Genomic DNA, 54,301 nt, shown 5'->3' with positions numbered 1-54,301 from the left:
TCCTCGAGCTTGGCCATGTAGGGCAGGATCTTGTCGCCGCCGATGTCGAGGGTGCGGACCGTGACGGACTTGCCGGCCGAGGCCGCGAAGACCTTGCGGTACAGCTCCTCCTGCTCGGCCGCCGACGGCATGCGCTGCGCCACCATGAACTGCAGCTCGGTGCGGAACAGGCCGACGCCCTCGGCCCCCGTCTCCTGCAGGTGGCTGAAATCCACCAGCAGGCCGGCGTTGAGGTGCAGGCCGACGCGCACGCCGTCGCGGGTCTGGGCCGGGACGTCGCGCAGCGCCCGGTACTGCTCCTGCCGGCGGGCGCGCAGGCGCACCATCTCGGCGTAGGCGGCCTCGACCTCGGGACCGGGCCGGACATGGATCTCGCCGGCCACGCCGTCGACGATGATCGCGTCGCCGGCGTCGCACAGGGCGGTGGCGTTCTCGACCTCGCCCACAGCCGGGATGCCGAGCGCCCGGGCGACGATGGCGACGTGGCTGGTCGGACCGCCCTCCTCCAGGACGATGCCGCGCAGGGTCGAGGCCTCGTAGTCCAGGAGCGCCGCCGGGCCCATGGTGCGCGCCACCAGGATGGCGTTCTCGGGCAGCACCAGGGCGCCGGCCGCCTCGGGGCCGATCAGCGTGCGCAGGACGCGGTTGGCGAGGTCGTCGAGATCGTGCAGCCGCTCGCGCAGGTACGGATCCGATTGCCGCATCATCCGGGCGCGGTTGTCCGACTGGACCCGCTCGACCGCGGCCTCCGCGGTCAGGCCCGAGCCCACGGCCTCGCGCATCCGGCGGAGCCAGCCCTTGTCGTGGGCGAACATCCGGACGGTCTCGAGCACTTCGCGGGACTCCGCCGTGCCGATCCGGTCGCCGCGCTCCACCAGGGCGTCGATCGCCGAGCGGACCTCCTCGATCGCCGCGTCGAGGCGCGCGACCTCGCGCTCGACGTTCTCGGCGATCAGCGTCTTCACCACGACGCGGGGCTCGTGCAGCACCACGTAGCCGAGGCCGATGCCGTCCGCGAGGGCGATGCCCCGGGCCAGGACCGGGCGGCGGGCCGCGGTGCCGGCGTCCGGCGCGAGCCCCTCCAGCTCGCCCGAGGCGATCATCTCCGAGAGCACCATGGCGGTGGTCTGGAGCGCCTCGATCTCCTCCTCGGAGTAGACGCGGTAGGTCTTGTTCTGGACCGTCAGGACGCCGAGCGTGTTGCCGGCGCGCAGCAGCGGCACGCCCAGGAAGGCGTGGTAGGCCTCCTCGCCCGTCTCAGGCCGGTACGAGAAGGCCGGGTGGTTCTGGGCGTCCGAGAGCGAGAGCGGCTCCGCCGTGCGCGCGATGAGGCCGACGAGGCCCTCGTCGGTGCGCATGCGGGTCTGGTGCACCGCCTCGCGGTTCAGACCTTCCGTGGCGAACAGCTCGAGGGTGTTGTCGTCGCGCAGCACGTAGACCGAGCAGACCTCGGCCACCACGTTGGCGGCGATCAGGACGACGATGCGGTCGAGGCGCGCCTGGGGGCTGACCGGCTCCGCCATCGCTTCGCGGAGGCGGCGCAGCAGCAGGCGCGGGCCTCCGGGCGCAGCGGGCATCGGTTCGTCGTTCCAGCGTCGGTGAGCGGCCTTGGCGTCGACCACCCTGCAACCTTGGCGCCAGACCCGGGACGGCCGGCGCCGGATGGACCGGGTCGCTGGTCCCAGAGGCGTTCTGGGATCGGCGGATCGGCCCGTGACTGTTCAGTTCACACCACGCGCCCCGCTCGAACCCGCGTCCCAGGCTCAGGCCTGATCCAGGCCGTATAGCGAGTGAAGCGTGCGCACGGCAAGCTCCGTATAGGCGGCGTCGATCAGCACGGAGAACTTGATCTCCGAGGTGGTGATCGCGCGGATGTTGATGCCCTTCTCGGCGAGCGCCCGGAACGCCTTGGCGGCGACGCCCGCGTGGCTGCGCATCCCGACGCCGATCGCCGACACCTTCACCACGTCGGTGGCGCCCTCGATCTGCGCGTAGCCGATCTGCGCGCGGGCCTCGTCGAGGATCTTCCGGGCCCGCTCGTACTCGGCGGACGGCACCGTGAAGGTCATGTCGGTGGTCGACTGGTCGCCCGACACGGTCTGGATGATCATGTCCACGTTGATGTTGGCATCCGCCAGCGGCCCGAAGATCGCGGCGGCGACGCCCGGGCTGTCCTTGACCTTGCGCAGGGTGATCTGCGCCTCGTCCCGGGAGAAGGCGATCCCGGTGATGATCTGCTGTTCCACGATGTCGTCCTCGTCGCAGATGAGGGTGCCCGGGCGCGCGGCGTCCGGCGGATCGAAGGAGGACCGGACCGTGGTCGGCACCCGGTGGACCATGGCGAGCTCTACAGAGCGGACCTGCAGCACCTTGGCGCCCAGCGAGGCCATCTCCAGCATCTCCTCGAAGGTGACCCGCTCCATGCGACGGGCCTTCGGGACGATGCGCGGATCGGTGGTGTAGACGCCGTCGACGTCCGTGTAGATGTCGCAGCGCTCGGCCCCGATCGCGGCCGCCACGGCCACCGCGGAGGTGTCGGAGCCGCCGCGGCCGAGCGTCGTGACGCGGCCGGTCTCGTCGTGGACACCCTGGAAGCCGGCGATGACCGCGACCTCGCCCTTGGCGAAGCCCGCCTCGAGATTCTTCGGGTCGATGTCGGCGATGCGGGCCGATCCGTGCGCGTCCGACGTCACGACCGGGATCTGCCAGCCCTGCCAGGAACGGGCCTTGAGCCCGTCCTTCTGCAGGGCGATCGCCAGGAGGCCGGCGGTGACGAGTTCGCCGGACGCCACGACGGCGTCGTACTCGCGCGGATCGTAGATCGGGTTCGCGTCCTTGACCCAGTCGACCAGTTCGTTGGTCTTGCCCGACATGGCGGACACGATCACGGCGACGTCGTAGCCGGCCGCCACCTCGCGGGCGACGTGGCGCGCCACGTTGCGGATGCGGTCGACGTTGGCGACGGAGGTGCCGCCGAATTTCATCACCAGACGGGGCATGGTCTCTCGGTCGCGGGTTCCCGGTGGCGATTGGACGGGCCGCTGCAGCCCCGTCCGGACGGTGCCCGGCGGGTACAAGCGGCCCGGAGGAGTGTCAACAACCGGCCAAGCATGGCGCCCGCGCGCCGCGGCGACTTCCGGGCGATCGCCGTGCTAGAGCGCGAGCACGATGCAGGCACGAAACCGCGCGGCGGATCCCGGCCGCCGGCATGAGGACGGAACACGCATGGACAGGTCAGCCACGGACCGGGTCACGGAAGGGTTCGTCGACCGCGGCGAGGTCGCGCGCTTCGACGCGCTCGCCGCCACGTGGTGGGACGAGACCGGCCCGATGCGCGTCCTGCACCGGTTCAATCCGGTGCGGCTCACCTACATCCGCGACGCCCTCTGCCGCAGGTTCGGCCGCGACCCGAAGGCGCCCTTCTCCCTCGACGGGCTGACGATCTGCGACGTCGGCTGCGGCGGCGGCGTGCTCTCGGAGCCGCTGGCCCGGCTCGGCGCCCGGGTCACCGGCCTCGACCCGGCCGAGCAGAACGTCGCGGTGGCCCGGGCCCACGCCGAGTCGGCCGGGGTGCCGGTGGATTACCGCGGGCAGACCATCGAGGCGGTGGTCGCCGGCGGCGAGAGCTTCGACGCGGTGCTGATCATGGAGGTCGTCGAGCACGTCTCCGACATGCCGGCCTTCGTGCGGACCGCCTGCGCGGCGGTGAAGCCCGGCGGAATGCTGTTCGGAGCCACCCTCAACCGCACGCTGCGCTCCTTCGCGCTCGCCATCGTCGGTGCCGAGTACGTGCTCGGCTGGCTGCCGCGCGGCACGCACGACTGGGAGAAGTTCGTGACGCCGGACGAGCTCGCCCGCGCGATCCGGGCCGGCGGCCTCGACGTCACCGACACGGTCGGCGTCGTCTACAACCCGCTGACGGACGGGTGGCGCACCAGCCGCGACAAGGCGGTGAACTACATGGTCGCGGCCGAGCGGTCGGCGTGAACGGGTCTCCTCCTCCGCCGTTGCCATCGCGGTGGAGGACGCGGCGATGCTCGAGAAGATTCCCGGTGTGCTCGGCGAGGCGCTGTCGGGGCTGAAGGCGGGCCTGGAGAAGACGACGTCCCGCGCGGACTTCCGCGACGTGCCCGAGACCGTGACGCTGTCGAGCCCGGCCTTCGCCGCCGGGGCGAACCTGCCCGCGCGCTTCACGGCCGACGGCGCGGGCGTGTCGCCGCCCCTCGCCTGGAGCGGGCTGCCGGCGGGTACCGCCGCCCTCGTCCTCCTCGTGGAGGATGCGGGCAGCCCGACGCCCCGGCCGCTGGTCCATCTCATCGCCTGGTCGGTCCCGCCGGAGCCCGCCGGCCTGCCGGAGGGCGCGCTGCCGGGGCCCGGCCACGCGGGCACCGTGGAGGCCGTGGGCCGGAACAGCTTCCTGCGCGCGGAGTGGCTGCCGCCGGACCCGCCCAACGGCCACGGGCCTCACCCGTACCTCTTCCAGATCTACGCGCTGCGTCAGCCCCTCGCCCTCGCCGAGGCGCCGGGCCGCGGCGCGCTGATCGAGGCCATGCGCGGTCAGGTCCTCGCGAAGGGGATATTGACCGGCGTTTACCATCGTCCCTGATCCGGCCGATACCGGTGCGATACAGCTCAGCCCTGCAGAACTCGCGCGTTGTGCCGCATTCGTGATCTCAGTATTGTGTCGACCAACGAAGCGGTCTGGGCAGACCGCCTGAAAATGGCTGGAGATCGAGCCTGTGGGCGTCGGCGTGCGCACGAAGCGGCGGGGCGGCAGCAGTGTGGCGCGCGCGCTCGCTGTGTCGGATGTCGGGACTTGGACCTGGCACATCGCCGACGATGTTCTGCGGTGCGACCCCGTCGCCGCGACCATGCTGGGCTTGCCCAGGACGAAAAGCGGCAGCGGCACGACCTTCGAAAGCTTCCTGGACCGCATCCACCCGGAGGATCAGCGTCGGATCGCGTCGACCCTCGATGACCTCCGCCGGCAAGGCGGCCTGTACATCGCGCAGTACCGGACCGTCCCGGAGCCGGGCGAGGTCCGGTGGATCCTCGCGCGCGGCCGCTTCATCCTCGACGCGCAGGGCGGCGTCAGCGAGGCCCACGGGATCGTCATCGACGTGACCGAGTGCGGCCGCGACGGCTTCCTCGACGAATCCGCCTTCTGCGCGACCGACGTGGCGGCCGGCGGCATCGACCGGGTCGCCGAGATGGCCCTGGCCCTCTACAACGCCGCCGAGGACGGCCTGCCCCAGCCGGGGTTCGAGCGCCTGAAGCCGCTGCTCGACGTGCTGCTGCACGAGATCGGCCGGCAGCTCGTGCTGGCACCGGCGGTGCCGGATCTCGACAGGGTTCACTGAGCCGCCCCCCTCCGCTCGATTCCCGGCGCGCCTTGCCTTCCGGGGGCGAATCCTGATATGGCCGCGCCATCCCGCGATGCGTGAGCCGTGATCGCCGGACGCGACCCCGCGTCCAGCCTCGTGACCACGTTCCCGACACCCTACACAACGGACGGCCCTCCGGGCTCGAGAGACCCATGAAGATCCGCAACTCCCTCAAGTCCCTGCGTGGCCGCCACCGCGACAACCAGCTCGTGCGCCGCAAGGGCCGGGTCTACGTGATCAACAAGACCCAGAAGCGCTTCAAGGCCCGCCAGGGCTGAGGCCGCTCCGCCCGGTCAGGCCGGGTCGGACGACGATCGACGTTGGGACGGCCGTACCCGAAGGGGCGCGGCCGTTTCCGCATGCGCGCGGCACCGCGGCACGTTGACGGATCCCGGGCCGGCGCACAGTCTGGCCGCATGACGCCGACCCGCCTCCTCGCCGCCCTGGTCTGCCTGTCGGCCCTCGCCCTGGACATCCCGGCGGCGCGGGCGGCCCCGGAGGCCGGGCGTTCCGGCCGCGCCGCGCCCGAGGGGAAGCCGGCGCCCAAGCCGCCGAGCCTGGACGACCTGTTCGCCCGCCTGCGCGCCAGCGAGGACCCGGCCGAGGCCAAGGGCATCGCCCGGCTGATCGAGCGGCGCATGGCCGGGTCGGGCAGCCCGACCACCGACCTCCTCACCGATCGCGCCCGTCAGGCGGTCACCGCACACGACTTCCCCCTGGCGGCCGAGCTGATGGACCGCGTCACCGCCCTCGAGCCGAACTGGTCGGAGGGCTGGAACCGGCGCGCGACGGTGTTCTGGCTCCTGTCCGACAAGGACGACGCCCTGGCGGACCTGCAGCGGGCCCTGGTGCTGGAGCCGCGCCACTTCGAGGCCTGGGCCGCGATGGGCCGGATCTACGAATCGCTCGACGACAAGGCGCGGGCGCTCGCCGCCTTCCGGCGGGCGCGGGCGCTCTACCCGCAAATGGAGAAGATCGGCGAGGCGATCAACCGCCTCACTCCGGAGGTAGACGGCCGCGACCTGTGAGCCGGGTGACCGCCGTCCTCCTCACCCTCCTGGCCCTGCCCCTCGCCCTCGCCGGGCTCGTCCTCGCGGCCGGCGCGCTGGCGACGCTGGTCATCACCCTGCGGGTCGGCGCAGCCAACCCGCCGGCCGGCCCGTTCGTGGCGGTGACCGGCGGCCGCCTCGCGACCCTGCAGGACGGACCGGCCGACGGGCCGCCCGTCGTGCTCCTGCACGGCGCTTCGGCCAACGCGTCGGATCCCATGGAGGGGATCGGCCGCCGGCTCGCGGCGCGGGGTTTCCGGGTCATCGCGTTCGACCGGCCGGGCTTCGGCTGGAGCGACCGGATCGGCGGCGGCGACACCGCGCCCCCCGCGGCGCAGGCCGCCCTGATCGCCGAGGCACTGGAACGGATGGGTGTCGGCCCGGCGCTCGTCTTCGGCCATTCCTGGGCCGGCGCCCTCGCCCTGGCCCTCGCCCTGGGCCACCCGGACAGGGTCTCGGCCCTCGCCCTCGCGGCACCGGTGGCGATGCCCATGCCGGACCGGATGCCCGATCTGCCGTGGTACTGGCGGCTCGCCGTGACCCCGCCGGTGGCGTGGCTGCTCAGCCGGACGGTCGGGCCGCCCATCGCGCGACACTTCCTGCCCGAGGCGGCGCGCCGGGTCTTCCAGCCGCAACCGCCGCGGGCGGATTACCCGGAGTTGGCGCGGTCGGACCTGGTCCTGCGGCCCGGAACGCTGCTCGCCAACGTCCAGGACCTGCTCGGCCTGCCGCGTGCCCTCGCGGCGCAGAGCCCGCGCTACGGCGCGATCCGCGTGCCCACCCTGGTGATCTCCGGCGAGGCGGACCCGATCGTCCGCGCCGACACGCAGGCGGTGCCGCTGGCCCGCGCGATCCCCGGCGCGCGGCTGGTTCTGCTGCCGGGCATCGGCCACATGCTCCAGTACGTCGCCGCCGATCGGGTCGCCGAGGAGGTCGCCCGGCTGGCCGGCGCGACGGGCGCGGCCGGCCCGCAGCCGGCCGTCGCGCACTGACACGCCGGCCGGTCCCGCTTTCGTACCAGGGTGCCGTCAGGCCTTCTCGGCGTGCTCGCGGGTGATGAAGGTCAGCCGCACGAGGTTGGTGGCGCCCGGCGTGCCGAACGGCAGGCCGGCCACGACGATCACCCGGTCCCCCACGGCGGCGAACTTCTCGCGCACGGCGAACTTGGCGGCGCGGAACGACATGTCGTCCACGTCGCTCGCGTCCTTGGTGACGATCGGGTGCGTGCCCCAGGCCAGGGCGAGGCGCCGGGCGGTCTCGCGCCGCGGCGTCAGCGCGATCACGGTGGCGTTCGGGCGCTCGCGCGACAGGCGCAGGGCCGTCGAGCCGGAATTGGTCCAGGCCATGATCGCGTCGAGGCTCAGTGCGTCGACCATCTGGTGCGCCGCCGCCGCGATGGCGTCGGCGGCCGTCTCGTCGGGGGTCGCGCTCTGCGCCCGGATGATCGACCAGTAGATCGCGTCCCGCTCCACCTGCTCGGCGATGCGGTTCATGGTCTCCACGGCCCCGATCGGGTGGGCGCCCGAGGCGCTCTCCGCGGAGAGCATCACGGCGTCCGCCCCTTCGTAGACCGCCGTGGCGACGTCGGAGACCTCGGCCCGTGTCGGCACCGGCGCGGTGATCATCGATTCGAGCATCTGGGTCGCCACGACCACCGGCTTGCCGTAGCGCCGGGCGCCGCGGGTGATGCGCTTCTGCACGCCCGGCACCTGCTCCAGGGGCATCTCCACGCCGAGGTCGCCGCGGGCGACCATCAGCCCGTCGGAGATCTCGATGATCTCGTCGAGACGCGCCAGCGCCTGCGGCTTCTCGATCTTGGCCATCACCAGGGCGCGGCCGGCGCAGACCTTCTTCACCTCGGCCACGTCCTCGGGCCGCTGGACGAACGAGACGGCGATCCAGTCGGCGCCGGCGTTCAGGCCGGCATCGAGGTCGGCCCGGTCCTTGTCGGTCATCGCCGGCACCGGGATCACGGTGTGCGGCAGGGACACGCCCTTCCGGTTCGAGATCCGGCCGCCGACCTCGACGCGGGTCACGGCCCGGTTGTGCGCCGTCTCGAGCACGGTCAGCCGCAGCTTGCCGTCGTCGACCAGGATGGCGTGGCCCGGCTCCAGCGCCTCGAGGATCTGCGGATGCGGCAGGTGGCAGCGCGCGGCGTCGCCGGGGGTCGGGTCGCCGTCGAGCACGAAGGTGGCACCGGCCTCGATCATCGCGGCGCCCTCCGCGAAGGTGCCGAGCCGCAGCTTGGGTCCCTGCAGGTCGACCAGGATGCCGATCGGCCGCTTGGCCTCGCGCTCGATGGTGCGGATCGCCTCCACCTTCTCGGGCAGCTTCTCGCGCGGGAGGTGGCTCATGTTGAGCCGGAATACGTCGACGCCCGCGCGGAACAGCCGCTCGATCATCTCCGGCGAATCGGAGGCCGGACCGAGGGTGGCGACGATCTTCGTGCGGCGTGACCGTTTCAAGCGTATTTCCTCCGTGTTCTCGTTGCCGCGCGGCGTCGAGCGCCGGCGGTTGAAAGATCTGGCTCAGGGAGCGCAGATCGGCTGTGAGCATCTCGGGCCGGACAGCGTCAAGACCGCGGTCTCGGCCGCCGCCTTCACATTACGGTTTCGCCGGCGCGTCCGGCCGGTTCGGATCCGTGAGCTGGATGGTCCAGCTCTTCTGCTCGCCGGTGTCGACTTCGAAGAAGCCGTTGCGGTCGTAGCCGCGGGCGAGACAATCCTCGATGCCGCGAATCGTGAACTCCGAATCGCGGGTGCACATCAGCGAACGGCCGCTCCACTCGCCGCCGCGCGTGTAGTCGACCGCGAAGACGTAGTAGAACCGCGCCGCCAGCGCGCCCTTGAGCAGCGTCTCGCAGGCCTTCGGCGCCAGATCCCACCAGCCCTCCGTCACCCAGCCCTGGGGATCGCGGTAGCCCAGCGAGATCCCGACCTTGCTGGCGGTCTGGTTGCACAGGCGCAGGTCCGCCCGGGCGGGGCTCGCGCCGAGGAGCGCGAGGCCGAGGACCGTGACTGCCGGGAGGAGCTGAGCCGCCGAGACGCGAGAGCTAATTGACGAGGATGATGCGGCAGTCGTTGACATTGGTACAGGTCGGACCGGGGTTCACGAGGTCGCCGAGGGCCGCGAAGAAGGCGGTGGAGTCGTTCTGCTCCAGCATCGCGGCCGGGTCGAGGCCGGCGGCCCGGGCCCGTTCGAGGGTCGTGGGGTCGACGAGGCCGCCCGCCGGGTCGGTGGCGAGGCCCCGCCCGCCGTCGGTCCCGTCGGTGTCGGCGCTGATGCCGAAGATGCCGGGCTCGCCGTCGAGCGCGACCGCCAGCGCCAGGGCGTATTCCTGGTTCGGGCCGCCATGGCCCTCGCCGCGGATGGTGACGGTGAGTTCGCCGCCGGAGATCAGCGCGACGCGCTTGCCGGCCGCCTTGTGGCGCTTGGCCTCGGCCGCGTGCTCGGCCGCGACCTCGCGGGCCTCGCCCTCCAGGTCGGCGCCCAGGAGGATCGGCTCGTAGCCGGCCGCGCGGGCCGCCTCGGCGGCGGCGTTCAGGGCGTCGATCGGCCGGGCGATGATGCGGTACTCGGCGCGGGCGAAGGCGGGATCGCCGGCCTTCGGCGTCTCGTTGTTGGGGTCGTTCAGGAGGCGCACCGCCTCCTCGGGCAGCGGGATGCCGCGCTTCTCGCAGATGGCCCGGGCATCGGCCAGGGTCGACGGATCGGGCATGGTCGGCCCGGAGGCGATCACCGCCGGATCGTCGAAGGGCACGTCGGAGATCGCCAGCGTCAGGACGCGCCGGGCATTGCGGGCCGCGAGGGCCAGGCGGCCGCCCTTGATCCGCGAGATGTGCTTGCGCACCGTGTTGATCTCGCCGATCGGCGCGCCGGAACGGAGCATCGCCCGGGTGATCGCCTGCTTCTCGATCAGCGTGAGGTCGCCGGCGGGGGCGATCCAGTTGGCCGAGCCGCCGCCCGAGAGCAGCACCAGGACCTCGTCGTCGGGCCCGGCCTCGGTGGCGAGCCGCAGCGCTTCGCGGGTCGCCGAGATGCCGGCCTCGTCGGGGACCGGGTGGCCCGCCTCGACCATGTGGATCCCCGGCGCTTCCTGCCCGTAGCCGTGCCGCGCCACCGCGAGGCCGACGATCCGGTCGTCACCCAGCCCGTGCTTCTGCCGGTAGAAGCGGCTCGCCACGGCGCTCATGCTGCCCGCGGCCTTGCCGGCGGCCAGGATGATCAGGCGGCCCGGGCTCGGCTCCGGCAGGTGCGGCGGCAGGCAGAGATCCGGATGGGCGGCGCGGATCGCGGCCGTGAGGATCGAATCGAGGAGCGCGCGCTGGTCCCGGGTGGCCGCGTCGGTGACGGGCGGAACGGTGTCGGTCATGGCGTCGAACGGGCTCCTCTCTCCATTGTGTCGCGCGATCCCCGCCCGTTTCTTCCCTGGGCGGCGGGCCCGTTTCTTGCCGTGAGCGCACGATCCTTGATAGGTGATCTGCCCGAGCGGCCGCGCGACGGCAAGCGCCATCGGTGCCCTCGCACAGATCTGAAGACCTCTCTGAAGACCTCGGAGCCCCGTGACCCGACCGGAGACAGAATCGGCCGTCCCGCCCGCGCATCCCTGCGAGATCATCCCCGGCGACCCCGCCTGCGGCCTCGTCATCGCCTGCGACCACGCCTCGAACTTCGTGCCGCCGGACATCGCGCTCGGCGTGCCCGCGTCGGAATACGCCCGGCACATCGCCTACGACATCGGCGCGGCGGCGGTGACGCGGAGCCTCGCGGCGCAGCTCGGCGCCCCGGCGATCCTGACGAACTTCTCCCGCCTCATCATCGACCCGAATCGCGGGCGCGCCGATCCGACGCTGGTGATGCGCCTGTCCGACGGCGCCGTCGTGCCGGGCAATGCCCGGATCGACGAGGCCGGGAAGCAGGCCCGGATCGCGCGGTTCTACGCGCCGTTCGACGCGGCCATCGACGACGCGATCGCCGCCGCCCAGGCTGCGGGCCGGCCGCCCGTGCTCCTGACCATGCACAGCTTCACGCCCTACTGGCGCGGAATCGCGCGGCCCTGGCAGGTCGGGATCCTGTACGACCGGGACGACCGCTTCGCCCGCCCGCTGATCCGCGCGCTGGAGGCCGATCCGGCCGGGCTCACCGTCGGCGACAACGCGCCCTACGGCGGCGGCCTGCCGGGCGACACGATCGACCGCCACGCCACCGCGCGCGGCCTCGCGAACGCCCTGGTGGAGATCCGCCAGGACCTGATCGCCGGCGCGGACGGCCAAGCGGAGTGGGCGGCGCGCTTCGCCCGCGTGCTGCGCCCGCTGCTCGCGGCTTGATCTCCGCCGGGCCGACCCCGAAATCGGGTGTGGCCCGCCCGACCCGAAGAGAGTTGCGACCGATGAGCGAGATCGATCCCAGGACCCAGACGGAACTCGAGGCCGCGGTCTTCCGCCGCCTCGTCGCGCATCTGCGCAACCGGACGGACGTGCAGAACATCGACCTGATGAACCTGGCGGGCTTCTGCCGGAACTGCCTGTCGAACTGGCTGAAGGACGCCGCCGACGAGACGGGCGTCGCGCTGACCAAGGACGAGAGCCGCGAGGCGGTCTACGGGATGCCCTACGCCGAGTGGAAGGCGCGCTTCCAGACGGAGGCGAGTGCGGAGCAGCAGGCGGGCTTCTCGGCCGCGCAGGCCAAGGACCATTGATCAAGGACCATTGATGCGGCGGCCGGACGGCGGCGAATCGGCTAAGCTTCCGGTAAGGCGCGCCCGTTAACCACGGGTCCAGGGCGCAACCGCGCCGTGCATTCGGGAGAGCCCCATGAACGCCCATTCGATGCCCACCGCCGCGCAGCGGCCCGGCGGCGACGTCTCGTCGGCCGAGGGCGTGGCCGCGGACGAGCTGAAGCAGTTCATCGAGCGCCTAGAGCGTCTCGAGGAGGAGAAGGCCGGCATCATGGGCGACATCAAGGAGGTGTTCGCCGAGCTGAAGGGCCGGGGCTTCGACGCGAAGGCCGTCCGGACGATCCTGCGCATCCGCAAGCAGGACCACAGCGAGCGCCAGGAGCAGGAGGCGATCCTCGAGCTCTACATGCAGGCCCTCGGCATGGCGTAGCCGGACCGGGCGGCGAGAAGTCCGCCCATTTCGCGCCCGCGTGCCCGACGGAACCGCACCGCGGCGGCGGCCGGAAGCGGAACGATGCGACGGTCGGTACCAGCAGGCGGATATCGGTGACGCCTGACCCGCTTCCGGCCGTCGATGACCGGAATGGTCGCGGCGCTCAACGAGCGGCCGCGAAGCCTCTCGGCTATGAACAGCCGGCCCGCGCACGCAGTGCGGACACGTCGCGGACGGAAGGTCCGCACCACCGATCCGCGTCACGATCCCGAGCCGTGACGGATCCTCGGGACCGTGTCCCGAGGATCCGTCGGACAGAGCCCCCTCCCCCAGCGGGAGAGGAAACAGTCTCAGGCGGCGCGCTTGGCGCGGTTCAGCAGCTTACGATTGACGAGCACCTCGGCGATCTGGATCGCGTTGAGGGCCGCGCCCTTGCGCAGGTTGTCCGAGACGCACCAGAAGTTCAGGCCGTTCTCCACCGTCGCGTCCTCGCGGATGCGCGAGATGTAGGTCGCGTCCTCGCCGGCCGCCTCGTGGGGGGTCATGTAGCCGCCGTTCTCGCGCTTATCGATCACCAGCACGCCGGGGGCGGCGCGCAGGATCTCGGTCGCCTTCTCGGCCGTGAGCGGCTGCTCGAACTCGACGTTCACCGATTCCGCGTGACCGATGAAGACCGGCACGCGGACGGCGGTCGCCGTCAGCTTGATCTTCGGGTCGAGCATCTTCTTGGTCTCGGCGACCATCTTCCACTCTTCCTTCGTGTAGCCATCCTCCATGAACACGTCGATGTGAGGGATGACGTTGAAGGCGATGCGCTTCGTGAACTTGCCGCCCTGCTTGATCTCGCCGGCGGTGAACACGGCGCGGGTCTGGTTGAACAGCTCGTCCATCGCCTCCTTGCCGGCGCCGGAGACCGACTGGTAGGTCGACACGACGACGCGCTTGATCGTGGCCGCCTCGTGGAGGGGCTTCAGCGCGACGACCAGCTGGGCGGTCGAGCAGTTCGGGTTGGCGATGATGTTGCGCTTGGTGAAGCCCACCACCGCGTCAGCGTTCACCTCGGGCACGATCAGCGGCACGTCGGCGTCGTAGCGGAACGCCGACGAGTTATCGATGACCACGCAGCCCTGCTGGCCGATGCGGGGCGACCACTCCTTCGACGCCTCGCCGCCGGCAGACATCAGGCAGATGTCGGTGTCGGAGAAGTCGTACGTGTCCAGCGTTTTGACCTTGAGCGTCTTGTCGCCGTAGGAGACTTCCTGACCCTGGCTGCGGCGCGAGGCCAGCGCCACGACCTCGTCGGCGGGGAAAGCCCGCTCGGCCAGGATATCGAGCATCTCGCGGCCCACGTTGCCCGTGGCGCCGACGACGGCGACCTTGTAACCCATCTCTCGTCTCCGCGCGGAAAACCCCGACCGATCCGGGTGCCGCGCCTGTGCCAGTACAATCGGCCGAAGGATCGTTCGTGCCGGACGCGCCCGCCAAACGGGCGCGGCCGCAGACCCCGTCCTCCGCGGAGGTGGGGGCGACGGCCGGGTCGAGCAAGGCGCGCAAGGGCGCGCGCTGTCAAGGCCGCCGACGGCGCAACACTCGATTCACCCTGCCTCCGGAAACCCGGTGACGGCCTCGGACCGGCAGAGGGAATTCAATCCTTCGGCGCGACGCTGGCGTCCACCCGCGGCCTCCCGCCGCCACGGAGCACGCCCCTGACCGGAACAGCGCCCCTCGTCGATCGGATCGGGCTCGGCGTGCCGGGCGGCCGGGCCGCGCGCGCGCCGGACGCCCCGGTCTCCCCGGGATCTCTCGGCCTGCGCATCGCCCTCGCCGCGGCGGCGATCGCCGTCCTGTGGGCCCTCCCCCGCTGGCCCGGCGAGACCCCGACCTCCGCGCCCGCGCCGCCGCCGGCCGCGGAGACCGCCTTCGTCCCGTCGGTCCAGGCCTCGCCGGCGCCGCCCGCGGCCTCGGTCGCCCAGTTCGGGCTCGCGGAACCCGGGCTCGATCCGGTGCGCGTGTCCGCCCGCGTCGATCCGCGGACCGGGCTGCGCGAGGACACCCTCATCCGGGGCGACGTCGCGGCGATCGAGGCGCCGGCCCTGCGGGTCCAGCTCACCCGCGGGCCCCGCTCGGGCGCACCGCCGACGCTCTTCGTCCTCATGGCCCGGCGCGCCGCGAACGGTCCGGCCCTCGACCGGCCGGCCCTGGCGGTGGCCCGGACCGGCGCCCGCGATCAGATCCGCACCAAGTTCGGTGCGGTCGAGACCCTGGAGGTGACCTTCGCGGGCCCCGCGCAGCGGACCTGCACCGGCTTCGTCACGCGCGACACGGCTTTCCAGCTCGACGGATGGCTCTGCGCGCCCCTCGCGCGCCCGCCGGAACCGCAGGCCCTCGGCTGCATGCTCGACGCGCTGAGCCTCGTCGACCTCGCCGATGCCGCCACGACGGCGGCCTTCTCGGTCGCGCCCGATCCGGCGGGCGCGTGCCCGGCATCGGCCGCGACAGAGCCTCCCGGGAGGGTCGGATCGTTAATCCGGCGGTCGCAAAATAAAAAATGAGGCCGGAGTGTGGCAAAACGCACAAGCTCAGCCATAAGGGCGGAACAACAGCCTCGCCCAAGCGTCTTATCGTCAAAGGCGGCGAACTGTTAAGCTTCGGTCGCCATACTGATGGCACTCAAGGACAAGGTTGGCCATGCGCTCGCTCAAGATCGCCCTTCTCGGCGTCGTCGCCGCCACCGGCCTCGGCGCTCTGGCCTCCGCGCCCGCCCAGGCTCAGGATGGCTACGTCCCCGGCCCGATCTACCGGGTCAGCCGGCCGCTCCCGATCCGCGTGCGCCCGCGCAGCTGGCTCGATGCCGGCAATGTGCCGCTGACCTCGAACGTTCCGGGCGCCGGCGGCTCGCGCAACCCGGCCCTGAACCCCTACCTGATCGCGGCGTCCAACCAGCTGACCCCGCCCTACGGCCCGACGGACCGCTTCGGCCGCGGCATCCTGCCGGATCCGATCACCAACGGGCCGTTCATCGGCGCCCGCTCCTCGGCGATCCGCAACGTCGACCTCTCCTTCGTCGACCGGCTGGACCCGACCTCGCCGCTCTACGGCCGCCCCTACTGAGCGGCCCGACAAGGCAGCATCACGTTTACGAAGCGCGGGTCCTCGGGCCCGCGTTTTTCGTTGGCGGGCATGCCCGGCCACGCCTTCACCGGGGCCCGATATCCTGTATGCCAAGTGCCGCGGGAGCGCGTGGGCTGCCGAGACCGGGAACTGAGCGATGAAGCCGTTCGACTGGGTGACCGGGTATCCGTCGTTGCGGATGCCGATGTTCGGGCGCAACTGCGTGGCGACCTCGCACGCGCTGGCGGCGCAGGCCGGCATCCAGATGCTCCAGGCCGGCGGCAACGCGGTCGACGCCGCGATCGCCACGGCGGCCGCCAAGACCGTCACCGAGCCGTGCAGCAACGGTCTCGGCTCCGACGCCTTCTGCATCCTGTGGGACGGGAAGGCGCTGCACGGCCTCAACGCTTCCGGCGGTGCGCCGGCCGCCTGGAGCCGGGACTACTTCCTGAAGAAGTACGGCGCCGGCGAGCGGCCGCCGATGCGCGGCTGGGACTCGGTCACCGTGCCGGGCGCGGTCGCCGCCTGGGCGGCGCTGAGCGAGCGCTTCGGCCGCCTCCCCTTCGCCGACCTGATGCAGCCCGCGATCCGCATCGCCGAGCGGGGCTACCTCGCGCCGGTGGTGGTCCAGCAGAAATGGGCGGCCGCGGCCCGGATCGAGGCGATCACCCGCCAGCCGGGCTTCTCGGAATTCTTCCTGCCGCGGGGCCGGGCGCCGGATGTCGGCGAGCTGGTGACCTTCCCGGGCGCCGAGAAGACCCTTCGACTGATCGGCGAGACAAAGGGCGAGGCCTTCTACCGGGGCGAGATCGCCGAGGCGATCGCCGCGCACGCGCGGGCCAACGGCGGCGCGATGACCGCCGCCGACCTCGCGGCGTTCCGCCCCGAATGGGTCACGCCGACCGCGAAGGACTATCACGGCTACACGCTGCACGAGATCCCGCCGAACGGCCAGGGTATCGCGGCGCAGATCGCGCTGGGCCTCCTCGAGCAGTTCGACCTCGGCGGCCTGCCGGTCGATGGGCCGGAGTCGCAGCACCTGCAGATCGAGGCGATGAAGCTCGCCTTCAGCGACACCTACCGGTACGTCGCCGACCCCCGCGGGATGGAGGTGACGCCGGAGGCCATGCTCGACCCCGCCTACCTCGCGGAGCGCGCCAAGCTGATCGACCGAAACCGCGCCCAGGTCTTCGGGCCGGGCAAGCCGCCCGCGGGCGGCACGATCTACCTCACCGCGGCCGACGAGTCCGGCATGATGGTGAGCTTCATCCAGTCGAACTTCATGGGCTTCGGCTCCGGCGTGGTCGTCCCGGGCTGGGGCATCTCCCTGCAGAATCGCGGCTACGGCTTCGTGCTCGATCCGGAGAGCCCCAACGTGGTGGCGCCCGGCAAGCGCCCGTTCCACACCATCATCCCGGGCTTCCTCACGAAGGACGCAGCCCCGGTGATGAGCTTCGGCGTGATGGGCGGCAACATGCAGCCGCAGGGGCACGTCCAGACCCTGGTGCGGATGATCGACCACGGCCAGAACCCGCAGGCGGCCTGCGACGCGCCGCGGTGGCGGGTGAACGAGGGGCTCGACATCAACGTCGAGGCGGCGATGCCGGGCGCGACCCTGGAACGCCTGAAGGCCCTCGGCCACGAACTCGAGGTGATCGAGGACAGCTACCAGGATTTCGGCGCCGGCCAGTTCATCTGGCGGATGGGCGATCCCGCCGTCGAGGGCTACGTGGCCGCGAGCGACCCGCGCCGCGACGGGCAGGCCGTCGTCTGGTGACGCGCTACTTGACCTGAACGCTGTCCACCACCTGGCGGAACTTGGCGAGGACGCCGTCGCGCTGATCCTGCCGCACGACGCCGAGGGCGCGGACGTAGCCGTCCGGTGCGAACCGGATGGTCTGCATGACCACGACGGGCTGGTTGGTCGGCTGATCGAGGGCGCGGGCCACGATCTCGTGCCAGTCGACGCCGTTCGACCGGTAGCTCTGCGCCCGCTCGATGACGAAGTCCTTGAGGGTCTGATTGGACGCCAGGGCGGCGCGGGCGAAGCCGTCCCGCTGCTCGGCCCCGGGCGGCTGCTGCACGGCCTGTGCGAGGACGAGGATCGGCTGTTCCAGATTCTGCATCTGGTCCTTCGGGCCGCTGGTGAGGAGGACCGAGTTGCCGGCCATCACCCGCACGGGCCGGAAGCCCGCCATGTCGGCGATGCGGAAGGGCAGCGCGTCGACCTGCTGGGTCAGCGACAGGGCCGGCCGGAGGGTGACGCCGGTCACCATCTTGCGCATCGAGGCCTCGGTCTCGGCGTCGGGCAGCGCCTGGGCGATGATCAGCCCGGTCACGGTCGGCGTTCCGACGACGAGGATCCACTTCCGGATCGCCGGCGCGGACGAGCCGGGATCGGCGGGCTGCTCACCGGTGTAGAGCATGCCCTCGTTGTCGCCGATCTTGACCTCCTCGCGCTTCTCGACCGCGAAGCCTTGGCTCAGCAGGTTGGCGTCGGTGAAGCCGCTGACGAGCTCCGCGAAGGCGTTCGCGGGCAATTCGACGACCGACACGGTCGCGCCACCCTCTTTCCGCTCGAAGCCCGAGAAGCGCCGCGACAGCGACATGTCGGCGGGCGGGTCGAAGCCGAAGCGCGAGCCCGCGGGATAGACGGGATCGCCGGCCCGGGCGGCCGAGCCGAGGCTGGCCGCCAGCGCGGCTGCGCACAGAACCCGTCCGAGACGCAGCGTCAGGTTGCGCATCCGCATCGAAAACCGGTTCTCCTGGTGGACCCAACTTTGGGTTAGTCCGCACCCGATGGGTCTGCCGGGCGACCTGTTCTGTCAAGCCGGCAACGCGGCGCGCCTGCGTTCACGATGAAGGGAAAGCGCGAGCGCGGCGGCGGCGCCGATCCCGACGCCGTAGGCGAGGAGATTCCACGGCGAGAAGATGGAGCCGATGAGGAGCTGACCCGGCAGGGTCGTCCGGAAGGCGTCGAGGGCCGGCGTGTGGACGAGCCGGCTGCCCTCGATGAACGTGGCGGCCGCGAAGGCGGCGATCAGGCAGGAGCGCAGGCCCCAGCTGCCGGGTCGCAGGGCCGCGACCAGAAGGAACAGCATCGCCCCCCACAGGATCCCGCCGCCGTAATGGTGGATCGCGAGCGGCAGGCCCCAGTGCGGCACGCGCAGCAGCAGGCCGAGGGCGATCACCGCGGCCACGCGGCCGAGATGGGTCGCGCGGGCCATCGGCAGCTCCCGACGCGCGGGCGCGGCCGGCACGGCCGGCCAGGTCGCGATGCCGTTCACCCGCGCGACCAGCGTGTAGGACACGATCATCAGCAGGAACCAGGACGAGAGCTTGGCCACCGGGACGATGGACCAGTGCTGCCGCTGGTTCGGGTAGAGCCACGTGCCGGACAGCGTGCCGAGATTCTCGGCAAACCAGATGAACAGCGCGACGAGCAGCAGGCCGAGCAGGAGCGGCATGGTGCGGTGCTCCCGCCAGACCTTGAAGTACACGGTCGCGGGGGCGAAGGCCGCGACCGCGACCGCGATGAGTCCGAAACGCAGGTCGATGCCGCGATGATCGATGAGGAAATTGACGTAGATCGCCACCGACAGGACCGCGAGCAGGCGCAGGCTCGGGTGCCGCGTGAACCGGAAATCGAACAGGCGCCAGACGCGGGCGAGGTAGCTGCCGACCGCCGCGTACATGAAGCCCGTGAACAGCGGGACGCCGCCGAGCCGGAACAGGTTCGCCTCCGGGTAGACCCAGCTGCCGATCGCGGTCTTGTGGATCTCCATGGCCGTGCCGATGACGTGGAAGACCAGGATCACCCGGGCCTCCGACCACGTCTCCATCCGCAGCCGCAGCATCGCGACCTGGAGCACGAGGGCGGCGAGGAACAGCGCGTCGTAGCGGGCGACGGGCGCGTGGGCCGGCCAGACGAGGCGCGTGCCGAGCATGAGCGCCAGGAGCAGGCCGCCGAACAGGCAGGCCCAGCCCTGCTTGAGCCCGAACCGGACGAACTCGTAGAGCCCGGCCGTGACGCGCCCGCGCGCCAGGACCGCCACCTGGAGGCGGGCCTCGGCCGCGACGAAGCCGGCGAGCGCCGGCCACTGCGCTGCCGCGCTGACGCGCCCGCCGGGGATCGCCGGCGGCATCGCGGTCGGCACCGGCTCCGGATCTCGCTCGCGCGTCATGGCGTGTCGCGCATCATGGCGTGGCCGGCACCGTGACGCGTCGCAGGGTGAGATTGCAGCGGCCGCCCGGCGGCAGGAACCCGGGCCCGTCGGCCGCTTCGAGCAGGTCGCCGTCCGGGTAGAGCCGGTCGATGCCGTGGAAGACGAGCCGCGCGGCGCCACCCATCACCAGTGCGTCGCCGGCCTGCAGCCGGACCGAGCGGGTCGGGTCGGACCGGCTCGGACCGCCGTAGCGGAACAGGGCCGCCGCGCCGAGGGACAGCGACACGACCGGCGCGGCGAGATCCGCCTCGTCGCGGTCCTGGTGGAGGCCCATGCGGGTCCCCGGCGCGTAGATGTTGATGAGGCAGGCTTCCGGCGGGGCCGGATAGGCCGTCAGCGTCTCCCAGGCCGCGCGGGCGGTCGGCGGCAGGGCCGGCCAGGGTCGACCGGTCTCGGGATGGTGCGGCTGGTAGCGGTAGCCCGCGACGTCGGAGACCCAGCCGAGGGGTCCGGCATTCGACATCCGCACCGAGAACGGCTTGCCGGTGCGGGGCATGCGCGGCGTCACGGGCGGCGCCTCGGCGAGAACCGCGGCGATCTCCGCGGCGAGCCGCGCGCGGGCCGCCGCGTCGAGGAAGCCCGGATGGTGGATCAGGCCCGGTGCGAGTTCCGTCGCCACTCAGCGGTCCGCGTCGACGACCTGCTCCAGCACGGTCTTGGAGGCGACTGTGGTGTCGGCGTTCAGGCGGTAGACCAGCGGCACGCCGGTCCGGATCTGGAGATCGGGCACCTGCGCCTCGGTCAGTCCGTCGAGGACCATCACCAGGGCGCGGAGCGAGTTCCCGTGGGCCGCAACGAGGATCCGCTGGCCGGCCATCACGCGCGGCAGGATCGTCGCGACGTAGCAGGGCAGAACCCGCGCGGCCGTGTCCTTCAGGCTCTCGCCGCCGGGCGGCCGCACGTCGTAGCCCCGGCGCCAGGCGTGGACCTGCGCGTCGCCCCAGCGGGCGCGGGCCTCGCCCTTGTTGAGGCCGGAGAGGTCGCCGTAATCGCGCTCGTTGAGGGCGCGCGCGCGCAGGACCGGGATCTCGGACAGGCCCATCTCCTCGAGGATCAGGGCGCAGGTCCGCTGCGCGCGGACCAGCTCGGAGGTGAAGGCCACGTCGAACCCGTAGCCGTCCCGGTTGAGGCCGCGCCCGGCCGCGCGGGCCTCGGCGACGCCGCGGTCGGTGAGGTCCGGGTCGCGCCAGCCGGTGAACAGGTTCTGCAGGTTCCACTCGCTCTGGCCGTGCCGGACGAGGACGAGGAGCCGCTCCATCGCCGTCGCGCCGCCGGTCACAGGCCGAGCACGTCGGTCATGGTGTAGAGCCCCGGCGGCTTGGGATGCGCCCAGAGCGCGGCCTTGACGGCGCCCGTGGCGAACAGGCCCCGGTCGGCCGCGTGGTGGCTGATCGTCAGGCTCTCGCCAGTGCCGGCGAAGATCACGCTGTGGTCGCCGACGACGCTGCCGCCCCGCAGGGTGGCGAAGCCGATATCGCCGGGCCGGCGGGCGCCGGTATGCCCGTCCCGGGTCGAGACCCGAACCGCCTTCAGGTCGACGCCGCGGCCCTCCGCGGCGGCCTCGCCGAGCATCAGCGCTGTCCCGGAGGGGGCGTCCACCTTCATGCGGTGGTGCATCTCGGCGATCTCGATGTCGAACTCGTCGCCCAGGGCCTTGGCGACCCGCCGGACCAGGGCGGCCATCAGGTTGATGCCGAGCGACATGTTGCCAGACTGCACGATGCGGGCGTGGTACGAAGCCGCCTTCAGCTTGGCGAAATCGTCCTCCGAGAGGCCGGTCGTGCCGACGACGTGGACGATGCGCGCCTGGGCGGCGAGCTCGGCGAAGGCGACCGTGGCGGCCGGCGCGGTGAAGTCGAGGACGCCGTCGGCGCCCGCGAAGGCCGTGAGGGCGTCGTCGGTGACGGGAACGTCGAGGGGTGGCAGCCCAGCGAGCACACCGGCGTCCTGGCCGAGCGCCGGCGAGCCGTCGCGCTCGATCGCCGCTGAGAGCGTGCAGCCCTCGGCCTGCGCCACCGCGCGGATCAGCATCCGCCCCATGCGCCCGTCGGCGCCGACCACCACGAGCCGCATCCCGTTCCCCAGCTTGCCGTCTCAGGCGGGCAGGAACGCGGCCGCGCCGGCCCCACCCCTGCCCGCATCGCTGTCCGGGCTCCCGCTCCGCCGCGCGGGCGGCGGGAGCCCGGGCGCTCTCACTCCTTCTCGGGGGCGATCTGCTCGAGCCCGCCGATATGCTTCTGCGCGTAGAGCGGCAGGCCGATCTGCTTGATCAGCTCGAGCTGGGTCTCGAGGAAGTCGATGTGACCCTCCTCGTCCTCAGCCAGATCCTCGAAGAGGCGCTTCGACACGCGGTCGTTGATCGAATCGCAGTACTTCGCGGCCTCGAGATAGAGGCTGCGGGCCTCGTTCTCGGCGGCGAGATCGGATTCCAGGATCTCCTGGACGTTCTGGCCGATCCGCAGCGGGTCGAGCTCCTGCAGGTTCGGGAACCCGTCGAGGAACAGGATCCGGTCGATGAACCGGTCGGCGTGGTTCATCTCCTCGATCGATTCCTTGCGCCAGAACTTCGCCAGCTCGACGTAGCCCCAGTCATTGAGCATGCGGAAATGCAGCCAGTACTGGCTGACGGCCGTCAGCTCGCTGCGCAGGCCGCGATTCAGATACTCGATGACCTTGGTGTCGCCCTTCATGCCCCCGTACTCCTTACCGTGCTCTCAGGCGGGGGGTAGAAGCATCAGGCCGCGACTCCCTCATCCGCAGTTTGGAATTTCACCAAACTACAGGCGCTCGCGCAAGCCGTCGTGCAAGCATGGCTGCTCTCCGCCGCCGCGGCCTCGCCCAGCGCGGTCTGCATGATCGCGCGGATCGTGCGGGCGCAGCGCCCGCATTTCGGGCTGCAGCCGAGGCAGGCGTAGACCTGCGCGGGCGTGCGCGGGCAGCCGGGTCCGGGGGCGAGGCAGCCGCGCACGGCGCCGTCCGATAAGACGTTACAAGAACAGACGATCATGCGCGCCGCAAATCCCGTCATCCCCGTGCCCGCCGCGGTCGTCGACGACCGTCCCGAGCACCCGCTCCAGTTTAGAAGAGTTGAAAAGTAGCAGGCTTTTCAATGTCTTACTGGTTGCGGTCGACATGGCACCGCGGGTCGCGCAGGTCAAGGGCGCGCGATCTGACTGCGCCCCAACTGTCAGGTCGGGCCGTCAGCGGGCGAGTTCGCGCAGGCCGAGCCGGATGAGCACCTTGGCCTCGGCGCCCTCCCCCGCACCCTTGAGCGCGGCCGCGATGGCGGCGGCGGCCTGGACCTGCGGGTAGCCGAGATTGACCAGGGCCGAGACGGCGTCCGCCACCGGCTGCGGGGCGGCGCCCTCCTCGACGGCGCCCGCAAGGGCGACCAGCGCGGGATCGACGGGCGCGAAGGCCGGGGCCTTGTCCTTGAGCTCGGCGGCGAGCCGGGCGGCGAGGCGCGGCCCGACGCCCGGGGCCCGGCTGATCGAGCCCTTGTCGCCGGTGGCGATGGCGCTCGCCAGCGCCTCGGGCTCCAGCACCGACAGAACGCCGAGCGCCACCCGCGCGCCGACGCCCTGGACGGTCTGGAGCAGGCGGAACCACTCGCGCTCGGCGTCCGAGCGGAAGCCGTAGAGGCGGATCATGTCCTCGCGGACGTGGGTCTCGATCGACAGCGCCGCGGGCTCGCCGACCTTGGGCATGCGCTGCAGGGTCCGCGCCGAGCAGTGAACGATGTAGCCGACCCCCGACACGTCGAGGATCACGAAATCCTCGCCGAACGAGTCCACGACGCCCTTGAGCTTGCCGATCATGCCACGCCTGCCGCTACCTCGGCTTGCCTACAGAACCGCGGCGGCCTTCGCCAGACGTGCTTGAGCGCGCAGGGAGATCATGAAATCACGGGCCCGCGCCGGCCGAGCTTGGCCGGTCACGGGGGGATGACATGCGCGCGCCACTTCTTGTCCTGATCGGCCTGCTCTGCGCCGGCCCGGCCCGGGCGGCGGACAACCCGGCAGCCCCGCCCGCACCGGTCGCGCCGAGCGCGGATCCGACGCAGGTCAGGCCCGGCAGCTACGTCCTCGATCCGGATCACGGCAAGATCACGTGGTCGGTCTCGCATCTCGGCTACTCGACCTATTACGGCCAGTTCACCGGCCTGAGCGGCACGCTCCAGCTCGACCCGAAGGCGCCCGAGAAGAGCCGCCTCGAGGTGACCGTGCCGATCGGCGGCGTCATCACCGGCAGCACCCGGCTGAACGAGCACCTCGCGGCCCCTGATTTCTTCGACACGGCCAAGTTCCCGAGCGCCACCTTCACCGCCACCAAGGTCGAGCCCACCAGCCCGACCACCGCGCGGATCACCGGCGACCTCAACCTGCGGGGGACGGTCCGGCCGTTCGCGATCGACGCCACCTTCAACCAGGCCGGCATCCACCCTGTGGACCAGCGCTACACCGTAGGCTTCGACGGGCGCGCGGTCGTCAAGCGCTCGGATTTCGGCATCAACGCCTACCTGCCGCAGCTCGGCGACGAGGTGAGCCTGCGCATCGAGGGCGAGTTCAAGGCCGCGCCCTGACGGCCGGTCTGTCTGCCGACCGCGGGCCGACGCGGCGGGTGACGCCCCGTCGCCGGACGTGTAGTCAGCCGCCGTCGCGGCGCCGCGGCGAGGGGCGCGCCCAAGGGAACGCGCGTCTCCCGGTCGGCGCCCGGCATCGTCGCGAAGATGCGGGTGCGCCACCGCGCCGATCGATGCTTACCCTGGAGGTCTCAGCCGTGCGGCGTGTCGGTGTCCCCACCCTTGCCCTGACGCTAGCCCTGACGCTGAATCTCGCGGGGACGGCCGCCGCGCAGACGCTCGCCGCGCCGGCCAATCCGGCCGCGCCGGCCAATCCGGCCGCGCCGGCCTCGGCCCTCGACAATTACGCCTCGGCGGCGGCCACGACCATCATCGCCGAGCAGGCCTGCCCGGGCGTGCAGGTCCGGGCCGGCCAGCTGACGACACTCCGCCTCGCGGCACGCGTCAATGCCGGGCAGGAGGCGATCCTGGAGGAGAAGCTGCGCACCCGCGCCACGCAGGTGCGCCAGCAGCTCGCCGCCGACGGCCGGGAGACGTGGTGCGCGCAGGCCCTCGCCGCCTTCGGCCCGGCGGGCAGCGTCGCGAAGGGCATCCTGGCGACCGGCGCGCCGATCCGGTGACACCGCCCGGCAGGCCGCCGCGGATTGACACGGCGCCGCCGCGCCCGTACTGACCCCGCATGGCGCGCGGCCTCAGCTGGGGTCCGCGCGTTTCGCGTTGTCCGGGCCGAACGCCCGTTCAATGACTTCAAACAAGAAGCCGGTCCAGGGGCAGCCGCCCCGGAGGCCGTTCGAGAACACGAGAGAACGATGTTCGCAGTCATCAAGACGGGCGGTAAGCAGTACCGCGTCGCCGCCAACGACACCATCACCATCGCCTCCCTGGCGGGCGAGGCCGGCGAGGCCGTGACCTTCGGCGAGGTCCTCCTGTTCGCCGACGGCGCGGGCGCGACCCAGGTCGGCGCCCCGACCCTGTCGGGCATCAGCGTCACGGGCGAGATCGTGCGCCATGGTCGCGACAAGAAGGTGATCGCCTTCAAGAAGCGCCGCCGGCAGAACTCGCGCCGCAAGCGCGGCCATCGCCAGGACCACACGGTCGTGCGCATCACCGGCATCTCGGCCTGAGGCCGGCGCACCGCTGGGCGCGTAGCGGTCCCTGAGGACCCGATCCGCGACCGCATCCCGACAGATCAGAATTCGGAGTTCATCCCATGGCACACAAGAAGGCAGGCGGGTCGTCCCGCAACGGTCGCGACTCGGAAGGCCGGCGCCTCGGCGTCAAGAAGTTCGGCTCGGAGGCCGTCATTCCGGGCAACATCATCGTGCGTCAGCGCGGCACCAAATGGCATCCCGGCGCCAATGTCGGCATGGGTAAGGACCACACGATCTTCGCGCTGGTACCGGGCCATGTCCGCTTCGAGACGCGCCGCGGGCGCGCCTTCGTAGGTGTTACCCCGCTGGCCGAGGCCGCGGAATAAGAGGCGGGCGCCCTGAGTGGCGAAGCTGGCGTCCCGCCCGGTGTCCCACACCGGACCGGAGACGTCGTTGCCGAGCCCCTGACGGGCCAGGTCGGACGGAACACCGGGGAGGATGGGACGCCATCCTCCCCTTCGTCGTCTTGAGGCGGTGCCCCGGAGCCGGGAGCGCCGCCCTGCGAGGGCACGATGTTCCCCGATCTGACCCGTGATGACGTTTTCCGGATCGAGACGCGGCGGCTGTGGCTGCGCTGGCCGACCGCCAAGGACAGGGACGCGATCCTGAAGCTGGCCGGCGACCCGTCGGTCGCCGCGATGCTGGCGCGGGTGCCGCACCCGCTCCCGGCCCCGGAGGTGGACGCGTTCCTGCTGCAGGCGCGCTCGCGGAACGCCGCCGGTTCGGCGCTCACGCTCGCCCTCGCGCCGCGGGCGGCGCCGGGCAGCCTCATCGGCGTCGTCAGCATCGAGGGGCGGAGCGACGGACCGCCGGAACTCGGCTACTGGCTCGGGCAGCCCTACTGGGGCAGCGGCCTGATGGCCGAGGCCGTGACGGCCCTGTGCCACGCGTTCTTCGCCTATACGGGCGGGACGGAACTCGCCGCCTCGGCCCGCACGGTCAACCCGGCGTCCCGGCGCGTGCTGGAGACCTGCGGCTTCGCGCAGGCCGGCAGCGCGATCCGGCCCTTTCCGGCGCGCGGCGCGGACCTTCCGGTCGATCTCTTCAGCCTCGACCGGCAGCGCTGGCAGACTCCGCCGTCCGAGCCGGCGATGACGCGGGCCGCCTGAGGCGGCCCCGCGGCGCCGGACTGGCCGGCGGCCGCCGACAGGGTGATGGTGCGGGTCGCGTATCCGCGCCCGACAAAGGATTCAGGTCGTGAAGTTCCTCGACGAAGCCAAGGTCTATGTCCGCTCCGGTGATGGCGGTCCCGGCTGCGTCTCGTTCCGGCGCGAGAAGTTCATCGAGTTCGGTGGACCGAACGGCGGTGACGGCGGCCGCGGCGGCGATGTCTGGGTGGAGTGCGTCGAGGGTCTCAACACCCTGATCGACTACCGCTACCAGCAGCACTTCAAGGCCAAGAAGGGCGAGCACGGCATGGGCTCGAACTGCCACGGCGCCAACGGCGCCGACACGGTCCTGAAGGTCCCGGCCGGCACGCAGATCTTCTCCGAGGACGGCGAGACGCTGCTCGCCGACCTGACCGAGGTCGGCCAGAAGATCCGCCTCGCCAAGGGCGGCAACGGCGGCTTCGGCAACGCCTACTTCACGACCTCCACGAACCGGGCCCCGAAACACGCTAATCCCGGCCTGGAAGGCCAGGAGATGTGGATCTGGCTGCGGCTCAAGCTGATCGCCGATGCCGGACTCGTCGGGCTCCCGAATGCCGGCAAGTCGACCTTCCTGGCGAGCGTCACCGCGGCGAAGCCGAAGATCGCCGACTACCCGTTCACGACACTGCATCCCGGCCTCGGCGTGGTTCGCTCGGACGGGCGCGAGTTCGTGCTCGCCGACATCCCGGGCCTGATCGAGGGCGCCCACGAGGGCGTCGGCCTCGGCGACAGGTTCCTCGCCCATGTCGAGCGCTGCCGGGTGCTGCTGCACCTCGTGGACGGCACGAGCGAGCATGCGGGCAAGACCTACAAGCTGGTTCGCGGCGAGATCGAGGCCTACGGCAACGGCCTCGCGGAGAAGCCCGAAGTCGTGGCGCTCTCGAAGACCGACGCGCTCGACGCCGACACGCTCAAGAGCCAGGTGGCCAAGCTGAAGCGCGCCGCCGGCCGCGCGCCGCTGGTCCTGTCCTCGGCGAGTCGGAAGGGCGTTCCCGAGGCGCTACGCGCGCTTCAGGCCGAGATCGATGCCAGCGCCGAAGCCGAGCGGAAGCCGGCGGCCGCCTGGCAGCCGTAGCCCTCGACCGACTGTTCAAAGGGCGGGTCTTGGTTCACACCCGCCCCGAACGCGCCGTCCCGCAAGAATCATGATCCCTGCCCTCGAAGAATTCCGCCGCGTGGTCATCAAGGTCGGCTCGGCCCTGCTGGTCGACCGCAATGCCGGCCGCCTCCGCCACGCCTGGCTCGCCGCGCTGGCCGAGGACATCGCGGAGCTGCACGGGCGCGGCGTCGACGTCCTGGTCGTGTCCTCGGGCAGCATCGCCCTCGGCCGGACGGTGCTGGGCCTGCCGCCCGGCGTCCTGCGCCTGGAGGAGAGCCAGGGCGCGGCCTCGGTCGGACAGATCACCCTCGCGCGCCACTGGGCCGAGGCGCTGGGCCATCACGGCATCGTCGCCGGCCAGATCCTCGTGACGCCGCAGGACACCGAGGAGCGCCGCCGCTACCTCAACGCCCGTGCCACCGTGCTGAAACTCCTGGAGATGCGCGCGGTGCCGGTCGTGAACGAGAACGACACGGTGGCGACCTCGGAGATCCGCTACGGCGACAACGACCGGCTCGCCGCCCGGGTCGCCACCATGATCGACGCCGACGTGCTGGTGCTGTTCTCGGACATCGACGGCCTCTACACGGCGCCGCCCCAGAGCGATCCTGAGGCGCGCCACCTCGCCGTGGTCGATCGGATCACTCCCGAGATCGAGGCGATGGCCGGCGGCCCGGCCTCCGAGCTGTCGCGGGGCGGCATGCGCACCAAGGTCGAGGCCGCCAAGATCGCGGCCTCGGGCGGCACGCACCTGGTCATCGCGGACGGGCGCGGGAAGAACCCGCTGAAGGCCGTGCGGGACGGGGCGCGCTGCACGTGGTTCCTCTCGGGGTCCACGCCCACGGCCGCCCGGAAGACCTGGATCGCCGGCTCGCTGGAGCCGCGCGGCACCCTGACGATCGACGCGGGCGCCGAGCAGGCGCTCCGGAGCGGGGCCAGCCTGCTTCCCGTGGGCGTGCGCGCGATCGAGGGCAGCTTCTCCCGCGGCGATGCCGTGATGATCCGCGATCCGGAGGGCCGGATCCTCGGCCGCGGTCTCGTGGCCTATGACAGCGCCGAGGCCGCGCTGATCATCGGTCATCCGAGCGCGCGCATTCCGGAACTGCTCAATTATCCCGGTCGCGCCTGGATGGTGCACCGCGATGACTTGGCACTATTCTAGAAATCGTCGACACAAGCTAATCTATTTACAATTTTTGTCTCGATGATCGCCACCGTTCCCGGCCCGGCACTCTTGTCGAGACGGCGTTCGATGTGCAAATACGGCGCTCTCCCCCGTCCGGGCCGCGCGCGCGGCCGTCGACAACCGAGGACGCCAGCGTGCCCGTCCTGAACCTGAGATCGGACTTCGCCGAGGCCGACGCCCTTCCGGAGCAGATGGCGGCGATCGGCCGCCGCGCGCGGGCGGCGGCGCGGCGCATGGCGCTGGCCTCGGCGCGGACGAAGGACGTCGCGCTCAAGCTGATCGCCGAGCGGATCCGCGCGAGCCGCGACGAGATCCTGGGCGAGAACGCCCGGGACGTGGCCGCCGCCCGGAGCGCTGGCCAGACCGCCGCGCTGATCGACCGTCTCACGCTCGACCCCGGGCGCCTCGCGGCCATCGCGGACGCGGTCGAGAAGGTCGGGTCGCTCGCCGACCCGGTCGGGCGCCAGCTCGCCGCGATCGAGCGGCCGAACGGCCTCCTGATCGAGCGCATCGCGGTGCCGCTCGGCGTCGTCGGCGTCATCTTCGAGGCGCGCCCCAACGTGACGGCGGATGCCGGCGCGCTCTGCCTCAAGGCCGGCAACGCCGCGATCCTCCGGGCCGGCTCGGACAGCCATCGCAGTGCGATGGCGATCGCGAAGGCCATGAGCCGCGGGCTCGCCGATGCGGGCCTGCCGGAGGACGCGATCCAGCTCGTGCCGACCCGCGACCGCGCCGCGGTCGGGCTGATGCTCGCGGGCCTCGACGGCTGCGTCGACGTGATCGTCCCGCGCGGCGGCCGCGGCCTCGTGGAGCGCGTCCAGGCCGAGGCGCGCGTGCCGGTCTTCGCCCATCTCGACGGTATCAACCACGTCTACGTCGCCGCGGCGGCGGACCTCGACATGGCCCGCAGCGTGCTGCTCAACAGCAAGATGCGTCGCACCAGCGTCTGCGGCGCAGCCGAGACCCTGCTGGTCGACCGCGCCTGCGCGGCGACGCATCTCGCGCCGCTGGTCCAGGCCCTGCTCGACGCCGGCTGCGCCGTCCGGGGCGATGCCGCGACGCGCGCGGTCGATCCCCGGGTGACGGACGCTTCCGAGCAGGACTGGCACACCGAGTACCTCGACGCGATCATCGCGGTGCGGGTGGTGGACGGGATCGAGGCCGCCATCGAGCACATCGAGACCTACGGCTCGCATCACACCGACGCGATCATCACCGAGAACGACGCCGAGGCGACCCGTTTCCTGGCCGAGGTCGACTCGGCGATCGTCACCCACAACGCCTCCACGCAGTTCGCCGACGGCGGCGAGTTCGGCTTCGGGGCCGAGATCGGCATCGCCACGGGGCGGATGCACGCGCGCGGGCCGGTGGGCGTCGAGCAGCTGACCACGTTCAAGTACCGGGTCCACGGCAGCGGCCAGATCCGCCCGTGACGCGCACTGACGGTTCGGCGTGCGGCTGACCCTGCCGCCGAGCGCTCCCGGCATGCGGATCGGCCTCTACGGCGGATCCTTCAATCCCGCCCATCTGGGCCACCGGCACGTGACGCTCGCGGCCCTGCGTCGGCTCGGGCTCGACCGGGTCTGGTGGCTGGTGAGCCCGGGGAACCCGCTCAAGAGCCGGAGTGCTCTCCCCTCCGTCGCGGCGCGGTGCGATCAGGCGCGCCAGATCGCCCGGCACCCGCGGATCGCCGTGACCGGGATCGAGGCTGCGCTCGGCGTCCGCTTCACGGTGCAGACGCTGCGCTTCCTCACGCGCCGGTGCCCGGGCGTTCACTTCGTCTGGGTCATGGGAGCCGATTCCCTCGGGACCTTCCATCGCTGGAAGGGCTTCGCCGAGATCGCCCGCCTCGTGCCGATCGCCGTCATCGACCGGCCCGGCTTCACCATGACGCCGCTGAGTGCCCGCGCGGCCCGACGCCTGGCCGGTGCCCGGGTCCCCGAGGCGGCGGCGTCGACGCTCGCGCTGCGGTCGCCGCCGGCCTGGATGTTCCTGCACGGGCCGCGCTCGACCCTGTCGTCCACGCAGATCCGCGCGCGCACGGGTCGGGGGACGGCGCCGCCGAAGCCTGCGCGGTTGCAATCGCGGCCCGATACCGCCAATTTCACCTGATCCCGCAAGGCCCGACGTCGCCGTGCGGCAGAACGAGGAACCAGGACTCTGCCCGAAACCAGTCACACGGAGACGATCCGCACCCCCGTCCAAGCCCCGGTCGAAGCCGGTCAGGCGCGCTCGGACGACCTGAAGGCGCTCGCCCTCGAATGCCTCGACGACATGAAGGCCGAGGAGACGATCGCGATCGATCTGGCCGGTAAGACCTCGCTCGCCGACACGATGATCATCACGTCGGGTCGCTCGCAGCGTCACGTCGGCTCGATCGCCGACAAGATCATCCAGGAAATGAAGAATCGTGGCTACGGGAACGCCCGGGTCGAGGGCATGCCGGCCTGCGACTGGGTGCTGATCGACGCCGGCGACGTGCTGGTGCACATCTTCCGCCCCGAGGTCCGCGGCTTCTACAATCTCGAGAAGATGTGGGGCGCCGACCGCCCCGTCGGGATCGCGGCCGGCTAGGCCGGATCCGAATCCGTGCGCCTGGTCCTGGCCGCGGTCGGACGGCTGAAGGCCGGGCCGGAGCGCGAACTCGCGTCACGATATCGCGACCGCGCCGCGCAACTCGGACGCGGCCTCGGCTTCCCGTCCTGCGACAGCGTCGAGATCCCGGAATCCCGCGCCCGCCGCGCCCCGGACCGGTGCGTCGAGGAGGCGGCGGCGCTCGCGACCCATCTGCCCGCGGGCGGTGTCCTCGTCGCCTACGACGAGCGCGGTCGGGCCGATCTCGCCAGCGAGGCCATGGCCGAGCGCGTCGCCGCTTGGCGCGACGCGGCCCGGCCGGCCCTGGTCGTGGTGATCGGCGGGCCGGACGGGCTGGACGCCTCAATTCGGACGCGCGCGGAGCTGATCCTGTCGTTCGGGGCCGCCACCCTGCCCCACGGACTCGTTCGCGTGCTCGCCCTCGAACAACTCTATCGCAGCCTCACCATCCTGGCCGGTCACCCGTACCATCGCGGTGAGGCGGGCTGAGCGGCCGTGAGGATGTCCGAGCCCGAGTCGAAGCCTGGGTCGCGGCGCGCGCGCGCGGCACTCGCCCTGCTGGCCGCGCTGTCGATCACTGTCGCCGCGCGCGCCGAGACCCCGAAGCCCACGGATCCCGAGGCGATCCAGCGGGCCAACGAGGAGCGGGAGCGCCGGGCCGAGAACCTGAAGCGCGTGCAGGACGCCCTCGCCGCCAGCGCCGGACAGCGCGCGCAGTTCGAATCCGAGATCGCGGCGATCGGGTCCGACCGCGCGAAGCTCGACACCGCCCTCCTCGACGCGAATCGACAGGCGCAGGCGACGGAAGACCGCCTCAGCCGCCTGGAGGAGCGCCTGAAGGCGATGAGCGAGAGCGAGGCCGCGATCCGGCACTCGCTGCAGGGTCGGCGCGGCATCGTCGCCGAGATCCTGGCGGCGCTCCAGCGGATGGGCCGCCGCCCGCCGCCGGCGGTGCTGGTGAGCCCCGAGGACGTGCTGGCCGCGATCCGGACCTCGATGCTGCTCGGTGCCGTGGTGCCGGAACTGCGCGGCGAGGTGGACACGCTCGCGGCCGATCTCGCGGAAATGATCAGGCTGCGCGGTTTGATCGCGCAGGACAAGGAAGGCCTCTCGAACGACCTCGCCGGCTGGGCGCGCGAGCAGCAGCGCCTGCAGGCCCTGGTCGCCGCCCGGCGCGCGCGGCAGGCGGAGGTGGAGAGCGGCCTCACGGCCGAGCGGCGCCGCGCCACCGAGCTCGGCGCGCAGGCCAAGAACCTGAAGGACCTGCTCGACCGCACAGAGGCGGAGGTCGCCGCGGCGAAGCGCTCCGCCGAGGAGGCCAAGGCTGCCGCGGAGCGCGAGGTGCGCATCACGCAGGAGCGGTTCGCCGCGGCCGGCTTCCGCGATCCGGCGCGGCTCGCGCCCAAAGTGCATTTCGCCGAGGCGCGGGGCGAAGTGCCGCGGCCGGTGAGCGGACGCGTCGCACGCGGCTTCAATCAGCCCGACGGCAACGGCGGGACGACCCGCGGCGTGTCGTTCACGACCCGCCCGAAGGCGTCGGTCTCGTCCCCGGCCGACGGGTGGGTGCAGTTCGCCGGGCCGTTTCGGTCCTATGGCCAACTCTTGATCATCAACGCGGGCGACGGCTACTATCTTCTGCTCGCGGGAATGGACCAGATCAGCGTCGAGGTCGGTCAGTTCGTGCTCGCGGGCGAACCGGTCGGCAGCATGGGCGACAGGGGTGGGGGTCCCGGCGGGTCCGAGGGTGATCCCACGCTCTACGTCGAGTTCAAGAAGGACGGCGGCTCCATCGATCCGGAGCCGTGGTGGGCGAAGAGCCCGAATAATACGGTACTTGGCGAGAAGGTTCGCGGCTGATGCGCAAGACTTCCCTGATCATGCTCGGCGCCTTCCTCGGTGCCGGAACGTCCATGGTGGCGACCCAGACCGACTTCTTGTCGGGTCCGCGGGCCGTGGCCGCCTCGGCCGAGACCTACCGCCAGCTCAGCCTGTTCGGCGACGTCTTCGAGAAGGTCCGCACCGACTACGTCGAGAAGCCGGACGAGTCGAAGATGATCGAGGCGGCCGTCAACGGCATGCTGACGTCGCTCGACCCGCACTCGAGCTACATGGACGCCAAGGCGTTCCGCGACATGCAGACCACCACCCGCGGCGAGTTCGGCGGCCTCGGCATCGAGGTCACGATGGAGGACGGCTTGATCAAGGTCGTCACGCCGATCGACGACACCCCGGCGGCGAAGGCGGGCCTGCTCGCGAACGACATCATCACGCAGATCGATGACGACCAGGTCCAGGGCCTCACCCTGAACCAGGCGGTCGACAAGATGCGCGGCCCGGTCAACTCGAGCGTCAAGCTCAAGATCAGCCGCAAGGAGTCGAAGGACCCGATCGACGTCACGCTCACCCGCGACGTGATCAAGATCAAGCCGGTGCGCTCGAAGATCGAGGGTGGCGACGTCGCCTACATCCGCCTGACCCAGTTCAACGAGCAGACCTTCGACGGGATGCGGGCCGCCATCGACAAGCTCACGGGCGAGATCGGTGCCGACAAGATCAAGGGCTACATCGTCGACCTGCGCAACAACCCGGGCGGGCTGCTCGATCAGGCCGTGATGGTCTCCGACGCCTTCCTCGATCGCGGCGAGATCGTCTCCACCCGCGGCCGCAACCCGGACGAGACGCAGCGGTTCTCGGCCAAGGCCGGCGATCTGACCAAGGGCAAGCCCATCGTGGTGCTGGTCAACGGCGGTTCCGCCTCGGCCTCCGAGATCGTGGCCGGCGCCCTTCAGGATCACAAGCGCGCGACCATCATGGGCACGCGCTCCTTCGGCAAGGGCTCGGTCCAGTCGATCATCCCCCTCGGCGGCTCGGGCGCCCTCCGGCTCACCACGGCGCGCTACTACACGCCGTCGGGCCGCTCGATCCAGGCCAAGGGCATCGAGCCGGACGTCGAGGTCACGCAGGACGTGCCGGACGAGCTCAAGGGCAAGGACGAGACCAAGGGTGAGGCCGGGCTGAAGGGCCACCTGAAGCAGAAGGACACCGACGAGCGCGGCGGATCCTCCGCCTACGTCCCGCCGGATCCGGCCAAGGACAAGCAGCTGATCTCGGCCGTCGACTTCCTCCACGGCATCCAGAAGGGCGCCGCCAACGGCACGCCCGCGCAGCAGCAGAAGCCGAGCCTGCCGAACTGATCGCGCGGTAACCCCGCGCCGCTCTGACCCGATCCCGTCCGGCCTCCCGCCGGGCGGGATTTCCCGTTCTGGGACCGGGCGTTAGCGGAACGTTAACCATACCCGGCCGCAATGGATGCGAGGGTTGGGACCGCGCCGACCGGCGCAAGAACCGCGATCCCGTATCGAGAGCCGCTTGACCGAGTCCACCGACGATATCCTCACGCGCCCCCTCGGGGTGCCGGAGGCGGCGCCGGAGCAGCCCGCAGGCCGGATCGGACGGCTGATCGCGGCTGCCCGCAGGCCCCAGGTCGCGGCCGCGGCGCTCGCGGCCGGCTTCGCGGTGGCGGCCGGCCTGGTGCTCGCGCTGGGCGACCCCCAGGGCGGTGAACCCCGGGTCCAGGTGGCGATCGCGACGCGCGAACCCGCGCCCCATCCGGCCGCACAGGCCCCCGTCGCCCAGCAGCCCCAGGTCATCACGACGGCGCCGGGAACGGCGCCCCTCCAGCGCAGCGCCGAGGAGGTCGAGACCGCGTCCGGCGTGACGGTCGTGCGCCCGGCCGGCAGCGGGCCGAGCGAGGCGGTGGTGATCCGCGTGCCGCCGCCGAGCGCCCCCCGTCTCGCCCAGGCCCCCGACCCGCGGATCAGCGAGGCGGGCCGCCACGGTCTCATGCCGAAGCTCGGCGAGGGCCGCATCCGCGCCCTCGACGTCTACGCCCGGACCGAGGAGGCCGGCAGCGGGCCGCGCATCGCGATCGTGGTGACCGGTCTCGGCGTCGGTCAGGCCGCGACCGCGGGCGCCACCGCGCGCCTGCCCGCCGCCGTGAGCCTCGCCTTCCTGCCCTACGGGGGCGAGGCCGAGCGCGCCGCGGCGCGCGCGCGGGACGCCGGCCACGAGATCTTCCTGCAACTCCCGATGGAACCCTTCGACTATCCCGACAGCGATCCGGGTCCGCAGACGCTGCTGACCGCGCTGCGGGGACCGGAGAACGCGGACCGCCTCGCCTGGGCGATGAGCCGCTTCCCGGGCTACGTCGGCGCGGTGAACTTCATGGGCTCCAAGCTGATGGCCGACGCGGCTTTCGAGCCGGTCCTGCGCGAAATCGGTGCCCGCGGTCTCGGGTTCCTCGATGACGGCACGGCTCCGAAACCCGCGGCGGCGCCCGCCAACAAGGGCAAGACGCCGGTGGCCCGTGCCGAGATCGTCCTCGACGCCACGCCGCGCGCCGACGCGATCGACGCCGCGCTCGCCCAGGCCGAAGCCCGGGCCCGCGCCAACGGCTTCGCCCTGGTCTCGGCGACCGGGACGCCGCTGAGCATCGATCGGATCGCCCGCTGGGCGAAGGAGATCGACTCGCGCGGGCTGCGCCTCGTGCCGGCGAGCGTGGCGCTGCGGGGCGCCCGCGACAAGCGGGTCTCGACTGCCGATTGAGCGTGTCCGTGTCCAAAGTCAGCGCAAGTAGATCCGGCGCCTTCCGGGCCGGTGAAGACTTGGTCGACGTTGCCGCCTCGCCTCCCCCTGACCTATGGTCGCCGCGATGGTAACGGATTCCGACCCGGGCATCGCCCTGCCCTACCGCCCCTGCGTGGGCATCGCCCTGATCGCGCCGTCCGGCGGCGTCTTCGTCGGGCGCCGCAGAAAGGATGCCGGTCCCGAGCACGTCGACGGTCCGCACATGTGGCAGATGCCGCAGGGCGGCATCGATCCCGGCGAGGACGCGGAGGCCGCCGCCCGCCGCGAGCTCTACGAGGAAACCAACGTTCCGCCTGAGGCCGTGAAGCTCCTGGCCGAGATTCCGGACTGGCTCCCCTACGATCTGCCGCCGGCGGTGATGAAGCAGGCTTGGAAGGGCCGCTACCGCGGACAGACGCAGAAATGGTTCGCCTACGGCTTCGTCGGCAGCGAGGATCTGATCGACGTGCTCCGGCCCGGCGGCGGCGCCCACAAGGCGGAGTTCGACGCCTGGCGGTGGGCGCGATTTTCCGAGCTTCCGGACCTGATCGTTCCCTTCAAGCGGCCGGTCTACGAGCGCGTCGTCGCCGCCTTCGCCGGCCTCGATCGATGGGCGGCGCGGTCATGACCGCGCGGACGGGGCGCTGAGGCCGTGCGCTGGCTCGCGGTCCCGGTCGCCCTCGCCCTGGCGTGGCTCGCCTTCACGATGAGCCCGCTCTGGTCGCTCTACGACCTGGCGCAGGCGGTGCGCCGGCACGATGCCGCCTATGTCGAGAGCCACGTGAACTTCCGGACGCTGCGCCTGTCGCTCGTCCGGCAGATAACCGCCGCGATGCGCGCGGCGTCCGAGACCGATCCCGACCTCGAGCCCCGCGACCGCCAGCGTCTCAACGACGCCGCCTACGGCCTCGCCCTGGCGCTCGCCGAGACGATGGTGACGCCGGAGACGGTGATGGACCTGCTGGCCAATGGCTGGCCCGACAAGCTCGACCTCGAGCGCCCGGCCGGCACACGGCCGGAGGGCCTGGTCATCCGCGGCCTCGGGCGGCTAATGCCGTACTACGCGGCCCTGGAGATGCGCGGCTTCCGCGCGGTCGTGATCCCGATCCCGCCGGAAGGGTCGCGCGCCGAGCGCACGCGGATCCGGCTGCGGCTGCGCGGCCTGAGCTGGCGCCTGGTGGATATCGAGATGGCGGAGATGCTGCGCGCGCAGATCGCCGCCAAGCTCAGCCGCGCCCTGGCACGCGCCAAGATCGGGGCCAGTGCCGGCGAGGAGCGCTGAGAGGGCGCGGCAGCCTGGACGGCGAGGCGCTATTTCGCCTTCGGCTCGCCCGGCGCGTTCTTGGGCTCGCGCGCCGCGGCCTTGGGCTCGCGCGCCTCGATCAGGTCCTCGGCCTTCTCCTCGTCGGTGTCGCCGCTCTGCTCGATAGTCTTGCCCGGATTAGCGAGCAGGGAGCGCACGATCCCCAGCAGAACCTCGCACTCGCCGGGGAACTTGTAGCTCTCGAGGACGATCGCGGCGTCGCGCAGAGTCCGCAGATCGCGCACCAGCTGGGCGTTGGCGTCCTCGCGCAGCTCGCTTTTCTTGGCGATAGCCTCCTCGATCTGCGCGCCCTTCACGTCGCAGGCGGCCCGGGCCGGCGATGCGACGACCGCGGCGGCGAGTGCGAGACCGAGTGCGGGAAGAGAGCGCCACATGGCGGGTATCCTCGAAGATCCAGTTCAGAGGGTGTGCAGGGGCGCGGCGCGCAGGACATCCTGCGTCAGCGCCACGAGTTGGCTCGGACGGTAGGGCTTCGGCACGAAGACCGAGCCCGGAACGGCCTCGCAGCCCGCCAGGGAAGCCCGGCCCCCGGAGGTGTAGACGACCGGGAGGTCGGGCGAGAGCCGGCGGGCGCACCGGGCGAGCGACAGGCCGTCCGTGTTGCGGGCCAGATCGATATCGGTGAAGAGCAGGTCGACGCTCTCCCGGGCCAGGATCGCCTCGGCTTCCCAGGCATCCGCGGCGGTGAGCACCCGGTACCCCTCTTCGAGGAGCGCCTCGGCGGCCAGCTCGCACACGGTCGGCTCATCCTCGACGACCAGGATCGTGGCGGCGCCCCGGTCCGGGACGGGTAGGGTCGGGCAGACGAACGCGGCGGCGAACGGAACCATGACGCAACTCCCACTCACCCGGCGGGGGCACGGTGTTCCCGAGCCGGATCGCTGGGGCAACGACCCCTTCCGACGCGGCGTTCACCGTGTTTGCATCGAATTGCTCGGGTTTGGTGAGCGGCGCGTTAACCGCGGCCCGTCACCCCTGAACGAAGGCATCCGAATGGTTAACAGAGCGTTACCGATCTGCGACCGCGGGGCCGAACCGTGAACCGCCCGGCTCAGTTGGGCGTCGGCCTGCTCCTCACCGGTATGGCCGGCTACGTCGACGCCCTCGGCTTCGTACGGCTCGGCGGCCTCTACACATCCTTCATGAGCGGCAACACCACGCAGCTCGCCGTTCTCGGCGCCCAGGTCGAGCTGCACCACATGATCCTCCCGGCGATCCTGATCCTGGCGTTCCTGACGGGATCGGTCCTCGGGAGCGGGCTGGCGATCCTGGTGCCGCCGCGCTGGGCGACGCCGGCGGTCCTCGCCTACGAGTCGCTCCTGATCCTCGCCGGTCTGGGGCTCGGACTCCAGTCGCCCGAGCTCGGCGTCGCGGCCTTCTTCGTCGCCTTGGCGATGGGATCCCAGAACGCGGTCCTGGCGCAGGTGAAAGGCTTCCGGGCCGGCACCACCTTCGTCACCGGCGCGCTGTTCAGCCTCGGCCAGAAGATCGCGCAGGCCCTGACCCGCACCGGAGATCCGCTAGGCTGGCTCGGCGACGCCTCCGTCTGGATCTCGCTACTGTTCGGCGCCTACCTGGGCGCGCGGGCCTATCAGCAATTCGGTCTCTACGCGCTGATCGCCCCGGCGGCGATCTCGGGTGGCCTGGCGTTGATTACCGCCTTCCTGGTCTTGCGCACCGCGCCGCCGGCCGCAAATGTCCCCCCGACATGAGCAGCCCCGTCAGCAACCCGTCCCTCACCAGTCACGTCGCCGCGCTGGAGCCCGGCGAGCACGTGCTCGCCGCGCATTTCCTGAAGGACGTGCCGGCCCTGGCGCTCAGCGACGGCACGGTCGCGCTGGTGCGGGAGGACGGGATCGCCCGCGTCGCCGCCCATCCCGACAGCGGGATCCTCGTCGCGGCCGGCGGAGTCGACCGGCTGCTCACCGGGGGCGACGACGGCCGCGTGGTGGCGATTCGCGCCGACGGCGCGACGGAGCAGCTCGGCCTCGCCAAGGGCGGCGCCTGGATCGACGCGCTCGCCGCCCATCCCGACGGTGCGGTGGCGTGGTCGGCCGGCCGGACCGTCGTGGCCCGCGACGCGAAGGGCCGCGAGAAGACCTTCGAGGCGCCGTCCTCCGCCCGCGGCCTCGTCTTCGCGCCCAAGGGCTACCGGCTCGGCGTCGCCCACTACAACGGCGTGAGCCTCTGGTACCCCAATCTGGAGACGCCCGCAGAGGTCATCACCTGGAAGGGCTCGCATATCGACGTCACGTGGTCGCCGGACGGGCGCTTCGTAGTGTCGACCATGCAGGAGAACAGCCTGCACGGCTGGCGCCTCCAGCCGGACCGCGGGCACATGCGGATGTCGGGCTATCCCGGCAAGGTCCGCTCGATGTCGTGGTCGTTCGACGGGAACTGGCTCGCCACCAGCGGGGCCGAGGCGGCGATCGTGTGGCCCTTCGACTCCAAGGAAGGTCCGACCGGCAAGGCCCCGCGGGAATGCGGCGTCCGCCCGGCCCGTGTCTCCCGCGTGGCGTTCCACCCGAAGGCGCCGGTCCTGGCCATGGGCTACGAGGACGGCTGCATCCTGCTCGTCCGCTTCACCGACGCGGCCGAGTTGCTGGTGCGACCGGCCGTCCAGGGGAGCGGCGTCACGGCGCTCGGCTGGGACGCGCGCGGCGGCCGCCTGCTGTTCGGCTGCGCCGACGGCAAGGCCGGCCTCCTCACGCTGCCGGGCTGAGACGCCGGGTCAGGGGTCGTCGCACCCGCGGCTGGAACCACCGCCCCGCGCATGCTCTTTGTCGGGGGTCGATTCCCCGCCGGAGGCCAGGCATGTTTCGCGTGTTCCGCACCTTCGGCCTCGCCCTCGGCCTGCTCGGAGGCTTGGTCGCCGCGCAGGCCCCAGAATTCGCGCAGCAATACGCGCAGCGCCTCGGGGGCGCCGCGGACGAGCTCCGTCGGCAGGTGGCGGTCCTCGAATCCGACGCGCAGGCGTCCGGGACGACGCGCGAGGGCGCCGTCGACCGGCTGCGCGCCAACCCGGACCAGCTCGTCGCCCGCCGCGGCGAGGCCGCGCGGGCCGACATCGCCCGTCTCGCCCGCCTGAGCGCCCAGCAGCAGGCCCTGAGTGCGGCGACGAGCCCACTCGGACGTGTGGTGGCGATGCTCCGCGACCCTGACGTGCCGGTGGCCGAGGCCGCCTATCACGACTTCAGCCCGGCCGTGCCCACGAACGCCGACGGCTTGGCCGCGGGTCTGATCGGGTTCTTCGTCGCGTGGGGCGGCTGGCGCGTCGCCTCGGATGTCGGCCGGCGGGCCGCACGCCGGCGCCCGCGGGAGACCGCGACCGTCGCCTGAGCGCCGTTCGCGCGGGCCAGACTGTGGCGCAACGTCTACAGCAGCTTGCGCGAGCCTTGCGTATCGAGCAGGGATCCGGCCGTCCCGGTCCGGGAGAAGGCGCAAGATGCCGCGCGCGTCGAACTCCACCACCATCGATCCGGCGCTCGACGCCGCCGCGCTGCTGCGGCGTATCGGCTTCTTCGGCCTCTTCGTGGTTCTCCCCGTCCTCGCACAGGTCGCCCGCCGCGCCTCGGTGATCCTCGCGCCGATCGCCGTGATCCTCCTGATCATCGCCAGCGTCATCGACCGGCGCCAGCGTCCGGTCCGACCGGCGACCTATCGCCTCCTGACGGCTCCGGCCTTCCTGGCGGGCATGCTGGTCGTGCTGTGGTCGGCGCTCTCGCTGACCTGGACGCCCTTCCTCGGGCCGGCGCTAGAGCGGCTGGCCAATCTCGGCGCAACCATCGGCCTCGCCCTCCTGGGCTACCTCGCCCTCCCCGACAGGATGCGCTCGGCCAACCTCTACCTCCTGCCGCTCGGTGTCGTGGCAGGCGCGATCGTGGCGATCATGCTCGGGCTGTTCGGCGCCCACATCGCGCCGCCCGGCGTCGAGGATGACGGGGCCCTCGATCGCGGCCTCGTCCTGCTCATCCTGCTGCTCTGGCCGGCCCTCGCGTGGCTGCGGTCCCGCCGCCGCGACCGGGAGGCGCTGGGCCTCGCGCTGCTCGTCGCCCTGGCGCTCACGGTCCAGCCAGACGGGACGCAGATCGCCGCCCTGTCGGTCGGTGCCGTCGCCTTCGCGGTGACGAGCTACCGGCCGAGGCTCGGGGTGACGCTCACCGCTCTCCTCTCGGCCGCCCTGCTGGCGGCGGCGCCGTTGCTCCCCTTCCTGGCGCGGCCGGTTGGCGCCGCTCTCTTCGGGCCGGTCGCACCCGCGGTGCTGTCGCTGAAGAGCTGGCAGAAGGTCGTCACCTCCGATCCGGTGCGGCTGATCACCGGGCACGGCTTCGAGACGGCCCTGCGCGGACGCCTGGTCGGCCTCCTGCCGGCCAACGCACCGACCACGGCGCTCTTCGAGTTCTGGTACGAGCTCGGCATCGTCGGCGCCCTCGCCGCCGCCTTCGCCCTCTACGCCTCGATCCGGCGGGCCGGCCGGGACGGCCCGGCCCTCGTTCCCGGCGCGATGGGCTGCTTCGCCGCCGCCTTCACGGTGGCCTGCCTGAGCGTCGGGCTGACTGCCGTCTGGTGGCTCACGACGATCGCCATCGCGATCGTGGTCTTCGTCGCGGTGGAGCGCGGCCAGTTCCGGACCAGCCGGCCGAAGGTCGCCAAGCTGCATCGCATGCAGACGCGGGGGGAGTGAGCGGTCAGGCGCGCAGGAAACCGTGCAGGCGGATCCAGGCCAGGAAAAGGCCCGGCCAGGCCGCCACGGGTGTCCCGGGCGCGCCGAGCCCGAAGCCGTGGCCGCCGCGCTCGAACAGGTGCAGCTCGGCCGGCACCCGCGCCTTGCGCAGCGCCGAGAACATCAGCAGCGGGTGGTCGGCCACGGCGACGGGGTCGTCGATCGCCTGGACCAAAAAGGTCGGCGGCGTCTCCGGCCCGACCTGCAGATCCACCGAGTAGGTCTTCATCTCGTCGGGGGTGACCTCGTCGCCGACCAGGATGCGGCGGGTCGCGGTCCGGTCGAACGGCTTGCGCATGGTGATGACGGGGTAGATCAGACCGGCCAGCACCGGCCGGGTCGGCTGGGCGTCGGCGGTGTCGACGCCCGCGTACAGGTCCCGGGCGCTCCCGACGGCGGTCTCGCCCATCAGGTGGCCGCCCGCCGAGAAGCCGAGGACGCCGACCCGCGCGGGATCGATGCCGAACTCAGCGCCGCGCGCCCGGACCAGCCGGAGGGCGCGCTGCGCGTCCTGCCGCGGCGCGTCCGGCCCCGAGCCCCAGCCCTCCGCGGGCAGGCGGTAGACGAGGAGGAAGACCGTGATGCCGGCGGCGTTCAGGACGCGGCCGACCGGGACGCCCTCGTTACCGAGGGCGATGAACTCGTAGCCGCCGCCCGCCGCAACGATCATCGCGGCGCCGTTCGGGTTGGCCGGACGCATGACCAGCAGACAGGGCCGCGCGACCCGGGTGACGTCGCCGAAGGTCCCCTCGACGTAGCGGTAGCCGTCCGGGTTCGGCCCGTCACCGCCGCCCGGCGGCGCGCCGGGCCACAGCTCGATCACCTGCAGATCCGCGCCGGGCAGCGAGCGCGGCAGAGCCCGGATCGACTCGTGCGGCGCGGGCTGCGGTGCCGTCTCCGCCGGCCCTTCCGCCCGGGCGTTGCGCAGCCCGAGGACGCTTCCGAGACCGGCGAGCAGGAGACGGCGGTCGAGGCGCAAAGGCATCTCCCGGGTGAGGCCGCGCGCGGGACCGCCCCCCGGCGAGCCCGGCTCCCGCGGGAGCGCGGGGGCAACGCCCAAGGACGCGAGGCGGGTTCCGTCGCGGCGGCGCGCCTCAGCTCTTTCGCGCGATGACGGCGACGTAGAAGCCGTCGGTCCCGGTCCGCAGCGGGCTCATCTGGATCCCGTGGGCCGTCTTCCGCACGGCTGACCGGAGCGAATCCGGCCCTGTTGCCAGCACCTCGTCCGCGGGGACGACGTCGAAGCGGCCGCGCCAGCCCGACAGGAGGCCGGAGACGGCGGCGTCGTTCTCCGCCGAGAGCAGCGAGCAGGTGATGTAGACGATCCGGCCGCCGGGCCTGACGAGCCGCGCCGCCCGATCGAGCACCTGGGCCTGTTCGGCGGTCCGCAGCGCGAGACTTCCGGGCCGCAGCCGCCATTTGGCATCCGGATTCCGGCGCCACGTGCCGGACCCGGTGCAGGGCGCGTCGACCACCACCCGGTCGACCTTGCCGTCGAGATCCTCCAAGACGTCGGCGCGCGCCTTGCCGCTGCGCGGGGTTCGCACCTCGGCCAGCGCACCGGACCGGCGCAGGCGCTCGTGGATCGGCGCGAGCCGGCGCGGATCGCCGTCGGTGGCGATCAGGCGGGCGCCGTTGCCCGTCTCCGCCGCGAGGGTCAGGGTCTTGCCGCCGCCGCCCGCACAGAGGTCGACGATGGTCTCGCCGGCGCGCGGCGCGGCGAGGAGCGCGGCGAGCTGCGAGCCCTCATCCTGGATCTCGTACCAGCCCTCCAGGAACTCGGCCTCGACGTGGAGCGCCGGACCGCGCCCGTCGGCGCCGATCGGGACGCGCAGGCCCGCCGGCGCGTGCGGTGTCGGCGCGGCGTCGTAGGCCGCGAGCGCCGGCAGGATCGCGTCGCGGTCGCCGCGCAGGGCGTTCACGCGGATATCGAGGGGCGCGCGCCGCGCCAGCGCCTTCAGCTCCGGAACGAGGTCGTCGCCGAGCGTGGCCGCGAGGTCCGGGAGCACGAAGGCCGGCGCGTCGCCCGCCACCTCCGGCGGCGCATCCTGCAGCGTCCCGCCGTCGAGGCGCGCGCGCTCGTCGTCGCTGAGCGGGGCCGGCGCGAAGCGCTCGCCGGTGAACAGGGCCGCGACCGAAGCCGCCGCGAGCCCCTGCTGCAGGCGCAGTGCGCCGATGAGGACGGCGCGCGGCGTGTCCGCGCCCATGATCCAGGCCGCCGACGCCCGCCGCCGCAGGGCGTCGTAGACGAGGCTGGCGATGCCCGCGCGGTCGCCCGAGCCGGCGAAGCGGTGGGCGAGACCCCAGTCCTTGAGGGCGTCGGCGGCCGGCCGACGCCGCTCGGCGATATCGGTGAGGACTTCGATGGCGGCGGAGCAGCGAGCGGCGGGGGTCAGAGTTCGGATCCTTCGGAATGCCTCAGCGACGCTATGAACGACGCCGTGAACGATGACGCGAAACGGCCACGCTTGGCCCACGATGCCGCCACGTTACGGCCGAGCTTCCTGCACCTTCGCGGCGCAGACCGTGCTGCGGTCGGTCCGCCGTGCGGGCCGCCGCGTGTCGTATGGCATCCGCCCGCCCCGGACCAGACCGGTCCGTCGCCGGGCGCATCCCGGGAGTACCTCAGCCCATGACGTCCACCGTTCGCGTCACCCTCGCGGCCCTGGTCACCGCCTCGCTCGCCGCCTGCGCGAGCGCGCCCGCCGCCCAGCCGGAGCTGACGCCGGTGCCGCGTCCGCGGGTCGATGCCAAGACGCAGCTCGAATACGGCAACCCGCCCCCGCCGCCGCCCGGCCGCTACTGAAGCGTCCGCGCGGGGGGCGGCTCAGGCCGCCTCCCGCGCCCGGCGGGCCTCGTAGGCCTTGAGGCCGGTATAGACCGCGGCCAGGAGCGGGAACGGCACCTCCGGCGCCAGCCGCTGGCCGCGGGCGATCAGGTCGCCGATCACGTGGTCCGCCTCGATCCGCCCCTTGTTCTCGATGTCGCGCAGCATCGAGGCCGTGAAGGTGGACCCGGCCGCCGTCAGCTGCGCCCGCGCCCGCTCGGCCACGACGGCGCGCGGCTCGTAGCCGCTGGCCGCGGCGACGCTCGTGCATTCGGCGTGCAGCGCAGAGATCAGCGCGGTGCCCTCGGGCGCCGCCACGATGTCGCCGACCGCGGCGCGCATCAGCGTGGTCGCCCCGGCGAGCGTCGCCAGGAACACCCACTTCTCCCACATCTCCTGCAGGATCACGTCGCTCAGGCGCGGCTGAAACTTGAGGCCGCGCATCAGGGCGTCGACCGCCTCGATCCGCGCCGAGCGCGACCCGTCGCGCTCGCCGTAGGTGATGCTGCACAGCTCGCTCATGTGGCGGATCGCGCCGTCCGGCGCGAGCGTCGCGGCGATCGCGCAGGAGCCGCCGAGCACGCGCCCGGCGCCGAACCGGGCGTCGAGCACGTCGAGATGCGACATGCCGTTGAGCACGGGCAGGATCGCGGTGTCAGGGCCCACGGCCGGCGCGAGGTCCGCGACGGCGCTGTCGAGGTCGTAGGCCTTGCACGACAGCAGGATCAGGTCGAACTGCCCGGCCCCGGCCAGCTTATCGGCCGTGACGGTGGGCGGAGCGGGCAGGTGCAGGTCGCCGAGCGGCGAGCGGACGTTCAGGCCGTCCGCCGCCAGCTTCGCCGCCCGCGCCGGCCGAACCAGGAAGGTCACGTCGGCGCCCGCCTCGGCGAGGCGCGCCCCGAAATAGCCGCCGGTCGCGCCGGCCCCGACGATCAGCGTGCGCATCGATGCCTCAGGTCCGCGACGGGTAGTTCGGGCTCTCGCGGGTGATCGTCACGTCGTGGACGTGGCTCTCGCGCAGGCCGGCATTGGTGATGCGGATGAACTGCGCCCGCTCCTGGAACTCGGGGATCGTGGCGCCGCCGACGTAGCCCATGGCGGCGCGCAGGCCGCCGGCGAGCTGGTGCAGGACGTTGCCGACTGGGCCCTTGTAGGGGACCTGCCCCTCGATGCCCTCCGGCACGAGCTTGTGCGTGTCGTTCACCTCGGCCTGGAAGTAGCGGTCGGCCGAGCCGCGGGCCATGGCGCCCACCGAGCCCATGCCGCGGTACGACTTGTAGGAGCGGCCCTGGTAGAGGAACACCTCGCCGGGCGCCTCGTCGGTGCCGGCGAGCAGCGAGCCGAGCATCGCCACGGAGGCGCCGGCCGCGATCGCCTTGGCGAGGTCGCCCGAATACTTGATGCCGCCGTCGGCGATGACCGGGACGTCGGCCTCGCCGGCCGCCTCGACCGCCTCCATCAGCGCGGTGAGCTGCGGCACGCCCACGCCCGCCACGATGCGGGTCGTGCAGATCGAGCCCGGGCCGATGCCGACCTTGATGGCGTCGGCGCCGGCATCGATCAGCGCCTTGGCGCCGTCCCGCGTCGCGACGTTGCCGGCGATGACCTGAACGGCGTTCGAGAGCTGCTTCACCCGGGCGACGGCATCGAGCACCTTGATCGAGTGGCCGTGGGCGGTGTCGACCACGATCACGTCGCAGCCGGCGTCGATCAGGCGCTCGGCCCGCTCGAAGCCGCTGTCGCCCGTCGTCGTGGCGGCGGCGACGCGCAGCCGACCCTGCTCGTCCTTGACGGCGTTCGGGTAGGCGACGCGCTTCTCGATATCTTTGACGGTGATCAGGCCGATGCAGCGGTAATGGTCGTCGACGACCAGCAGCTTCTCGATCCGGAATTGGTGGAGCAGCCGCTTGGCCTCGTCCTGGGTCACGCCCTCGCGGACCGTGATCAGGCGGTCGCGGGTCATCAGCTCGGCGACCGGCTGGTTGGAGTTCGTCGCGAAGCGGACGTCGCGGTTGGTCAGGATGCCGACGAGCTTGCCCCGCGAGCCGTTGGGGCCGCGCTCGACCACCGGGATGCCGGAGATCCGGTTGAGCTTCATCACCTCGAAGGCGTCGGCGAGCGTCTCGTCGGGGTGGATGGTGATGGGGTTCATCACCATGCCGGACTCGTACTTCTTGACGAGGCGGACCTGCTCGGCCTGCTCCGGCGGCTCGAGGTTGCGGTGGATGACGCCCATGCCGCCGTTGGCCGCCATGGCGATGGCCATCGGCGCTTCGGTGACCGTGTCCATCGCCGAGGCGAGGATCGGCAGGTTCAGCGGAATCGTGCGGGTCAGCCGCGAGGCGACGCTAACCTCGGTCGGCATCACCGAGGAGGCGGCGGGCCGCAGGAGCACGTCGTCGAAGGTGAGTCCCTCGATGATCGATGCGGTTTCTACTCGGGCCATGTGCCAACTTTCCTCGGACGGCAGCGCGCGTGGAGGCCGCGCTGCGGGATCGGGTTGGCAAGTGCCAGTATCACGGGCTCCGCGAAGGCGCCAATGCGCGGTTGATGCGTCGCAGCGCGAAAACGCGCATGGCTCGAGGCTTATCCACGCCCGCTCGACGGGCGCGGCAGTGCCGTGAACGGACGTCCGCGGTCAGACGCGGAGTTGGCGCGGGCGCCTCAGCGCATCGCCGGCGTGGCCGGGCCCTTGTCGGTGTACTCGGGCGGTAGGCCGATATAGTCGCCGAGCATGCCGTCGATGCCCGGCGCTCGGCCGAAGGCCTCGCAGTCCGGGTCGAGGGGGGCCTCGCCGAGGGTGGTGATGCGGATCCGGTCCCAAGTCGGGATCGTGTTGGGGGCCGTGAACGGGTCATCGCCGGTCGCCAGCATGTAGCCGAAATCCTGGCCGAACTCCCCGGCGAGGTCGTAGGCGTCGCTGGCGCGGGAGAAGCGCGGCTGGCTGGTGAACGAGTTGGCCGCTCCGCCCCAGACCATGGCGGCCCGCTGCTCGCGGCGCCGGTCCAGAGCCTCGGCCTCGACCGTCAGGCTCCCGAGCCCGATCGGCACGCGCGGGATCGGCACGCGCCCGACACCCTCGGCGAAGCTCAGGCCGAGCTGCGAGGCGACCGTCACGCCCGCCGAGCCCGCGATGGTCGCGCCGGCACCGAGAAGGTCCGTCGGATCGACGCGGGTGACCTGCGCCCGCACGGTCAGGTCGGCGTCACGGCTGGTGACGATGTCGTACTTCAGCGACAGGTCGTAGCACAGCGCCCGGTCGGCGGCGTTGGCGATGAGCCGCCGCTCGGCGGCCGTCAGCGGGGCGGCGCCGGACACGTCGGCGTGGAACGCCGTCGGGATGATGCGGACGGTGCGGGCCTTCGCCAGGGCCGGCCGGTCGACGTAGATCCGCGAGGCCGAGGCGACCTGATCGCTGGACTTGAGCCGGTCGTAGCGCGTCAGCGAGCCGCGATCGTTGAGCAGGACAGTGCCGCAGGCGGCGACCATCGAGAGAAGGGCGACGCCGGCGGCGATCCGCGCCACGGAGCGGACCTTGCTGGGGCTGGACTGCATCGAAATCCTCGCGCGCCGGCCCCGGGCCGGCTGGAGCGGCCTCACGGACGCGTGATGGAAACTTAGCCATTGGCGCACCCGCAAAAAAGGTGGCCCCGCGCCGCGGCTCAACCTCTGTTGCACGGGGGATACATTCGCGAAACACGAGGGTGCGAGGTGGCCGCGCTGCCGTGCAACCGCGGCGGCGCCACATGCGTCTGCTGTATGATGCCCGCGACCACCCAAAGACCGCTCTGGATCGTCCCCCTGACGGTCGCCACCGCGCTGTTCATGGAGAACACCGATTCCACGGTGATCGCCACGGCGCTCCCGAGCATCGCCGCGAGCCTCCACGAGGACCCGATCGCCCTCAAGCTGGCGCTGACCTCCTACCTGGTCAGCCTCGCGATCTTCATCCCGGTGAGCGGCTGGATGGCCGACCGGTACGGGTCGCGGACGGTGTTCCGCGCGGCCCTCGTGGTGTTCATGGCCGGCTCGCTCGCCTGCGCGGCCGCGAACGGCCTCGCGTGGTTCGTCGCCGCGCGGTTCCTCCAGGGTATGGGGGGCGCCATGATGGTGCCGGTCGGGCGCCTCGTGGTGCTGCGCAGCGTGCCGAAATCGCAGCTCGTGACGGCCCTCGCCTACCTGACCTTCCCGGCGCTGGTCGGCCCAGTGCTCGGTCCGCCGGTCGGCGGCCTGATCACCACGTGGTTCGACTGGCGCTGGATCTTCTTCATCAACCTGCCGATCGGCTGCGCCGGAATCGTGCTGGCGAGCCTGTACTTCGAGGACGTGCGGGAGCCGGAGCGGCCGCCCCTCGACCTGCTCGGCTTCGCGCTGCTCGGGACCGGCCTCGCCGCCCTGATGCTCGGCCTCGCCTCCCTCGGCCGCCACCTGCTGCCGGCGGAAGTCTCCTGGGGCTGCCTCGCCGCGGGCGCGGTGCTCCTGCCGCTCTACTGGGCACATGCCCGGCGGGTGCCCTACCCGATCGTCCGCCTCGACCTGATGCGGCGGCCGACCTTCCGGGTCGCGGTGCTCGGCGGCAGCCTGTTCCGGATCGGCACCGGCGCGATCCCGTTCCTGCTGCCGCTGATGCTGCAGGTCGGCTTCGGGCTCGACGCCCTGCAGTCGGGCCTGATCACCTTCGCGGCGGCGGCCGGCGCGATGTTCGTGAAGACTCTGGGTCCGCGGATCCTGCGCCGCACCGGCTTCCGCGCCCTGATGGTCTGGAACACCCTGCTGGCCTCGGCCTTCCTGGCGGTCAACGGGTTCTACACCGCGCAGACGCCCCACTGGATCATGGTGATCCTGCTGTTCGTCGGCGGCTGCTCGCGCTCGATCCAGTTCACCTGCGTCAACGCCATCGCGTACGCCGACCTCGAATCGAAGGAGATGAGCGCGGCCACGAGCTTCGCCAGCGTCTGCCAGCAGCTGTCGCTCAGCCTCGGCGTCACGCTGGGCGCGCTGGCGCTCGAGGGGTATGCCGGGTTTCACGGCCGAACGGAGATCCAGGCCTCGGATTTCGGGCCGGCCTTCTTCGCCGTCGCCGTGATCTCGGCGGCATCGGCACTGGCCTTCCGCAACCTGTCGCCGGATGCCGGCGCGGAGATCTCCGGGCGGAAGATGGCTGCCGCGCCGCCCGCCCCGACGACCGAGATGAGGCCGCGGCACGGCTGATCAGGCCGCGGCGCGGGCCGGCGGCCGGCCGGCAGCGCGTTTGCCGGCGTTCCGCGGCGCGCTACCCTTGCCGGAAGCCTTCGCGGGGGCGGCCTTCGCGCTCGGCGCCGCGGCGCGGGTTCCCGCGCGCCAGCCCTGCCAGCTGAGCGCGCCCGGACCGTTCAGGGCGTACATGAGGAACCCGCCCGCGAGGCCGAGATCGGCCAGCATCAGCGTGCGCTCGGCGACCGCGGCGGGTCCCACATAGTACCAGAACGGGTGGAGCACGAAGGCCGTCACGACGGCGAAGAGCGCGAGCGCCAGCCCGGTGAGCCCCGGCAGGAGGCCGAGGATCAGGGCGAGCGGTCCGAACACCTGCACCACCACGGCGGCGGTGGCGACGCCGTTGGGAAACGGCATCCCGGCCCCCGCGAGCGCCAGCGCGAACCCCGACACGTTGAGCGTCCGGGCGATCCCGGTCGGCAGGAGCGCGGCGGCCAGCAGCAGGCGCGCGACGAGGAGGGTTCCGTCCTGGGCGCGGGCGAGCATCGGCGTGTCCGGTCGGGTGGATCAGGACGGCAGTTTTGCAACTTTCCGCTGAAGACCCCGTTAAGGACGCCGCCTCAACCGACGCCTCAACCGCCGACGCCGCCGCGGAACAGCCGGCCGCGCTCGGTCCAGGCGACCACGAGGAGCGCCAGGGCGCCGAGACTCGCGTAGCCGATCGCCACGGGGAGCACCGTGCCGTCGAAGGACTGGCCGATCAGGAAGCCGCAGAACGCGCCCAGGATCGTGGTGTAGAAGCCCAGGAACGACGAGGCCGTGCCGGCGATGGCGCCAAGGGGCTCCAGAGCGAGGGCGTTGAAGTTCGGCATCGCGAAGCTGATCAGGAACTGGTTCACCGCGAGGACCGACAGGAACAGGGCCAGCGGCGGGTGGCCGTGATAGGCCAGCCCGACGCCGACCTGCGCGAGGCCGACGAGCGTGAAGGCGATGACGCCGCCGTGCGACATCGCCCGCATCCCGAGCCGCCGGACCACGCGGGCGTTGATCAGGGTCGCCGCGCCCATGGCGCCCGCCACGAGCCCGAAGGCCAGCGGGAAGAGCGGGCCGAGGTGGTACAGGCCGGTATCGAAAACCTGCTGGGCCGAGCCGACGTAGCCCATGATGCAGCCGGTCATCAGTCCGAGCGCGGTGGCGTAACCGACGGCGACGCGGGTCTTCAGCGTCAGGCGGATCGCCTCCCAGGTCGCGGCCGGCGAGAGCGGCCGGCGGTATTCCGGGTGCAGCGTCTCGGGCATCCGCAGCGAGAACCAGATCGTCAGCCAGAAGGCGAGGACCAGCATCGAGACGAAGACGTAGACCCAGGAGCCCAGCGCCAGCATCATGCCGCCGATCGCCGGTGCGATCATCGGGACGATCAGGAACACCATCATGGTGAGCGACATGACGCTCGCCATCTCGCGGCCCGCGAACCGGTCGCGCACGATCGCCACCGACAGCACCCGCCCGCCGGCGGCGCCGATGCCCTGGATGATCCGGGCGGCGAGCAGCCAGCCGAAGCTCGGCGCCACCATGGCGAGGAAGCAGCCGATCACGTAGACGGCGAGGCTCGCCAGCAGCACCGGCCGTCGCCCGAGGGCGTCGGAGACCGGCCCGTAGACGATCTGCGCAAAGCCGAAGCCGATCATGTAGACGTAGACGAGGAGCTGCAGCCGGTTGGGGTCGGCCACCGCGAACCGCGCCTCGATGGCCGGGAAGGCGGGCAGCAGGTTGTCGATGGAGATCGCCGTCACCGCCATCATCAGGGCGATGATGGCGACGAACTCGGCGAAGCCCGGCCCCGACCAGGGCCGCGGGGCGCGGACGTCCTGGACCGGCGGCACGGGCCGAATCGCGATGGTCACGGCGGGCTCTCGGGGTGCGCGGGAACGGGCCGATCAGGGCTCGTCCTTCACGGCACAGTTGTGACAACCCTGCCCGCGCCGCGCAGTTCAGGCCGGCAGCGGGCGCAGGGCCGGCGCCTCGGGCTTGCGGCCCACGAAGGCGGCCATCAGGGCGGCGACGAGGCAGAGCAGGCCGGCCGCCACGAAGGCGCCGAGATAGGTGCCGCTCTCGGTCCGGACCATGCCGGCGAGCCACGCCGCGGACGCCGCGCCGATCTGGTGCGCGGCCGCGATCCAGCCGAACATCAGCGGGGCGTTCTCCTCCCCGAAGGATTTGCCCGCGAGCTGAACGGTGGGCGGCACCGTGGCGATCCAGTCGAGCCCGTAGAAGACCGCGAACAGCGACAGGCCGTAGAAGCTGTAGTCGAACGAGTAGGGCAGGAAGATCAGCGAGAGTCCGCGCAGGCCGTAGTACCAGGCCAGCAGTTTGCGCGAATCGAACCGGTCGGTGAGCCAGCCCGAGGCCGTGGTGCCGATCAGATCGCAGATTCCCATGAGCGCCAGCAGGCCGGCGGCCGTGACCTCGGCGATGCCGTGATCGATGCAGGCCGGGATCAGGTGGGTGCCGATCAGGCCGTTGGTCGAGGCGCCGCAGATGAAGAACGTGCCGGCGAGCAGCCAGAAATCCCGGGAGCGCAGGCCGATGCGCAACCCGCGGAGCGCCCGCACGGCCGGGTTCTCGGTCAGCACCGGCGTCGGCGTCACCGCGTCCTCACCGTAGCGGGGCAGGCCGAGATCCGCCGGCCGGTCGCGCAGGAGCAGGGCCGCCAGCGGGATCAGCGCCAGGGTCGCGGCGGCGACCACCAGCGAGACGGAGCGCCAGCCCTGCCCCACCGCGATCGAGGCCAGCATCGGCAGGAAGACCAGCTGACCCGTGGCGCTGCTCGCGGTCAGCAGGCCGAGCACGAGACCCCGGCGCTTGGCGAACCAGCGCCCGGCCACGGTGGCGCCCAGCACGTTGGCCACCATGCCGGATCCGGATCCGACGACGAGGCCCCAGAGCACGACCATCTGCCAGGGCGCGGTCATCAGGCTCGTGGCGGCGGTGCCGATCGCCAGGATCAGGAGTGCGCCGCAGACCGAGCGCCGCAGGCCGAACCGCTCGATGATCGCCACCGCGAAGGGGCCGATCATCCCGTACAGGAAGATGTTGAGCGCGATGCCGACGCCGATCGTGGCCGCGGTCCAGCCGAATTCCCGCTCCCAGGGGACGATCAACACGCTCGGCGTGGCGCGGACACCGGCCCCGACGAGCAGGACCAGGAAGGTCACCGCGACGACGATCCAGGCGTAGTGCAGGCGCGACCCGGGGCGCGTCTCTGTCAGGGCGGTCATGGACGGGCTCCGGAAGCGGGGCGGATCGGTCAGGCGGCGGAGATCAGGGACTCCGCCAGGGCGGAGACGGTCGCGGGATCGACCCGGGCGTTGATACGGCTCTGCGCCTCGCGCCAGTAGGGCGTCGCGGCCGCGAGGGCCTCGCGGCCCGACGCGGTCAGGGACACGCGGCGCTCGCGCGGATCCGACGTGCCGGGCGTGACCGAGACGAAGCCGCGGCGCTTGAGCGGGTCGAGATTGCGGCCCATCGTGGTCCGCTCCAGCGCTGCCTCGGCGGCGAGGCGGGAGACCGGGACCGGTCCGAGCCGGTCCAGCAGCCGCAGGATCGCGAACTGGGTCACGCGGAGCCCGGTCGGCTTCAGGGCGGCGTCGTAGATCGCCGTCAGCGCCCGCGTGGCGCGACGCAGGGCGGAGCAGGTGCACGGCTCGGGTGACGGGGCGCTCATGGTATGGGTGTATATGCACGCATCGGGCGTTCGGCAAGGCGAAGCTGACGGTTCGCAGCGATCGACACCCGTTGGCCCGGAAACGGGCGGGCGCTGTCATCGACACGGCCGGTCACGCTGCTATCGCTTGGGCGAGTGACCCGGTTCGGGAGAAGCGCGATGACACTCGAGACCGCGACGGCGTTGTCCTCCTCGGAGCAGAAGACGGCCCGCACCGGGCTGATAGAGGCGGCCGCCGAC

At 72.0% G+C, this 54,301-nt stretch carries 60 protein-coding genes (2 of these 60 only partly in view); 35 read left to right on the top strand and 25 right to left on the bottom strand.

What is annotated here, in order from left to right:
• Together ptsP and ABIC30_RS03685 are read right to left on the bottom strand one after the other, a co-directional pair.
• Positions 1-1,577: the 5' portion of a phosphoenolpyruvate--protein phosphotransferase gene (ptsP, locus tag ABIC30_RS03690; protein ID WP_020091506.1), read on the bottom strand. 685 nt of this gene lie to the left of the window's left edge; 1,577 of the gene's 2,262 nt are visible here — the first part of the coding sequence; it begins with the start codon at positions 1,575-1,577; its stop codon lies off the left edge, out of view.
• A gap of 186 nt (positions 1,578-1,763) precedes the next feature.
• Positions 1,764-2,999 carry an aspartate kinase gene (locus ABIC30_RS03685; RefSeq protein WP_056521840.1) on the bottom strand — a complete coding sequence of 412 codons (1,236 nt, stop codon included), beginning with the start codon at positions 2,997-2,999 and terminating at the stop codon, positions 1,764-1,766.
• A 226-nt stretch (positions 3,000-3,225) separates the two neighbouring features.
• On the opposite strand from ABIC30_RS03685, the gene ubiG reads away from it, so the two are divergent.
• From ubiG to ABIC30_RS03655, 6 genes are all read left to right on the top strand, one after another.
• On the top strand, positions 3,226-3,987 hold the full coding sequence (ubiG, locus tag ABIC30_RS03680) for a bifunctional 2-polyprenyl-6-hydroxyphenol methylase/3-demethylubiquinol 3-O-methyltransferase UbiG (protein WP_331327090.1): 762 nt from the start codon (positions 3,226-3,228) through the stop codon (positions 3,985-3,987).
• A gap of 46 nt (positions 3,988-4,033) precedes the next feature.
• A complete protein-coding gene (locus tag ABIC30_RS03675) occupies positions 4,034-4,606 on the top strand; it encodes a YbhB/YbcL family Raf kinase inhibitor-like protein (RefSeq protein ID WP_331327089.1) in 573 nt (190 codons plus the stop codon).
• Positions 4,607-4,739: 133 nt separating this feature from the next.
• On the top strand, positions 4,740-5,360 hold the full coding sequence (locus ABIC30_RS03670) for a PAS domain-containing protein (protein WP_331327088.1): 621 nt from the start codon (positions 4,740-4,742) through the stop codon (positions 5,358-5,360).
• A gap of 176 nt (positions 5,361-5,536) precedes the next feature.
• Positions 5,537-5,662: a type B 50S ribosomal protein L36 gene (ykgO, locus tag ABIC30_RS03665; RefSeq protein WP_003601867.1), complete on the top strand. Its 126-nt coding sequence runs from the start codon at positions 5,537-5,539 to the stop codon at positions 5,660-5,662.
• A gap of 138 nt (positions 5,663-5,800) precedes the next feature.
• On the top strand, positions 5,801-6,412 hold the full coding sequence (locus tag ABIC30_RS03660) for a tetratricopeptide repeat protein (protein WP_331327087.1): 612 nt from the start codon (positions 5,801-5,803) through the stop codon (positions 6,410-6,412).
• On the top strand, positions 6,409-7,425 hold the full coding sequence (locus tag ABIC30_RS03655) for an alpha/beta fold hydrolase (RefSeq protein WP_331327086.1): 1,017 nt from the start codon (positions 6,409-6,411) through the stop codon (positions 7,423-7,425). Before ABIC30_RS03660 ends, ABIC30_RS03655 begins: the two co-directional genes overlap by 4 nt.
• A 36-nt stretch (positions 7,426-7,461) precedes the next feature.
• Here the strand turns inward: ABIC30_RS03655 and pyk are convergent, their stop codons facing one another.
• The 3 genes from pyk to ABIC30_RS03640 all read right to left on the bottom strand — a co-directional run bounded on the left by pyk (position 7,462) and on the right by ABIC30_RS03640 (position 10,805).
• A complete protein-coding gene (pyk, locus tag ABIC30_RS03650) occupies positions 7,462-8,898 on the bottom strand; it encodes a pyruvate kinase (protein WP_020091500.1) in 1,437 nt (478 codons plus the stop codon).
• 139 nt (positions 8,899-9,037) lie between these two features.
• Positions 9,038-9,520: a DUF1036 domain-containing protein gene (locus ABIC30_RS03645; RefSeq protein ID WP_026604677.1), complete on the bottom strand. Its 483-nt coding sequence runs from the start codon at positions 9,518-9,520 to the stop codon at positions 9,038-9,040.
• Positions 9,486-10,805 carry a glycerate kinase type-2 family protein gene (locus ABIC30_RS03640; RefSeq protein ID WP_331327085.1) on the bottom strand — a complete coding sequence of 440 codons (1,320 nt, stop codon included), beginning with the start codon at positions 10,803-10,805 and terminating at the stop codon, positions 9,486-9,488. Before ABIC30_RS03640 ends, ABIC30_RS03645 begins: the two co-directional genes overlap by 35 nt.
• 190 nt (positions 10,806-10,995) lie before the next feature.
• Between ABIC30_RS03640 and ABIC30_RS03635 the strand changes: the two genes are divergently transcribed.
• The 3 genes from ABIC30_RS03635 (at position 10,996) to ABIC30_RS03625 (ending at position 12,540) form a co-directional block, all read left to right on the top strand.
• Positions 10,996-11,760, top strand: coding sequence for an N-formylglutamate amidohydrolase (locus ABIC30_RS03635; RefSeq protein WP_020091497.1), 765 nt, complete (start codon positions 10,996-10,998; stop codon positions 11,758-11,760).
• Between the two features lie 62 nt (positions 11,761-11,822).
• Positions 11,823-12,131: a DUF1244 domain-containing protein gene (locus ABIC30_RS03630; RefSeq protein ID WP_020091496.1), complete on the top strand. Its 309-nt coding sequence runs from the start codon at positions 11,823-11,825 to the stop codon at positions 12,129-12,131.
• A gap of 130 nt (positions 12,132-12,261) precedes the next feature.
• Positions 12,262-12,540, top strand: a complete 279-nt coding sequence (locus ABIC30_RS03625) for a DUF2312 domain-containing protein (protein ID WP_026604676.1) — start codon at positions 12,262-12,264, stop codon at positions 12,538-12,540.
• A 353-nt stretch (positions 12,541-12,893) separates the two neighbouring features.
• Here the strand turns inward: ABIC30_RS03625 and ABIC30_RS03620 are convergent, their stop codons facing one another.
• Positions 12,894-13,931: an aspartate-semialdehyde dehydrogenase gene (locus ABIC30_RS03620; protein ID WP_020091495.1), complete on the bottom strand. Its 1,038-nt coding sequence runs from the start codon at positions 13,929-13,931 to the stop codon at positions 12,894-12,896.
• A 360-nt stretch (positions 13,932-14,291) separates the two neighbouring features.
• Between ABIC30_RS03620 and ABIC30_RS03615 the strand changes: the two genes are divergently transcribed.
• The 3 genes from ABIC30_RS03615 to ABIC30_RS03605 all read left to right on the top strand — a co-directional run bounded on the left by ABIC30_RS03615 (position 14,292) and on the right by ABIC30_RS03605 (position 17,431).
• Positions 14,292-15,095, top strand: coding sequence for a hypothetical protein (locus ABIC30_RS03615; RefSeq protein WP_354454088.1), 804 nt, complete (start codon positions 14,292-14,294; stop codon positions 15,093-15,095).
• A 136-nt stretch (positions 15,096-15,231) separates the two neighbouring features.
• Positions 15,232-15,654, top strand: coding sequence for a hypothetical protein (locus tag ABIC30_RS03610; RefSeq protein WP_020091493.1), 423 nt, complete (start codon positions 15,232-15,234; stop codon positions 15,652-15,654).
• Positions 15,655-15,811: 157 nt separating this feature from the next.
• Entirely contained in the window at positions 15,812-17,431 is a 1,620-nt protein-coding gene (locus tag ABIC30_RS03605) for a gamma-glutamyltransferase family protein (RefSeq protein WP_331327083.1), read from the top strand.
• Between the two features lie 4 nt (positions 17,432-17,435).
• Here ABIC30_RS03605 and ABIC30_RS03600 read toward each other — a convergent pair whose 3' ends face one another.
• The 8 genes from ABIC30_RS03600 to ruvA form a co-directional block, all read right to left on the bottom strand.
• A complete protein-coding gene (locus ABIC30_RS03600) occupies positions 17,436-18,404 on the bottom strand; it encodes a hypothetical protein (protein WP_020091491.1) in 969 nt (322 codons plus the stop codon).
• 75 nt (positions 18,405-18,479) lie between these two features.
• The gene (locus ABIC30_RS03595) at positions 18,480-19,838 is read right to left on the bottom strand and encodes a DUF817 family protein (RefSeq protein ID WP_354454085.1); all 1,359 of its coding nucleotides are present in this window, start codon (positions 19,836-19,838) and stop codon (positions 18,480-18,482) included.
• Positions 19,839-19,851: 13 nt separating this feature from the next.
• Positions 19,852-20,499 carry an alpha-ketoglutarate-dependent dioxygenase AlkB gene (locus ABIC30_RS03590; RefSeq protein WP_331327081.1) on the bottom strand — a complete coding sequence of 216 codons (648 nt, stop codon included), beginning with the start codon at positions 20,497-20,499 and terminating at the stop codon, positions 19,852-19,854.
• Positions 20,500-21,138 (bottom strand): 2,3-bisphosphoglycerate-dependent phosphoglycerate mutase, encoded by a 639-nt coding sequence (locus ABIC30_RS03585; protein WP_354454212.1) that lies wholly within the window; start codon positions 21,136-21,138, stop codon positions 20,500-20,502.
• A 17-nt stretch (positions 21,139-21,155) separates the two neighbouring features.
• Positions 21,156-21,953 carry a 4-hydroxy-tetrahydrodipicolinate reductase gene (gene dapB, locus ABIC30_RS03580; RefSeq protein ID WP_056521879.1) on the bottom strand — a complete coding sequence of 266 codons (798 nt, stop codon included), beginning with the start codon at positions 21,951-21,953 and terminating at the stop codon, positions 21,156-21,158.
• Positions 21,954-22,072: 119 nt separating this feature from the next.
• Positions 22,073-22,570, bottom strand: a complete 498-nt coding sequence (bfr, locus tag ABIC30_RS03575; RefSeq protein ID WP_012317139.1) for a bacterioferritin — start codon at positions 22,568-22,570, stop codon at positions 22,073-22,075.
• A gap of 44 nt (positions 22,571-22,614) precedes the next feature.
• On the bottom strand, positions 22,615-22,887 hold the full coding sequence (locus tag ABIC30_RS03570) for a (2Fe-2S)-binding protein (RefSeq protein ID WP_083916283.1): 273 nt from the start codon (positions 22,885-22,887) through the stop codon (positions 22,615-22,617).
• Positions 22,888-23,080: 193 nt separating this feature from the next.
• The gene (gene ruvA / locus ABIC30_RS03565; protein WP_020091486.1) at positions 23,081-23,698 is read right to left on the bottom strand and encodes a Holliday junction branch migration protein RuvA; all 618 of its coding nucleotides are present in this window, start codon (positions 23,696-23,698) and stop codon (positions 23,081-23,083) included.
• Between the two features lie 131 nt (positions 23,699-23,829).
• Between ruvA and ABIC30_RS03560 the strand changes: the two genes are divergently transcribed.
• The 16 genes from ABIC30_RS03560 to ABIC30_RS03485 all read left to right on the top strand — a co-directional run bounded on the left by ABIC30_RS03560 (position 23,830) and on the right by ABIC30_RS03485 (position 37,552).
• Complete coding sequence (locus ABIC30_RS03560) at positions 23,830-24,462, top strand: YceI family protein (protein WP_354454082.1); 633 nt, start codon at positions 23,830-23,832, stop codon at positions 24,460-24,462.
• 197 nt (positions 24,463-24,659) lie between these two features.
• Positions 24,660-25,082, top strand: a complete 423-nt coding sequence (locus ABIC30_RS03555) for a hypothetical protein (RefSeq protein WP_354454080.1) — start codon at positions 24,660-24,662, stop codon at positions 25,080-25,082.
• Positions 25,083-25,271: 189 nt separating this feature from the next.
• Entirely contained in the window at positions 25,272-25,586 is a 315-nt protein-coding gene (rplU, locus tag ABIC30_RS03550) for a 50S ribosomal protein L21 (RefSeq protein WP_010683509.1), read from the top strand.
• 86 nt (positions 25,587-25,672) lie between these two features.
• Positions 25,673-25,939: a 50S ribosomal protein L27 gene (gene rpmA / locus ABIC30_RS03545; RefSeq protein WP_012317134.1), complete on the top strand. Its 267-nt coding sequence runs from the start codon at positions 25,673-25,675 to the stop codon at positions 25,937-25,939.
• 186 nt (positions 25,940-26,125) lie between these two features.
• Positions 26,126-26,722, top strand: coding sequence for a GNAT family N-acetyltransferase (locus tag ABIC30_RS03540; protein WP_020091483.1), 597 nt, complete (start codon positions 26,126-26,128; stop codon positions 26,720-26,722).
• An 88-nt stretch (positions 26,723-26,810) separates the two neighbouring features.
• Complete coding sequence (obgE, locus tag ABIC30_RS03535) at positions 26,811-27,839, top strand: GTPase ObgE (RefSeq protein ID WP_020091482.1); 1,029 nt, start codon at positions 26,811-26,813, stop codon at positions 27,837-27,839.
• Positions 27,840-27,909: 70 nt separating this feature from the next.
• The gene (proB, locus tag ABIC30_RS03530) at positions 27,910-29,025 is read left to right on the top strand and encodes a glutamate 5-kinase (RefSeq protein ID WP_020091481.1); all 1,116 of its coding nucleotides are present in this window, start codon (positions 27,910-27,912) and stop codon (positions 29,023-29,025) included.
• A 158-nt stretch (positions 29,026-29,183) separates the two neighbouring features.
• Positions 29,184-30,482, top strand: coding sequence for a glutamate-5-semialdehyde dehydrogenase (locus ABIC30_RS03525; RefSeq protein ID WP_020091480.1), 1,299 nt, complete (start codon positions 29,184-29,186; stop codon positions 30,480-30,482).
• Positions 30,483-30,501: 19 nt separating this feature from the next.
• The gene (locus ABIC30_RS03520; RefSeq protein ID WP_026604674.1) at positions 30,502-31,161 is read left to right on the top strand and encodes a nicotinate-nucleotide adenylyltransferase; all 660 of its coding nucleotides are present in this window, start codon (positions 30,502-30,504) and stop codon (positions 31,159-31,161) included.
• Positions 31,162-31,290: 129 nt separating this feature from the next.
• Complete coding sequence (rsfS, locus tag ABIC30_RS03515; RefSeq protein ID WP_085986769.1) at positions 31,291-31,623, top strand: ribosome silencing factor; 333 nt, start codon at positions 31,291-31,293, stop codon at positions 31,621-31,623.
• A 15-nt stretch (positions 31,624-31,638) separates the two neighbouring features.
• Positions 31,639-32,133, top strand: a complete 495-nt coding sequence (rlmH, locus tag ABIC30_RS03510) for a 23S rRNA (pseudouridine(1915)-N(3))-methyltransferase RlmH (protein ID WP_020091477.1) — start codon at positions 31,639-31,641, stop codon at positions 32,131-32,133.
• Between the two features lie 12 nt (positions 32,134-32,145).
• Positions 32,146-33,501, top strand: coding sequence for a murein hydrolase activator EnvC family protein (locus tag ABIC30_RS03505; RefSeq protein WP_020091476.1), 1,356 nt, complete (start codon positions 32,146-32,148; stop codon positions 33,499-33,501).
• Positions 33,501-34,838, top strand: a complete 1,338-nt coding sequence (locus ABIC30_RS03500) for a S41 family peptidase (protein ID WP_020091475.1) — start codon at positions 33,501-33,503, stop codon at positions 34,836-34,838. Before ABIC30_RS03505 ends, ABIC30_RS03500 begins: the two co-directional genes overlap by 1 nt.
• 175 nt (positions 34,839-35,013) lie before the next feature.
• Positions 35,014-36,249, top strand: coding sequence for a divergent polysaccharide deacetylase family protein (locus ABIC30_RS03495; protein WP_354454076.1), 1,236 nt, complete (start codon positions 35,014-35,016; stop codon positions 36,247-36,249).
• 94 nt (positions 36,250-36,343) lie between these two features.
• Positions 36,344-36,898, top strand: a complete 555-nt coding sequence (locus ABIC30_RS03490) for an RNA pyrophosphohydrolase (RefSeq protein WP_020091473.1) — start codon at positions 36,344-36,346, stop codon at positions 36,896-36,898.
• A 24-nt stretch (positions 36,899-36,922) separates the two neighbouring features.
• A complete protein-coding gene (locus ABIC30_RS03485; RefSeq protein WP_020091472.1) occupies positions 36,923-37,552 on the top strand; it encodes a DUF2939 domain-containing protein in 630 nt (209 codons plus the stop codon).
• 29 nt (positions 37,553-37,581) lie between these two features.
• Here ABIC30_RS03485 and ABIC30_RS03480 read toward each other — a convergent pair whose 3' ends face one another.
• Together ABIC30_RS03480 and ABIC30_RS03475 are read right to left on the bottom strand one after the other, a co-directional pair.
• On the bottom strand, positions 37,582-37,968 hold the full coding sequence (locus ABIC30_RS03480) for a hypothetical protein (RefSeq protein WP_020091471.1): 387 nt from the start codon (positions 37,966-37,968) through the stop codon (positions 37,582-37,584).
• A 24-nt stretch (positions 37,969-37,992) separates the two neighbouring features.
• A complete protein-coding gene (locus ABIC30_RS03475) occupies positions 37,993-38,424 on the bottom strand; it encodes a response regulator (protein WP_020091470.1) in 432 nt (143 codons plus the stop codon).
• A 207-nt stretch (positions 38,425-38,631) separates the two neighbouring features.
• Here ABIC30_RS03475 and ABIC30_RS03470 point away from each other — a divergent pair, with 207 nt between their 5' ends.
• From ABIC30_RS03470 to ABIC30_RS03455, 4 genes are all read left to right on the top strand, one after another.
• Entirely contained in the window at positions 38,632-39,306 is a 675-nt protein-coding gene (locus ABIC30_RS03470) for a YoaK family protein (protein WP_026604673.1), read from the top strand.
• Positions 39,303-40,316 (top strand): WD40 repeat domain-containing protein, encoded by a 1,014-nt coding sequence (locus ABIC30_RS03465; protein WP_100250921.1) that lies wholly within the window; start codon positions 39,303-39,305, stop codon positions 40,314-40,316. The genes ABIC30_RS03470 and ABIC30_RS03465 overlap by 4 nt, the downstream gene beginning before the upstream one ends.
• A gap of 92 nt (positions 40,317-40,408) precedes the next feature.
• Positions 40,409-40,933, top strand: a complete 525-nt coding sequence (locus ABIC30_RS03460) for a DUF2937 family protein (RefSeq protein WP_020091467.1) — start codon at positions 40,409-40,411, stop codon at positions 40,931-40,933.
• A gap of 106 nt (positions 40,934-41,039) precedes the next feature.
• Positions 41,040-42,278, top strand: a complete 1,239-nt coding sequence (locus ABIC30_RS03455) for a peptide ABC transporter permease (RefSeq protein ID WP_091924401.1) — start codon at positions 41,040-41,042, stop codon at positions 42,276-42,278.
• A gap of 4 nt (positions 42,279-42,282) precedes the next feature.
• Here the strand turns inward: ABIC30_RS03455 and ABIC30_RS03450 are convergent, their stop codons facing one another.
• Positions 42,283-43,296: an alpha/beta hydrolase gene (locus ABIC30_RS03450; protein ID WP_020091465.1), complete on the bottom strand. Its 1,014-nt coding sequence runs from the start codon at positions 43,294-43,296 to the stop codon at positions 42,283-42,285.
• Between the two features lie 115 nt (positions 43,297-43,411).
• Positions 43,412-44,794 (bottom strand): RsmB/NOP family class I SAM-dependent RNA methyltransferase, encoded by a 1,383-nt coding sequence (locus tag ABIC30_RS03445; RefSeq protein ID WP_354454071.1) that lies wholly within the window; start codon positions 44,792-44,794, stop codon positions 43,412-43,414.
• Between the two features lie 155 nt (positions 44,795-44,949).
• On the opposite strand from ABIC30_RS03445, the gene ABIC30_RS03440 reads away from it, so the two are divergent.
• Positions 44,950-45,123, top strand: a complete 174-nt coding sequence (locus ABIC30_RS03440; protein WP_020091463.1) for a hypothetical protein — start codon at positions 44,950-44,952, stop codon at positions 45,121-45,123.
• 21 nt (positions 45,124-45,144) lie between these two features.
• Here the strand turns inward: ABIC30_RS03440 and panE are convergent, their stop codons facing one another.
• The 3 genes from panE to ABIC30_RS03425 form a co-directional block, all read right to left on the bottom strand.
• Positions 45,145-46,089, bottom strand: coding sequence for a 2-dehydropantoate 2-reductase (gene panE, locus ABIC30_RS03435; protein WP_020091462.1), 945 nt, complete (start codon positions 46,087-46,089; stop codon positions 45,145-45,147).
• A 7-nt stretch (positions 46,090-46,096) separates the two neighbouring features.
• Positions 46,097-47,590: an IMP dehydrogenase gene (gene guaB / locus ABIC30_RS03430; RefSeq protein ID WP_020091461.1), complete on the bottom strand. Its 1,494-nt coding sequence runs from the start codon at positions 47,588-47,590 to the stop codon at positions 46,097-46,099.
• Between the two features lie 218 nt (positions 47,591-47,808).
• Positions 47,809-48,699, bottom strand: coding sequence for a DUF3313 domain-containing protein (locus ABIC30_RS03425; protein WP_091924392.1), 891 nt, complete (start codon positions 48,697-48,699; stop codon positions 47,809-47,811).
• A 207-nt stretch (positions 48,700-48,906) separates the two neighbouring features.
• On the opposite strand from ABIC30_RS03425, the gene ABIC30_RS03420 reads away from it, so the two are divergent.
• Positions 48,907-50,355 (top strand): MFS transporter, encoded by a 1,449-nt coding sequence (locus tag ABIC30_RS03420; RefSeq protein ID WP_354454209.1) that lies wholly within the window; start codon positions 48,907-48,909, stop codon positions 50,353-50,355.
• Here the strand turns inward: ABIC30_RS03420 and ABIC30_RS03415 are convergent, their stop codons facing one another.
• From ABIC30_RS03415 to ABIC30_RS03400, 4 genes are all read right to left on the bottom strand, one after another.
• Entirely contained in the window at positions 50,356-50,883 is a 528-nt protein-coding gene (locus ABIC30_RS03415; RefSeq protein WP_354454068.1) for a DoxX family membrane protein, read from the bottom strand.
• An 86-nt stretch (positions 50,884-50,969) separates the two neighbouring features.
• Complete coding sequence (locus tag ABIC30_RS03410) at positions 50,970-52,136, bottom strand: multidrug effflux MFS transporter (RefSeq protein ID WP_354454207.1); 1,167 nt, start codon at positions 52,134-52,136, stop codon at positions 50,970-50,972.
• 192 nt (positions 52,137-52,328) lie between these two features.
• Complete coding sequence (locus ABIC30_RS03405; protein WP_354454066.1) at positions 52,329-53,615, bottom strand: MFS transporter; 1,287 nt, start codon at positions 53,613-53,615, stop codon at positions 52,329-52,331.
• 29 nt (positions 53,616-53,644) lie between these two features.
• Positions 53,645-54,061 carry a MarR family winged helix-turn-helix transcriptional regulator gene (locus ABIC30_RS03400; RefSeq protein ID WP_020091455.1) on the bottom strand — a complete coding sequence of 139 codons (417 nt, stop codon included), beginning with the start codon at positions 54,059-54,061 and terminating at the stop codon, positions 53,645-53,647.
• 159 nt (positions 54,062-54,220) lie between these two features.
• Between ABIC30_RS03400 and ABIC30_RS03395 the strand changes: the two genes are divergently transcribed.
• Positions 54,221-54,301, top strand: partial view of an NAD-glutamate dehydrogenase gene (locus ABIC30_RS03395; RefSeq protein ID WP_020091454.1) — the 5' portion only. It continues 4,764 nt past the right edge of the window; the window shows 81 of its 4,845 coding nt (coding positions 1-81); its start codon is at positions 54,221-54,223; the stop codon falls past the right edge of the window.

The sequence above is a fragment of the Methylobacterium sp. 1030 genome (assembly GCF_040544715.1).
GTDB lineage: Bacteria > Pseudomonadota > Alphaproteobacteria > Rhizobiales > Beijerinckiaceae > Methylobacterium.
This window is presented reverse-complemented; position numbering and strand designations above follow the sequence as displayed.

What these genes read in the sequence shown, in the direction of transcription:
- ABIC30_RS03685 (WP_056521840.1), bottom strand. Translation starts at nt 2,999, where the DNA reads ATGCCCCGTCTGGTGATGAAATTCGGCGGCACCTCCGTCGCCAACGTC.
- ubiG (WP_331327090.1), top strand. Translation starts at nt 3,226, where the DNA reads ATGGACAGGTCAGCCACGGACCGGGTCACGGAAGGGTTCGTCGACCGC.
- ABIC30_RS03675 (WP_331327089.1), top strand. Translation starts at nt 4,034, where the DNA reads ATGCTCGAGAAGATTCCCGGTGTGCTCGGCGAGGCGCTGTCGGGGCTG.
- ykgO (WP_003601867.1), top strand. Translation starts at nt 5,537, where the DNA reads ATGAAGATCCGCAACTCCCTCAAGTCCCTGCGTGGCCGCCACCGCGAC.
- ABIC30_RS03660 (WP_331327087.1), top strand. Translation starts at nt 5,801, where the DNA reads ATGACGCCGACCCGCCTCCTCGCCGCCCTGGTCTGCCTGTCGGCCCTC.
- ABIC30_RS03645 (WP_026604677.1), bottom strand. Translation starts at nt 9,520, where the DNA reads ATGTCAACGACTGCCGCATCATCCTCGTCAATTAGCTCTCGCGTCTCG.
- ABIC30_RS03640 (WP_331327085.1), bottom strand. Translation starts at nt 10,805, where the DNA reads ATGACCGACACCGTTCCGCCCGTCACCGACGCGGCCACCCGGGACCAG.
- ABIC30_RS03630 (WP_020091496.1), top strand. Translation starts at nt 11,823, where the DNA reads ATGAGCGAGATCGATCCCAGGACCCAGACGGAACTCGAGGCCGCGGTC.
- ABIC30_RS03625 (WP_026604676.1), top strand. Translation starts at nt 12,262, where the DNA reads ATGCCCACCGCCGCGCAGCGGCCCGGCGGCGACGTCTCGTCGGCCGAG.
- ABIC30_RS03620 (WP_020091495.1), bottom strand. Translation starts at nt 13,931, where the DNA reads ATGGGTTACAAGGTCGCCGTCGTCGGCGCCACGGGCAACGTGGGCCGC.
- ABIC30_RS03610 (WP_020091493.1), top strand. Translation starts at nt 15,232, where the DNA reads ATGCGCTCGCTCAAGATCGCCCTTCTCGGCGTCGTCGCCGCCACCGGC.
- ABIC30_RS03605 (WP_331327083.1), top strand. Translation starts at nt 15,812, where the DNA reads ATGAAGCCGTTCGACTGGGTGACCGGGTATCCGTCGTTGCGGATGCCG.
- ABIC30_RS03600 (WP_020091491.1), bottom strand. Translation starts at nt 18,404, where the DNA reads ATGCGGATGCGCAACCTGACGCTGCGTCTCGGACGGGTTCTGTGCGCA.
- ABIC30_RS03595 (WP_354454085.1), bottom strand. Translation starts at nt 19,838, where the DNA reads ATGACGCGCGAGCGAGATCCGGAGCCGGTGCCGACCGCGATGCCGCCG.
- ABIC30_RS03585 (WP_354454212.1), bottom strand. Translation starts at nt 21,138, where the DNA reads ATGGAGCGGCTCCTCGTCCTCGTCCGGCACGGCCAGAGCGAGTGGAAC.
- dapB (WP_056521879.1), bottom strand. Translation starts at nt 21,953, where the DNA reads ATGCGGCTCGTGGTGGTCGGCGCCGACGGGCGCATGGGGCGGATGCTG.
- bfr (WP_012317139.1), bottom strand. Translation starts at nt 22,570, where the DNA reads ATGAAGGGCGACACCAAGGTCATCGAGTATCTGAATCGCGGCCTGCGC.
- ABIC30_RS03570 (WP_083916283.1), bottom strand. Translation starts at nt 22,887, where the DNA reads ATGATCGTCTGTTCTTGTAACGTCTTATCGGACGGCGCCGTGCGCGGC.
- ruvA (WP_020091486.1), bottom strand. Translation starts at nt 23,698, where the DNA reads ATGATCGGCAAGCTCAAGGGCGTCGTGGACTCGTTCGGCGAGGATTTC.
- ABIC30_RS03560 (WP_354454082.1), top strand. Translation starts at nt 23,830, where the DNA reads ATGCGCGCGCCACTTCTTGTCCTGATCGGCCTGCTCTGCGCCGGCCCG.
- rplU (WP_010683509.1), top strand. Translation starts at nt 25,272, where the DNA reads ATGTTCGCAGTCATCAAGACGGGCGGTAAGCAGTACCGCGTCGCCGCC.
- rpmA (WP_012317134.1), top strand. Translation starts at nt 25,673, where the DNA reads ATGGCACACAAGAAGGCAGGCGGGTCGTCCCGCAACGGTCGCGACTCG.
- ABIC30_RS03540 (WP_020091483.1), top strand. Translation starts at nt 26,126, where the DNA reads ATGTTCCCCGATCTGACCCGTGATGACGTTTTCCGGATCGAGACGCGG.
- proB (WP_020091481.1), top strand. Translation starts at nt 27,910, where the DNA reads ATGATCCCTGCCCTCGAAGAATTCCGCCGCGTGGTCATCAAGGTCGGC.
- ABIC30_RS03505 (WP_020091476.1), top strand. Translation starts at nt 32,146, where the DNA reads ATGTCCGAGCCCGAGTCGAAGCCTGGGTCGCGGCGCGCGCGCGCGGCA.
- ABIC30_RS03500 (WP_020091475.1), top strand. Translation starts at nt 33,501, where the DNA reads ATGCGCAAGACTTCCCTGATCATGCTCGGCGCCTTCCTCGGTGCCGGA.
- ABIC30_RS03490 (WP_020091473.1), top strand. Translation starts at nt 36,344, where the DNA reads ATGGTCGCCGCGATGGTAACGGATTCCGACCCGGGCATCGCCCTGCCC.
- ABIC30_RS03480 (WP_020091471.1), bottom strand. Translation starts at nt 37,968, where the DNA reads ATGTGGCGCTCTCTTCCCGCACTCGGTCTCGCACTCGCCGCCGCGGTC.
- ABIC30_RS03475 (WP_020091470.1), bottom strand. Translation starts at nt 38,424, where the DNA reads ATGGTTCCGTTCGCCGCCGCGTTCGTCTGCCCGACCCTACCCGTCCCG.
- ABIC30_RS03465 (WP_100250921.1), top strand. Translation starts at nt 39,303, where the DNA reads ATGAGCAGCCCCGTCAGCAACCCGTCCCTCACCAGTCACGTCGCCGCG.
- ABIC30_RS03460 (WP_020091467.1), top strand. Translation starts at nt 40,409, where the DNA reads ATGTTTCGCGTGTTCCGCACCTTCGGCCTCGCCCTCGGCCTGCTCGGA.
- ABIC30_RS03455 (WP_091924401.1), top strand. Translation starts at nt 41,040, where the DNA reads ATGCCGCGCGCGTCGAACTCCACCACCATCGATCCGGCGCTCGACGCC.
- ABIC30_RS03440 (WP_020091463.1), top strand. Translation starts at nt 44,950, where the DNA reads ATGACGTCCACCGTTCGCGTCACCCTCGCGGCCCTGGTCACCGCCTCG.
- panE (WP_020091462.1), bottom strand. Translation starts at nt 46,089, where the DNA reads ATGCGCACGCTGATCGTCGGGGCCGGCGCGACCGGCGGCTATTTCGGG.
- guaB (WP_020091461.1), bottom strand. Translation starts at nt 47,590, where the DNA reads ATGGCCCGAGTAGAAACCGCATCGATCATCGAGGGACTCACCTTCGAC.
- ABIC30_RS03425 (WP_091924392.1), bottom strand. Translation starts at nt 48,699, where the DNA reads ATGCAGTCCAGCCCCAGCAAGGTCCGCTCCGTGGCGCGGATCGCCGCC.
- ABIC30_RS03420 (WP_354454209.1), top strand. Translation starts at nt 48,907, where the DNA reads ATGCCCGCGACCACCCAAAGACCGCTCTGGATCGTCCCCCTGACGGTC.
- ABIC30_RS03415 (WP_354454068.1), bottom strand. Translation starts at nt 50,883, where the DNA reads ATGCTCGCCCGCGCCCAGGACGGAACCCTCCTCGTCGCGCGCCTGCTG.
- ABIC30_RS03410 (WP_354454207.1), bottom strand. Translation starts at nt 52,136, where the DNA reads ATGGCGGTGACGGCGATCTCCATCGACAACCTGCTGCCCGCCTTCCCG.
- ABIC30_RS03405 (WP_354454066.1), bottom strand. Translation starts at nt 53,615, where the DNA reads ATGACCGCCCTGACAGAGACGCGCCCCGGGTCGCGCCTGCACTACGCC.
- ABIC30_RS03400 (WP_020091455.1), bottom strand. Translation starts at nt 54,061, where the DNA reads ATGAGCGCCCCGTCACCCGAGCCGTGCACCTGCTCCGCCCTGCGTCGC.